Annotated in this window: 44 protein-coding genes and 7 tRNA genes (2 of these 51 only partly in view); 33 read left to right on the top strand and 18 right to left on the bottom strand. The window is 60.7% G+C overall.

Annotation, left to right across the window (positions count from 1 at the left end):
• The 3 genes in view from pheT to HNQ65_RS19670 are tightly spaced (at most 37 nt apart) and all read left to right on the top strand, a layout consistent with a single transcriptional unit that may run on beyond the window.
• Positions 1-2095, top strand: partial view of a phenylalanine--tRNA ligase subunit beta gene (pheT, locus tag HNQ65_RS19680; protein WP_184342174.1) — the 3' portion only. The gene continues 299 nt to the left of window position 1, outside the view; only the last 2095 of its 2394 coding nucleotides appear in the window; its start codon lies beyond the left edge, outside the window; its stop codon occupies positions 2093-2095.
• Positions 2096-2132: 37 nt separating this feature from the next.
• Entirely contained in the window at positions 2133-2375 is a 243-nt protein-coding gene (locus HNQ65_RS19675) for a UPF0175 family protein (RefSeq protein WP_184342172.1), read from the top strand.
• A 6-nt stretch (positions 2376-2381) separates the two neighbouring features.
• A complete protein-coding gene (locus HNQ65_RS19670) occupies positions 2382-2849 on the top strand; it encodes a DUF3368 domain-containing protein (protein ID WP_184342170.1) in 468 nt (155 codons plus the stop codon).
• Between the two features lie 7 nt (positions 2850-2856).
• Here HNQ65_RS19670 and HNQ65_RS19665 read toward each other — a convergent pair whose 3' ends face one another.
• The 3 genes from HNQ65_RS19665 to HNQ65_RS19655 all read right to left on the bottom strand — a co-directional run bounded on the left by HNQ65_RS19665 (position 2857) and on the right by HNQ65_RS19655 (position 5526).
• Positions 2857-4023, bottom strand: a complete 1167-nt coding sequence (locus tag HNQ65_RS19665) for an aminotransferase class V-fold PLP-dependent enzyme (RefSeq protein WP_184342168.1) — start codon at positions 4021-4023, stop codon at positions 2857-2859.
• 106 nt (positions 4024-4129) lie between these two features.
• Complete coding sequence (locus tag HNQ65_RS19660) at positions 4130-4501, bottom strand: type II toxin-antitoxin system RelE family toxin (protein WP_184342166.1); 372 nt, start codon at positions 4499-4501, stop codon at positions 4130-4132.
• The gene (locus tag HNQ65_RS19655; protein WP_184342163.1) at positions 4498-5526 is read right to left on the bottom strand and encodes a peptidylprolyl isomerase; all 1029 of its coding nucleotides are present in this window, start codon (positions 5524-5526) and stop codon (positions 4498-4500) included. The genes HNQ65_RS19660 and HNQ65_RS19655 overlap by 4 nt, the downstream gene beginning before the upstream one ends.
• Before the next feature lie 231 nt (positions 5527-5757).
• On the opposite strand from HNQ65_RS19655, the gene acs reads away from it, so the two are divergent.
• Entirely contained in the window at positions 5758-7686 is a 1929-nt protein-coding gene (acs, locus tag HNQ65_RS19650) for an acetate--CoA ligase (RefSeq protein ID WP_343076575.1), read from the top strand.
• Here the strand turns inward: acs and HNQ65_RS19645 are convergent.
• Entirely contained in the window at positions 7683-9080 is a 1398-nt protein-coding gene (locus tag HNQ65_RS19645) for an apolipoprotein N-acyltransferase (protein ID WP_184342159.1), read from the bottom strand. The genes acs and HNQ65_RS19645 overlap by 4 nt on opposite strands.
• Before the next feature lie 131 nt (positions 9081-9211).
• Here HNQ65_RS19645 and HNQ65_RS19640 point away from each other — a divergent pair, with 131 nt between their 5' ends.
• From HNQ65_RS19640 to HNQ65_RS19615, 6 genes are all read left to right on the top strand, one after another.
• Positions 9212-10453: a PQQ-binding-like beta-propeller repeat protein gene (locus HNQ65_RS19640; protein WP_184342157.1), complete on the top strand. Its 1242-nt coding sequence runs from the start codon at positions 9212-9214 to the stop codon at positions 10451-10453.
• A gap of 97 nt (positions 10454-10550) precedes the next feature.
• A complete protein-coding gene (locus HNQ65_RS19635; RefSeq protein ID WP_184342156.1) occupies positions 10551-11870 on the top strand; it encodes a bifunctional UDP-3-O-[3-hydroxymyristoyl] N-acetylglucosamine deacetylase/3-hydroxyacyl-ACP dehydratase in 1320 nt (439 codons plus the stop codon).
• A 12-nt stretch (positions 11871-11882) separates the two neighbouring features.
• Positions 11883-12686: an acyl-ACP--UDP-N-acetylglucosamine O-acyltransferase gene (gene lpxA / locus HNQ65_RS19630; RefSeq protein WP_184342154.1), complete on the top strand. Its 804-nt coding sequence runs from the start codon at positions 11883-11885 to the stop codon at positions 12684-12686.
• Between the two features lie 73 nt (positions 12687-12759).
• Positions 12760-13902 (top strand): glycosyltransferase, encoded by a 1143-nt coding sequence (locus HNQ65_RS19625; protein WP_184342152.1) that lies wholly within the window; start codon positions 12760-12762, stop codon positions 13900-13902.
• Between the two features lie 40 nt (positions 13903-13942).
• On the top strand, positions 13943-14653 hold the full coding sequence (locus tag HNQ65_RS19620; protein WP_184342150.1) for a GDSL-type esterase/lipase family protein: 711 nt from the start codon (positions 13943-13945) through the stop codon (positions 14651-14653).
• Positions 14650-15687: an acyltransferase family protein gene (locus tag HNQ65_RS19615; RefSeq protein ID WP_184342148.1), complete on the top strand. Its 1038-nt coding sequence runs from the start codon at positions 14650-14652 to the stop codon at positions 15685-15687. Before HNQ65_RS19620 ends, HNQ65_RS19615 begins: the two co-directional genes overlap by 4 nt.
• Positions 15688-16242: 555 nt before the next feature.
• Here the strand turns inward: HNQ65_RS19615 and asnB are convergent.
• From asnB to glgX, 5 genes are all read right to left on the bottom strand, one after another.
• Positions 16243-18183 (bottom strand): asparagine synthase (glutamine-hydrolyzing), encoded by a 1941-nt coding sequence (gene asnB / locus HNQ65_RS19610; RefSeq protein WP_184342146.1) that lies wholly within the window; start codon positions 18181-18183, stop codon positions 16243-16245.
• 3 nt (positions 18184-18186) lie between these two features.
• On the bottom strand, positions 18187-20325 hold the full coding sequence (locus HNQ65_RS19605) for a glycosyltransferase (RefSeq protein ID WP_184342144.1): 2139 nt from the start codon (positions 20323-20325) through the stop codon (positions 18187-18189).
• The gene (locus HNQ65_RS19600) at positions 20322-21602 is read right to left on the bottom strand and encodes an O-antigen ligase family protein (RefSeq protein WP_184342142.1); all 1281 of its coding nucleotides are present in this window, start codon (positions 21600-21602) and stop codon (positions 20322-20324) included. The genes HNQ65_RS19605 and HNQ65_RS19600 overlap by 4 nt, the downstream gene beginning before the upstream one ends.
• Positions 21599-22969: a murein biosynthesis integral membrane protein MurJ gene (gene murJ / locus HNQ65_RS19595; RefSeq protein ID WP_184342140.1), complete on the bottom strand. Its 1371-nt coding sequence runs from the start codon at positions 22967-22969 to the stop codon at positions 21599-21601. Before murJ ends, HNQ65_RS19600 begins: the two co-directional genes overlap by 4 nt.
• A gap of 91 nt (positions 22970-23060) precedes the next feature.
• Positions 23061-25280 carry a glycogen debranching protein GlgX gene (gene glgX, locus HNQ65_RS19590; RefSeq protein ID WP_184342138.1) on the bottom strand — a complete coding sequence of 740 codons (2220 nt, stop codon included), beginning with the start codon at positions 25278-25280 and terminating at the stop codon, positions 23061-23063.
• Between the two features lie 34 nt (positions 25281-25314).
• On the opposite strand from glgX, the gene HNQ65_RS19585 reads away from it, so the two are divergent.
• Positions 25315-26538 (top strand): GDSL-type esterase/lipase family protein, encoded by a 1224-nt coding sequence (locus tag HNQ65_RS19585; RefSeq protein WP_184342136.1) that lies wholly within the window; start codon positions 25315-25317, stop codon positions 26536-26538.
• A 101-nt stretch (positions 26539-26639) separates the two neighbouring features.
• On the opposite strand, the gene HNQ65_RS19580 is transcribed toward HNQ65_RS19585, so the two are convergent.
• Positions 26640-27284, bottom strand: coding sequence for a response regulator transcription factor (locus tag HNQ65_RS19580; RefSeq protein ID WP_184342134.1), 645 nt, complete (start codon positions 27282-27284; stop codon positions 26640-26642).
• A 48-nt stretch (positions 27285-27332) separates the two neighbouring features.
• Positions 27333-29216: an ATP-binding protein gene (locus HNQ65_RS19575; RefSeq protein WP_221306222.1), complete on the bottom strand. Its 1884-nt coding sequence runs from the start codon at positions 29214-29216 to the stop codon at positions 27333-27335.
• A gap of 237 nt (positions 29217-29453) precedes the next feature.
• Here HNQ65_RS19575 and HNQ65_RS19570 point away from each other — a divergent pair, with 237 nt between their 5' ends.
• From HNQ65_RS19570 to HNQ65_RS19555, 4 genes are read left to right on the top strand one after another with little or no spacing between them, the layout of a single operon-like run.
• On the top strand, positions 29454-31820 hold the full coding sequence (locus HNQ65_RS19570; RefSeq protein ID WP_246438433.1) for a DUF1592 domain-containing protein: 2367 nt from the start codon (positions 29454-29456) through the stop codon (positions 31818-31820).
• Positions 31821-31832: 12 nt separating this feature from the next.
• Positions 31833-33230, top strand: a complete 1398-nt coding sequence (locus HNQ65_RS19565) for a DUF1552 domain-containing protein (protein ID WP_184342129.1) — start codon at positions 31833-31835, stop codon at positions 33228-33230.
• A 40-nt stretch (positions 33231-33270) separates the two neighbouring features.
• Positions 33271-34272: a leucine-rich repeat domain-containing protein gene (locus HNQ65_RS19560; RefSeq protein WP_184342127.1), complete on the top strand. Its 1002-nt coding sequence runs from the start codon at positions 33271-33273 to the stop codon at positions 34270-34272.
• Between the two features lie 17 nt (positions 34273-34289).
• A complete protein-coding gene (locus HNQ65_RS19555) occupies positions 34290-35738 on the top strand; it encodes a hypothetical protein (RefSeq protein ID WP_184342125.1) in 1449 nt (482 codons plus the stop codon).
• Between the two features lie 175 nt (positions 35739-35913).
• On the opposite strand, the gene HNQ65_RS19550 is transcribed toward HNQ65_RS19555, so the two are convergent.
• The 4 genes from HNQ65_RS19550 to rnhC all read right to left on the bottom strand — a co-directional run bounded on the left by HNQ65_RS19550 (position 35914) and on the right by rnhC (position 41378).
• Entirely contained in the window at positions 35914-36714 is an 801-nt protein-coding gene (locus HNQ65_RS19550; RefSeq protein WP_221306221.1) for a 3-keto-disaccharide hydrolase, read from the bottom strand.
• Between the two features lie 94 nt (positions 36715-36808).
• The gene (locus HNQ65_RS19545) at positions 36809-39922 is read right to left on the bottom strand and encodes a c-type cytochrome (protein WP_184342123.1); all 3114 of its coding nucleotides are present in this window, start codon (positions 39920-39922) and stop codon (positions 36809-36811) included.
• A gap of 104 nt (positions 39923-40026) precedes the next feature.
• Positions 40027-40353, bottom strand: coding sequence for an HU family DNA-binding protein (locus tag HNQ65_RS19540; protein ID WP_184342121.1), 327 nt, complete (start codon positions 40351-40353; stop codon positions 40027-40029).
• An 86-nt stretch (positions 40354-40439) separates the two neighbouring features.
• A complete protein-coding gene (gene rnhC, locus HNQ65_RS19535) occupies positions 40440-41378 on the bottom strand; it encodes a ribonuclease HIII (protein WP_184342119.1) in 939 nt (312 codons plus the stop codon).
• 71 nt (positions 41379-41449) lie between these two features.
• On the opposite strand from rnhC, the gene HNQ65_RS19530 reads away from it, so the two are divergent.
• The 15 genes from HNQ65_RS19530 (at position 41450) to HNQ65_RS19460 (ending at position 52836) form a co-directional block, all read left to right on the top strand.
• Positions 41450-42487 (top strand): A/G-specific adenine glycosylase, encoded by a 1038-nt coding sequence (locus tag HNQ65_RS19530; protein WP_184342117.1) that lies wholly within the window; start codon positions 41450-41452, stop codon positions 42485-42487.
• A 57-nt stretch (positions 42488-42544) separates the two neighbouring features.
• On the top strand, positions 42545-43483 hold the full coding sequence (locus HNQ65_RS19525; RefSeq protein WP_184342115.1) for a metal ABC transporter substrate-binding protein: 939 nt from the start codon (positions 42545-42547) through the stop codon (positions 43481-43483).
• A 958-nt stretch (positions 43484-44441) separates the two neighbouring features.
• Positions 44442-44516, top strand: a tRNA-Trp gene (locus HNQ65_RS19520).
• An 858-nt stretch (positions 44517-45374) separates the two neighbouring features.
• Positions 45375-45449, top strand: a tRNA-Gly gene (locus tag HNQ65_RS19515).
• A 345-nt stretch (positions 45450-45794) separates the two neighbouring features.
• Positions 45795-45934, top strand: a tRNA-Gln gene (locus HNQ65_RS19510).
• Positions 45935-45945: 11 nt separating this feature from the next.
• Positions 45946-46017 (top strand) — tRNA-Leu (locus HNQ65_RS19505).
• Between the two features lie 9 nt (positions 46018-46026).
• Positions 46027-46102, top strand: a tRNA-Arg gene (locus HNQ65_RS19500).
• 8 nt (positions 46103-46110) lie between these two features.
• A tRNA-Arg gene (locus tag HNQ65_RS19495) sits at positions 46111-46186 on the top strand.
• A 37-nt stretch (positions 46187-46223) separates the two neighbouring features.
• Entirely contained in the window at positions 46224-46946 is a 723-nt protein-coding gene (locus HNQ65_RS19490; protein ID WP_184342113.1) for a hypothetical protein, read from the top strand.
• 249 nt (positions 46947-47195) lie between these two features.
• Positions 47196-47272: transfer RNA gene (locus tag HNQ65_RS19485), tRNA-Glu, on the top strand.
• 322 nt (positions 47273-47594) lie between these two features.
• Positions 47595-48407, top strand: a complete 813-nt coding sequence (locus HNQ65_RS19480) for a hypothetical protein (protein WP_184342111.1) — start codon at positions 47595-47597, stop codon at positions 48405-48407.
• 625 nt (positions 48408-49032) lie between these two features.
• The gene (locus HNQ65_RS19475; RefSeq protein ID WP_184342109.1) at positions 49033-50460 is read left to right on the top strand and encodes a TROVE domain-containing protein; all 1428 of its coding nucleotides are present in this window, start codon (positions 49033-49035) and stop codon (positions 50458-50460) included.
• Between the two features lie 106 nt (positions 50461-50566).
• Positions 50567-51343: a nucleotidyltransferase domain-containing protein gene (locus HNQ65_RS19470; protein WP_184342107.1), complete on the top strand. Its 777-nt coding sequence runs from the start codon at positions 50567-50569 to the stop codon at positions 51341-51343.
• 128 nt (positions 51344-51471) lie between these two features.
• Entirely contained in the window at positions 51472-52056 is a 585-nt protein-coding gene (locus tag HNQ65_RS19465) for an HNH endonuclease (protein WP_184342105.1), read from the top strand.
• Between the two features lie 174 nt (positions 52057-52230).
• Entirely contained in the window at positions 52231-52836 is a 606-nt protein-coding gene (locus tag HNQ65_RS19460) for an HNH endonuclease (RefSeq protein WP_184342103.1), read from the top strand.
• A gap of 83 nt (positions 52837-52919) precedes the next feature.
• Here HNQ65_RS19460 and HNQ65_RS19455 read toward each other — a convergent pair whose 3' ends face one another.
• Positions 52920-53837 (bottom strand): sugar phosphate isomerase/epimerase family protein, encoded by a 918-nt coding sequence (locus HNQ65_RS19455; protein ID WP_184342101.1) that lies wholly within the window; start codon positions 53835-53837, stop codon positions 52920-52922.
• A 275-nt stretch (positions 53838-54112) separates the two neighbouring features.
• Here HNQ65_RS19455 and wecB point away from each other — a divergent pair, with 275 nt between their 5' ends.
• Positions 54113-55282, top strand: coding sequence for a non-hydrolyzing UDP-N-acetylglucosamine 2-epimerase (gene wecB, locus HNQ65_RS19450; RefSeq protein WP_184342099.1), 1170 nt, complete (start codon positions 54113-54115; stop codon positions 55280-55282).
• 14 nt (positions 55283-55296) lie between these two features.
• Here the strand turns inward: wecB and HNQ65_RS19445 are convergent, their stop codons facing one another.
• Positions 55297-56121 carry an amidohydrolase family protein gene (locus tag HNQ65_RS19445; protein ID WP_184342097.1) on the bottom strand — a complete coding sequence of 275 codons (825 nt, stop codon included), beginning with the start codon at positions 56119-56121 and terminating at the stop codon, positions 55297-55299.
• Positions 56122-56216: 95 nt separating this feature from the next.
• Here HNQ65_RS19445 and HNQ65_RS19440 point away from each other — a divergent pair, with 95 nt between their 5' ends.
• Positions 56217-56564 (top strand): DUF4339 domain-containing protein, encoded by a 348-nt coding sequence (locus tag HNQ65_RS19440; RefSeq protein WP_184342095.1) that lies wholly within the window; start codon positions 56217-56219, stop codon positions 56562-56564.
• A 6-nt stretch (positions 56565-56570) separates the two neighbouring features.
• On the opposite strand, the gene HNQ65_RS19435 is transcribed toward HNQ65_RS19440, so the two are convergent.
• Positions 56571-57356, bottom strand: coding sequence for an amidohydrolase family protein (locus HNQ65_RS19435; RefSeq protein WP_184342093.1), 786 nt, complete (start codon positions 57354-57356; stop codon positions 56571-56573).
• Positions 57357-57505: 149 nt separating this feature from the next.
• Between HNQ65_RS19435 and HNQ65_RS19430 the strand changes: the two genes are divergently transcribed.
• Positions 57506-57671 carry the 5' end (the start) of a mandelate racemase/muconate lactonizing enzyme family protein gene (locus tag HNQ65_RS19430; RefSeq protein ID WP_184342091.1) on the top strand. The gene runs 1217 nt beyond the window's last position, so 166 of the gene's 1383 nt are visible here — the first part of the coding sequence; its start codon is at positions 57506-57508; the stop codon falls past the right edge of the window.

Here is a 57671-nt window from a genome sequence, read left to right as displayed (position 1 = left end):
GCCGGGCGGGTTTGCGATCAAGGAAGGCAAGCTGCGCGGTGTGGACTCGATGGGCATGATGTGCAGCGGCAAGGAACTGGGACTGGGTGAAGACCACAGCGGGCTGCTGATCATGAACGCGGACGCGGTGGTGGGCACACCCTTCAACAAGATCCATCCTGCGGATGTGCTCTTTGATTTGGAGATCACGCCGAACCGTCCGGATCTGCTGAGTCATCTGGGGCTGGCGCGTGAACTGGCGGCGCTGACCGGGCTGCCGCTGAAGGGCGAGCGCCATCATGCGAATGCGAGTACGAAGACGAAGAAGGCGACTGACGAGCAGATCGTGATCAAAGCTGCGGATGCTTGCCCGCTGTACACCGCGCGCCTGATCAAGGGCGTGAAGGTGGGGCCGAGCCCGGAATGGCTGCGTGTGCGGCTGGAGAGCATCGGGCTGAGGCCGATCAACAGCATCGTGGACATCACGAACTATGTGATGATGGAGATGGGGCAGTCTCTGCACTGCTTTGATCTGGACAAGCTGAGCGGCGGCATCGTGGTGCGCCTGGCGGACGAGTGTGAGAAGATCCTGGCGCTGGACGGGCAGAGCTACACGCTGCAGGCGGATGATCTGGTGATCGCCGACAGCAAGCGGCCTGTGGCCGTGGCGGGTGTGATGGGTGGTGAAGAGACCGGAGTGACGGAAGCCACCGTGAACGTGCTGCTGGAGGCGGCTTATTTCGCGCCGAGCGGCATCCGCCGTACCTCGCGTCGTCTGGGACTGAGCAGCGACAGCAGCTACCGCTTTGAGCGTGGCATGGACCCGCAGCAGGTGCTGGGTGGCTCTGAGCTGGCGACGAAGCTGATTCTCTCGATTGCGGGTGGCACGGCTGAAGATGTGGTGCAGGTGGCTGGTGAAGCGCCTGCGCTGGTGGGTGAGGTGACGCTGGATGAAGAGCGCGCCCGCAAGCTGCTGGGCACGCCGGACATGAGCGGCGATGAGATGCATGCGATTCTGGAAAAGCTGGGCCTGACGAAGAAGGCTGCGAACAAGCATGAGAGCCGCTGGGGCATCCCGAGCTATCGCCTGGACCTGCTGCGTCCGGTGGATCTGGTCGAGGAGCTGGCGCGCGTGATCGGGCTGGACCGTGTGCCCTCACGGCAGGTGGCGGTGGCGTCTCCGGTGGAGGCTGCGGACCGCACGTATGATTTTGCAATGGGGCTGCGCCAGACGCTGGCGAGCCGTGGCTTTTACGAGGCGCAGACGCTGCGTCTGGTCTCTGACGCGCAACTGGCGGATTCTCTGGGTGGCGGGCAGGGCGTGGCGGTGAAGAACCCGCTGAGCGAAGACCACACGACGCTGCGCCCGAGCATTGTGCCGGGGCTGGTGGCGACGGCGGCGCTGAACATCCGCCAGGGGCTGCACCGTCTGCGGTTCTTTGAGATTGGGCGTGTCTTTCTGGCCCTGCCGAAGGGTGGCAGTCGTGAAGAGGAACGACTGGCGATGCTGATCAGCGGTCCTGTTTCTCCGACGAGCTGGCATGGACGTGAGCCGCAGGCTGCGGATGTGCATGAACTGGTGGGGCAGATTCAGAATCTGACGCGCACGCCGATCGAAGTGCGCCCGGCGAAGGAGAACCCTGCGAACTATCTGCTGACAAGCGAACTGCGCGCGGGGAATCGCGTGCTGGGGTGGATCGCACAACTGCATCCGGCGCGTGCGCGTGCGATCGATGCGCGCCATCCGGTGTATGTGGCGGAGCTGCTCTTGAGTGCGCTGCGCCAAGGCAGCACGGGGCCGGCGAAGTTTGAGGAGCTGCCGCGCTTCCCCAGCATGACGCGTGACGTGGCGATGGAGGTGCCTGCCGACCTGCCGAATGCGAAGGTGGCGGCGTTCTTTGCGAGCCAGAAGCATCCGCTGTTTGTGGGGGCGGAGGTGTTTGACGTGTTCATGGATCCTTCGGGAGCGAAGATCGCGAAGGACCGTAAGTCGATCGCGTGGACACTGACGTACCGTTCGTCTGACAAGACGCTGGAGACGGCCGAGGTGGATGCTGCGCATGCGGCGATCCTTTCGGCGCTGGAGAAGACGCTGCCGGCGACGGTGAGGCGGTAAAGCTTGAATTTCAGGGCGGGGATGTCATCCTAGCATCATGACTCTGACTTTCCCGCTACCAGCTTTTCTGGAGCAGAAGATGCAGCCGCAAAAAGCCAAGCTGCATCTGGCCGTCGGGGCTTTTGCTGCGGAAGAGGTGACTCTGGGCCAGGCTGCCGCCATCGCGGGCATTTCTCAAACTGATATGATGGGTGAACTGGCCCGAAGGCGCATACCGTTGCATTATGACGAAGCCGATTTTGCTGAAGATCTCAAAACGATCGCAGTTCTAACCGACTGACGGAACATGCTGGTCATCAGTGATACATCTCCGCTCACTGCTCTTTTGCTGGCTGGGCGAGAATCGTTGCTGAGGCAAATTTTTGACCGGGTGGTGGTTCCGCCAGCCGTCCAAAGAGAGCTTTTATGTGCTCATGATGAGCTGCCTGCATGGATCGAAATTGTGCCGCCTTCGGCCATTCCGTCCAGCGTATCCGAGGCTGGGCTGGATCCAGGTGAAACGGAAGCCATATCGCTGGCTTTGGATCTGCACCCAGATGCAGTCTTGATGGATGAGAGACTGGGGCGCAAGCTCGCCGTCAAGCATGGGCTGAAAGTCACCGGCCTACTGGGGCTTCTCGTGATGGCCAGACAGAGGAACCTGATCGGGGCGGTGCGCCCTCTGATTCAGGAAATGATAGCAAGTGGTAACTGCTGGTTTGACCAAGCACTCTTGGACACTGTGTGCAAATCGGTAGGAGAGGAGTGGAGCTGAAGTTTGCTCAAGCCACCTCCCTGATCACCTGGGCGACGCGGTCCATTTCGGCTTCGGTGTTGTAGAAGTGGGGGCTGAAGCGGATGAGGGGCTGGCCGGCGCGGTTGTGGCGGAGGGAGGTGATGATGTTGTTGGCAGTGAGGTGCTTGGCGATGTCTTCCAACGAGCGTGTGGGGTGCTGCACGGTGGTGATGCAGGAGGCGTTGACGCTGTTATGTGGATCGGGGCCGAGGAAGGTGAAGCCGAGGGGCTGCAGACCGGCGTGGAGGCGGGCTTTGAGCTTGAGGAGCTGGGCGCTGATGGCGGGGAGGCCGAACTCGAGAATGAGGTCGATGCCAGCTTTCATGCCGAGGATGCCGGAGATATTGAGGGCGCCGGGTTCGTAACGACGGCCGCCGCGCTCGAAGGCGATTTCTTCCTGGGCGATGAAGTTGGGGCTGCGCACGTTCCAGGAGCCGAGGAGGCTGGGGCGGAGCATGTCCTGCAGCTCTTCGCGCACGTAGAAGATGCCGGCGCTCATGGGGCCGAGCATCCATTTGTGGGAGTCGGCAGAGAGGAAGTCGACGTGGTCGACAAGGGTCTCAAAGGCGCCAACGGTCTGGATGGCGTCGAGGCAGAAGAGGACGCCGCGCTGGCGCAGCATGCGGCCGATGCGGTCGATCTCGATGCGGTAGCCGCTTTGGAAGTGGCAGGAGGCGAGGGCGACGAGCTTGGTTTTGGGAGTGAGTGCGGCCTCGACGAGCTCGGGGGTGATCTCTCCGGGGGAGGCGGGTTTGAGGAGCTTGAGGACGACGCCGTGGCGCTCCAGGTCTGTCCAGGGATAGACGTTGGCGGGGTAGTCGTCGAGGTAGCAGACGACCTCGTCTCCGGGCTGCCAGGGGAGGCCATTAGCGACGAGGCTGAGACCGACGGAGGTGGGGCCGATGAGGGCGATCTCGCTGGCTTTGGCACCGATGAGGCGGGCGGCGACGACGCGGGTCTCGTTCACGGCGCGCCAGGCCTCGGGATACTCCTGCATGCGCAGGCTGCACTGCTCCAGGTAGTCCTGCATGGTGCGGGTGACGCGGTGCGGGAGGATGGTGACTCCAGCGTGGGCGAGGAAGAGGCTGTCTTTGATGACAGGAAACTCCTGCTGGCGCAGGGCTTCGTCTGAAAGAAGGGAGTCGAGAGTCATGGCAGATGACGGAACCAGGATGAGCGGTATGGGATGAATAACGAAGTCCGAATGACGGAGGAAACGTCAATTCGGTGCGCGTGATTCCGGCTGCGTCAGAGCCCTGCTAGGCGACCTTGAGGGTCTTGGCGCCTTCGTCGATGAGGTGCCAGAAGCTTTTGGACTGGCTGAGGGCCTCGTCTTCCCCGCCGCCGGGGAGATTGCTGCGGAAGAGGAAGTCGGTGAGGGTGTTCTTGTGGAGGACGCGGTGGACGCGGACGTTTCCCTCGACGATGGCGAAGTAGATGCGGTGGTCGCCAGCACGGCAGCGGTAGAGTTTTTTGCCGCCGCGCTCGAGGACGCCGTAGCGCTTGGCGAGGATGGTTTCGTCGATGTCGGCGGGCTGGATGTTCAGGGCCTCAAGCAGGTGGAACTGAACCTGGGTGGGCAGGTGGGAGAGCTCCGAGGCGCTGATGTCATTAAAAACGATCTGGATCATGGCACTGTGGGCGCAGGGGATGGGGCGGGAGGAGCGGAGATGTAGCGTTTGATGACGTGCTTTTTGCGCACGGCGTCCATCCATTTGTCGATGTTGGCCTTGGACTTCTCCTGGTTGATCATTTTTTCGATCTCGGGGCGGTACTGCTCCAGGGGAGGGGCGGTGCCGAGCTTTTTGGCGTCGCAGGCGACGATGATGTAGTTGGTCTCCAGATCGAGGACCTGGCTGATGCCACCGGGCTTGAGCTCCATGGCAGCATTGGCGATGGCGGGCATGAGGTCGGTCTTGGCCATCCAGTCCCAGGCGCCGCCGTTTTCGGCGTGGCTGTCGAGGGAATTGGCCTTGGCGACGGTGGCGAAGTCGGCGCCCTGGAGGATCTTGGTGCGGAGCTCCTGGATGAGCTTTTTCTGCTTTTCAGCGCTGGAGCCTGCCTCGCCGGTGAATTTGGGGATGGTGATGGTGGAGATTTTGATCTGGTCGCCCTCACGCCATTTGTCCACGTTCTTGTCGTAGTATTCCTGAACTTCGCGGGGGGTGGCGGGGGGATGATCTCCGGCATTGCGGCCGCGCATGACGTTCATGATGACCATTTTCTGGCGCAGCTCGCGGAACTTGAGAAGGGTCATGCCGCTTTTGTTGAGCTCATCGACGAAGGCGTCACGGTTGCCTTTGAAGCTCTCGCGGATGATGCCGTTGATGTCGTCGTCCACGTACTGGGCCTTGAGCACGCCGCCGATTTTTTTGAATTCGGCGAGGAGGATCTCGCGGTCGATGAGCGTTTCGACGGCACCTTTGCGGAGCTCGGACATCTCCTTTTTGAAGCGCTCGGGGTCATTGCGCAGCTGGAACTGGAGGACCTGCTCCTGAGTCTTGATGGTTTCTTCGACTTCGGAGATGGGAATGGGCACACCGTCAACGACCGCCGCAATGCCATTGGTGTAGCTGCGCGCAGCAGGGGGCTGCTGGGCGCGGACACTGGTGCAGGCGGCGGCAAGGGCAATCAGGCTGATACGCAGGTACGTCATGATAAATGAGGTGCCTATCGTAGGGCGTGAGGACGCGTAGGCAAGGTGAAGTTCGCCTGCGGGGGGCGAGAGGATGCAGCTTGGCCTTGCGCGGGTGCGGGCTCCGGTTTCTACTCTGCGCCTTCCAAACGCCGACCTGAACACGCCATGAGCAAGAAAGCCGCCGCCAAATCCGCCCCGAAGAAAGCCGCCAAACCAGCCGCTAAGGCAGGTGGCAGCACGAAATCCCTGATGACTGAAAACCGGGTCTTCAAGCCCAGTGCTGAATTTTCCAAGAAGGCGCGCATCAGCTCGATGGCGCAGTACAAGAAGATGCACGAGGAGTCGATCAAGCATCCGGAGAAGTTCTTTGGCCGTGAGGCGAAGGAGCTGCAGTGGAGCAAGCCTTTTGGCAAGGTGCTGGACTGGAAGTGCCCGAATGCCAAGTGGTTCCTGGGCGGCAAGCTGAACGTGAGCGAAAACTGCCTGGACCGCCACCTGAACACGGCACGCAAGACGAAGGCGGCGCTGATCTGGGAAGGGGAGCCAGGGGAGAAGCGAGTGCTGACCTACCAGCAGCTGCACCGCGAGGTGTGCCGCTTTGCGAATGTTCTGAAGCGCCACAAGGTGAAGAAGGGCGACCGAGTGATTATCTACATGCCCATGGTGCCTGAGGCGGCGGTGGCGATGCTGGCGTGCACCCGCATCGGTGCGATGCACAGCGTGATCTTTGGCGGCTTCAGCGCGGAGTCGATCAAGGACCGCGTGATGGACTGCGGTGCGAAGATTGTGATCACCGCCGACGGCGGCTACCGCCGTGGCGCGGTGGTGCCGCTGAAGAAGAACGTGGACGATGCGCTGAAGGCGAAGGACACGCCGGTGGAGACGGTGATCGTGTACAAGCGAACGGGACAGGATGTGCACATCGAGGAAGGCCGTGACGTGTGGTGGCACCGTGAGCTGGAGTATGTGGACTCCCATTGCGCGGCTGTGGCGATGGATTCGGAGTCGCCGATGTTCATCCTTTACACCAGCGGCAGCACAGGCAAGCCGAAGGGCATTCTGCACACGACGGGCGGCTACCTGCTGCATGCGCAGATGACCTGCAAATACGTCTTTGATCTGCGCGATGACGATGTGTACTGGTGCACGGCGGACATCGGCTGGGTGACGGGGCACACGTACATGGTGTATGGACCGCTGGCACTGGGAGCGACCTCCCTGATGTTTGAAGGTGCGCCGAACTGGCCTGAGAACGACCGCTTCTGGAAGATCATCGAAGAGTATGCGGTGACTGTTTTCTACACGGCGCCGACTGCGATCCGCGCCTTCATGAAATGGGGCGATGAGTGGCTGAAGAAGCATGACCTGAGCAGCCTGCGCCTGCTGGGCACTGTGGGCGAGCCGATCAACCCGGAAGCCTGGATGTGGTACCACAACAAGGTGGGCGGCGGCCGCTGCCCGATCGTGGACACCTGGTGGCAGACTGAGACAGGCGGACACATGATCACCCCGCTGCCGGGAGCGACGCCGACGACTCCTGGAACGGCGACGCTGCCGTTCTTTGGCGTGGATGCGGCGATCGTGGATGACCTGGGCAAGGAAGTGGGCGTGAACGAGCAGGGCAAGCTGGTGATCCGCAAGCCGTGGCCGTCCATGCTGCGCGGCATCTGGGGCGACAAGAAGCGCTATCAGGAAGCGTACTGGGGCGAGTTCAAGGGGTGGTATTTTGCCGGTGACGGAGCACGCCGCGACAAGCAGGGCAACTTCTGGATCATCGGCCGCATCGACGATGTGCTGAACGTGGCCGGACACCGCCTGGGCACTGCCGAGGTGGAAAGCGCTCTGGTTTCCCATGGAGCCGTGGCCGAGGCTGCGGTGGTGGGCCGCCCGGATGAGATGAAGGGTCAGGGCGTGGTGTGCTTTGTGACGCTGAAGGAAGGCGTGAAGTCGGGCCGCGATCTGAGCGACGAACTGAAGAAGCATGTGCGCAAGGTGATCGGCCCGGTGGCGACGCCGGATGAGATCCGCTTTGCTGCGGCGCTGCCGAAGACGCGTTCCGGCAAGATCATGCGCCGCCTGCTGAAGCAGATCGCCGCAGGTGAACTGATCAAGGGCGACACGACGACGCTGGAGGACATCAATGTCATCGCGCAGCTGGCTGCGGGTGGGGAAGACTAATCTGAACCGGCTTCGACTGGCTGCGGCATTTTCGGTTTTGAAAATGCCAGCAGCCAGAGGGTCCAGAGCAGCAGGATTGAGAGCGCCAGCCATGGCGTGAGCCAGCCCCAGCGGGTGAAGAAGGTGAGGTCGTTGATGGCCGTGATCGTGCCGCTGAGCACGCCCCGCTGCATCGCATCGAGCGATGCTGTGGCATGACCGTTTTGATCAATGATCTGAGAGACTCCGGAAGAGGCGGCCACGATCATGCAGCGCCGGTTTTCCGCTGCCCTTGCACGAAACAGCTGCGCATGCTGAATGTGCTGCCTTGCAGGCCACGAGGCCGCGTCCATGGAAGGTACGACCAGGAATTCCGCGCCAGCCAGGACCATGCGCCGCACTACGTCGTGGAAATCGCAGTCGAAGCAGATGGGTGTGCCAATCTTTCCGTGGAAAGGCGGTTCGAGCCGGTCCTCCCCAAGTGTGACTTCGAAGGCTGAGGCCGTGGGGCCATGCTCCCCGTCATTGAAGAAGTGAACGGTGTGGTTTTTACCGTGTTCACCGACGATGGCACCCTCGTTGATCGCAAGCGCCGTATTCTGCCACCTGGCGCCTTCCAGCCGTTTTTGTGTGCCAAAAACGAGCAATGCTTTGGAGCTGATCGAGATATCTTGGATGGCGGTCAATTCGCCGGAGTCCGAGCGCCGCACGTCCTTTGATACGGCATATTCCGGCCACACGATCAGCCGGGTCTCGGGCGGAGCCTGGCGGGAGAGCTCAAGGTAGTCATTGAGGGGAGCTGTCTCCGCCTGGATGGCGGTTACGGGAATGGCAGCGCTTTTGAACAACTCGGGTTCCCTGACGGGCACAAGTACAACGCCTGCCATGAGGAGCGCTGCAAGCCGGACGCATCGAGTGATGAGACTCGCAATCATCCATGCTGCCAGAAATCCCAGGCCATACACGCCCACCCATGAAGCCAGCGGCCAGGGTTCGAGAGCGAGGCCAAGATGAAGCCATGGAAACTTCAGAGGCATGAGCTCGCAGCGCACAAACTCCGTGCCGGTCCATGCCAAGGCGATGAACAGTGCGAGCCGCCAGCCTGTGGTGATGCCACGCTGCCGGGCAGTGCAGACCAGCCAGCCGAACAGTGCGGGGAAAAGCGACAGGATGCTCCAGAGTGCGATGCTGAAGACACCAAAGAGGCTCCACATCCAGGAAAGGCCGGTGCCAAAAGCCAGCAGGCCCCATGCAAAACCGGCCCTGAAACCATGTGCAGGTCGTGTCTGATGAAGGACGCCTGCCAGCACCGCCACGCTGAGCAGCGCGAGCGGCCACCAGCCATAGGGAGGAAAGGCGAACGCATAGGCGGCCGCGCTGGCGAAGAGCAGAAGTATTCGGTTGGCGCGGTCCATGGTCACATGAAGTTACGAAAGACTTGCGACCCAGCGCAAGTCTGCAATCGCCGGGCCGGAGCCACCTAACGTGAGAATGACATGAAAGGGCGCCGGTTGACGTTTCATGGTCTGTCACCCAACCAATCACCATGAAACGCACTCTCCTTTTGGTTTCCGTCTTCTGCGCACTGGACTCTCTGCATGCTGAAAACTGGCCCATGTGGCGCGGGGCAAACGGGGACGGGACGTGTGGGGAGTCGGGGCTGCCGGAGAGGTGGAGCCAGACGGAGAATGTGGTGTGGAAAGTGGAACTGCCGGAGCGGGGGAACTCGACACCGGTGGTGTGGGGGGACAAGGTGCTGATGACGCAGGCGATTGAGAAGGAGGGGCGGCGGATGCTGATGTGCTTTGACAAGGCGACGGGCAAGAAGGTATGGGAGGCGGGCACGGTGTATCGGGAGCCTGAGCTGACGCATGCGACGAATCCGCAGTGTGCGGCGTCCCCCGCGACGGATGGCGAGCGGGTGGTGGTGTCCTTTGCGTCAGCGGGGGTGTTTTGCTATGACATGAATGGCAAGGAACTGTGGAAGCGCACCGATCTGGGCAAGCAGCACCACATCTGGGGCAACGGGGCCTCTCCGGTACTGGCGGGGGACCGGGTGTTTTTCAATTTTGGCCCGGGGGAGAACACGGTGCTGTACTGCTTTGACAAAAAGACGGGCAAGACGCTGTGGCAGCATAAGGAGCCGGGCGGGGCCTCTGGCGAAGGTGAGGGGAAGAAGTGGCTGGGCTCGTGGGGGGATCCGCTGCTGCGCAAGGTGGGAGTGCGTGAGGAGCTGCTGATGTGCTACCCGACGCGTGCGTGTGCGTTTGATCCGCAGTCGGGCAAGGAGCTGTGGACGTCCGGCGGGCTGACGAATCTGGTTTATAACTCGCCGCTTTATGCGGATGGGGTGATGATCGCGATGAGCGGGTACAATGGTGCGGCGCTGGCGGTGAAGGCGGGTGGGAATGGAGATGTGACGGAGAGCCATCGCGTGTGGCAACTGCCGAAGGTGAGCCAGCGGATCGGCAGCGGGGTGGTGCACAACGGCTATCATTACATCCTGAGCGACGGGGGGATCGCGGAGTGCCGGGATCTGAAGACGGGAGAGATGGTGTTTCAGGAGCGGCTGAAGGGGAACAACTGGTCGTCTCTGGTGCTGAGCGCGGATGGCAAGTGCTATGCAGCGAACCAGATCGGCGACTGTTTTGTCTTCAAGGCGAACCCGAAGTTTGAGCTGCTGGCGACGAATTCGCTGGGGGAGAAGATCATCGGGTCTGTGGCGGTGAGCGACGGGCGGCTTTTCATCCGCGGGTACAAGCACCTGTGGTGCATCGGGAAGAGGTAGCGAAGGGCATCGGCAATAGCCCGAGGACGGGAGATCTCTCCCATGCATTTCCCTTTGACCCTGCGGGGGCAAGACGCTAACAGACGCGCTCCCGTCTATGGCCGCCTCTGACCGTCAGCACACCCTCGCCAAGTCCGTCTCGATGACGGGCACCTCGCTGCATACCGGCGAACAAGTCACCCTCACCCTCCAGCCTGCGCCGGAGAACTTTGGGTTCAAGTTCCGCCGAATTGATCTGGAGGACAAGCCCTTCATCCCGGCGCTGGTGGAGAAGGTGCAGAAAGTGGAGAGAGCCACGACCATCGCCGAGGGCGGGGTGAATGTGCACACGGTGGAGCATGTGATCTCGGCGCTGGCAGGGATGGGGGTGGACAATGCGATCATCGAGATGGACGCGAATGAGCCGCCGATCGCCGATGGGAGCTCGATGCCGTTTGTGGAGCTGATCAAGTCTGCCGGACTGCAGGAGCAGAATGAGGCGCGCAAGTATTTCGAAGTGCGTGAGCCGATCTACCAGGAGACGCGGGGCGGGACGATCCTGACGATCGTGCCGGACAAGAAGTTCCGCATTTCGTGCACGAATGTGGGTCCGGAAGGACGCTTTACGCAGTATTTCAGCACGGAGATCACTCCCGAGACCTATGAGAAGGAAATCGCGGCGGCGCGCACCTTTGTTTACTACGAGGACATCGCACCTCTGATGGAGAAGGGGCTGATCAAGGGCGGTACGCTGGAGGCTGCTGTGGTGATCCGCGGGGAGACGCTGCTGTCCAAGCAGCCGCTGCGTTTTGCGGACGAGTTTGTGAGGCACAAGATCCTGGACATCGTGGGGGACCTGATGCTTTCCGGAAAGCGGATTCTGGGGCACGTGATCGCCGTGCGTCCGGGGCATGGACCGAACACGGAGCTGGCGCGTGCGATTGTGGCGCAGTACAACCAGATGCGCAGCATGGTGCCGGCGCCGGTGAACATTCCGGTGGGCGAGGCCGTGCTGGATGTGAACGAGGTGATGAACATCCTGCCGCATCGCTATCCCTTCCTGCTGGTGGACCGAATCATTGGGTTTGAAGGCGAGTCGAAGTGCACGGGCATGAAGAATGTGACGATCAACGAGCCGTTCTTCCAGGGGCATTTCCCCGGCCACCCGATCATGCCCGGGGTGCTGCAGCTGGAGGCGATGGCGCAGGTGGCGAGCATCGTGCTGCTGCGCATGCCGGAGAACCACGGCAAGATCGGCTACTTCATGAGCGCCAATAACGTCAAGTGGCGCAGGCCGGTGCTGCCCGGAGACACGCTGATCATTGAGACTGAAATTCTCAAAACGAAGCGGAGCATTGCCAGCGGCATCGGCCGATGCAGTGTGAATGGCCAGGTGGTTTCCGAGGCCGACCTGATGTTCAGCGTGGTGGACCGCTAACGAAGAGAACGCATGTCAGCCACGATTCACCCGACCGCCATCATTGACCCGTCTGCCAAGATCGGTGCGGACGTGCATATCGGCCCCTACTGCATCATCGGTGCGGATGTGGAACTGGGAGACGGCTGTTGGCTGCAGCATCATGTGACGGTGATGGGGCCGTCGAAGATTGGGAAGAACAACAAGTTCTACGCCTACGGCTCAATCGGCCAGCAGACGCAGGACCTGAAGTACAAGGCCGAGCCCACATGGCTGGAGGTGGGAGACAACAACACCTTCCGCGAATTTTGCTCGGTGCATCGTGCGACCTCGCCGGGTGACAAGACCATCATCGGCAGCCATAACAATTTCCTCTCGTATGTGCACATCGCACATGACTGCGTGGTGGGGAATCACGTGATCTTCTCCAACAACGGCACGCTGGCGGGCCATGTGGTGGTGGATGATCATGTGATCATTGGCGGGCTGACGGCGGTGCATCAGTTCTGCCGGATCGGCACGCGTGCGATCATCGGCGGGTGTGCCAAGGTGGTGCAGGACATCCCGCCGTACTGCACGGCTGACGGGCATCCGGCGCGTGCGCGCGGGCTTAACCTCGTGGGGCTGCAGCGTGCGGGCTTCACCCGCGAGCAGATTCGTGCGCTGCGGAATGCCTTCCGTAAAGTGTACCGCAGCGGGCTGAACAATGCCCAGGCGGTGGAGGAGCTGCGGGCCGGGGAGCTGACGCCGGAGGCGGCGATCTTCACGGACTTTGTGGCTTCGACGAAGCGGGGTATCATCTACGGCGGCAAGGCGGTGGAAGAGGACGCGGAGTGATCGGATAAACTGAGGTGCGGATGCATCCAGCCTTTCGTTTCCTAGCGGGATTGTGGTAGGGTATGGTTTCCCGATGAGAATCCTACTAGTCACCGAGCCCGGAGTGGATGGCGTGTTTCGGCACGTGGAGGCGCTGGCGTCGTATCTGCTGGAGCAGGGGCATGTGGTGCATCTGGCGTATTCGGATGTGCGGGGCTCTGACCGGCTGAACCGGCTGGTGGAGAGGGTGACTGAGGCCGGAGGGAGGACGACTAATCTGGCGGTGAGCAATGCGCCGGGCCCGGGTGATGTGGGGGCTCTTTTGCGGCTGCGCAGGCTGGTGAAGGAGGCGAAGCCGGAGGTGATCCATGCGCACAGCTCGAAGGCGGGTGCGCTGACGCGCGCGCTGGTGCTGCTGGGAGTGCGGCAGCCGATTTTTTACACGCCGCATGCGTATTACGGACTGTCTGGCAAGGGCGGGATGAAGGCGCGGTTTTTCAACGCCATCGAAACGGTGCTGGGACGAGTGGGCACCTCGATCAATCTCTCCGCGGGTGAGCTGGCGTTTGCGAGGGAGACGCTGAGGATTCCGCAGCGGAGGCTGCGGGTGATTGCGAATCCGGTGGACTGTGTGCGCTTTCAGCCTGCGAGTGAGAGCCGGCGGAGAGAGATCCGTGAGGGGCTGGGTGTGCCTGCGGATGCGGTGCTGCTGGGCTCTGTGGGGAGGCTGGCGTTTCAGAAGGATCCGCTGACGCTGTATCGTGCCTTTGCGAAGGCTTGCGAGGGGAGGGCGGATCTGTGGCTGTATCATCTGGGGGATGGCGAGCTGGCTGCGGATTGTGCGGTGCTGGCGGATGAGCTGGGGATTCGCGGACGCATTGTGAGACAGAGCTACCTTTCGGAGCCGCTGTCGTTTTATCAGGCGCTGGATGGAATGATTCTGACCTCGCGCTATGAGGGGCTGTCGTTTGCGGTGCTGGAGGCGCTGGCGTGTGATCTGCCGGTGATTCTGAGCCAGGCGCCGGGGAACAATGACTTTCTGGAGATGGGGCTGACGCATTGCTGGTCGGCGGCGAAGGAGGATGCGGATGGGTTTGCGAGGGTGATCGGGGAATGGGCGGTGGATTGTGCGAAGAAGCGGCCTTCGAATCATCGGCAGGTGGCGGAGGAGAGGTTCAGCCAGGGGGCGTGTTTTGGGGGGCTGGTGAGGGAATATGAACAGGCTGCCTCCGCGTGACTTGATCTCGCGAAATCGGGCGCTTAGCTTTCCGCACTGCATGCTACAGCTCCGATCCATTTGCGCCCTTCCATGGCTGGCTGTTTTGATGCTTTCAGGGGCTCGGGCTGCGGAGGTGCCGTGGGAGGCGGCGAAGAGGGATGAGACGGCGTATTGGGCTGGGGTGGTGAAGCAGCAGGCCGAAACGATGAAGGAGGCGCAGGCGAGGATTGTTTTCATCGGGGACTCGCTGACGGAGAGCTGGGACAAGGACATTTGGCAGTCACGCATCGCGCCCGCGAAGGCGTTGAATTTTGGGATTGGCGGGGAGGGGCCGCAGCATGTGCTGTGGCGGCTGGAGCAGGGGATTCTGAACGGGCCTGCACCGGAGACAGTGGTGCTCATGATCGGCATCAACAATTACTGGCGGCATTTCAGCGCGGCGGATACGGCGCGCGGGATTAAGACGATCGTGGAGCGGATTCATGCGGTGCAGCCGGGTACGAGGATCGTGCTGCTGGGACTGCTGCCGGTGTATGAGGCGGGCTCGCCGATTCGGCCGTGGATTGGGGAGATCAATGCGAGGCTGAAGAAGCTGAATGGCAGCCGACAGGTGGAGTTTCATGATTTCTCGGCGGCTTTTCTGGAGGCTGATGGGAACCAGAAGCTGCAGCTCTACCAGGAGGATCATCTGCATCTGTCCAAGGCCGGGTATGTGGTGCTGACCCGTGAGCTTACGCCTGTTCTCAAACTTTCCGCTGCCCTGCCATGAAGTCGATCAATCCCACTTTAAGAATTGCTGAACTGGACGCGCTGCGTGGCATCGCGGCGATGGCGGTGCTGCTGTTTCATTTCACCAGCGGGATCGCGAAGAACTGGAGCTTTCATCTGTATGATCCACCGTTTGGGTTTCCGTATGGTGGCATGGGGGTGGATCTGTTTTTCATGATCAGCGGCTTTGTGATCTTCATGACGCTGGATCGCGCGAAGTCTGCGGCGAGCTTTGTGGTGGGACGTTTCTCACGGCTGTATCCTACGTTCTGGGCCTGTGCGCTGATCACGCTGCTGGTGACTTCGCGGTATGGTCTGCCAGGGATGGAGGTGAGCACGCGAGATGCACTCTGGAACATCCCGCTGCTGCCGCGCTTTGTGCGGGCGCAGATGATCGACGGTGTGTACTGGTCGCTGGAGTTTGAGCTGCTGTTTTACGCGGCGATGCTGGTGCTGCATCAGCTGGGGGCTTTCAAGAGGCTCACGGTGCCGGTGCTGCTGCTGTGGCTGGCTGCGGCAGCGGGGGCGCACTGGGTGCTGACGCATGGGCAGCCGGAGTCGCTGGTGTATCGGCTGACAGGGAAGATCAAGGCGGTGACGAGCCTGGACTACATCCACCTGTTTGGCGTGGGAATGATTTTGTATGATGCGCACCGGCGGCGTGCGTGGAGCGTGGGGCATACGCTGGTGCTGCTGGTGTGCGGTGCGCTGGCGTGGTGGAAGGCGGCCTTTGCGCTGCATTTCCCGCTGGTGGTGGGCTTTGCGCTGCTGCTGCATCTGGCAACGACGGGATGGCTGCCTTTTCTGAATGCGCGGCCGCTGGTGTTTCTGGGGGCGATCTCGTACCCGCTGTATTTGATTCATCAGAACATCGGGTTGGTGCTGCTGGATGCGCTGGGGGCGGTGACTCAGTCGGCGTGGGTGAGGCTGGGAGTGACGACGGTGTCGATGGTGGTGCTGGCGTGGGTGATTTCGGTGTGGATTGAGAAGCCGTCGATGAGGTGGGTGAGGGAGCAGCTGAGGAGGTTTACGTGAAAATGGCGGTGCCATTGACAGCAGAAAACGCATCTAGCCAAAATGCCAGGAGCGTCGTCGGAAGAGTCTTGCGCACCGGTGTTGTCGGAAGCGTCATGGTGTGGCGATGTGCTGCAACTGCGGCGGCAGGACGGTAAGACGCTGCCGGAGGGCGGGGCTTGGTTAAGAAAGCCCTGGGTTTGCTTTTCTGCTGGGACCTGCCCATCCAGGGATGGCGCTCGCTTCGCGAGCTTATCCCTGGCTACCGGCTGTGATCCCTACGGGATCTAAGAACATCAGTGAGGTGCTGCTATGTCGAGAAAGAGTCTAGATTTGATCCAACGAGAGAGCTTGATCGGACTGAAACATCACCCTGTCATCAATATGCCATGGCATGAGATGGTTCGTGGCATGCGTGTATTCGGTGAGGTGCGAAGAGTTTCCTGGCTCACGCACTCGGCGGTGGGGTGGTCTTTGTGTGCTGTCCTGAACGGCGAAAGCGGTAGCTGCGCTTCCTCCTTCGCTCTGTGAGCTACGGAGGACAGGCTGTGCCTCGCTCCGCAACCGCACTCCAAATTAGCGCTGGGCCTGGAGCCAGGATTGGAACATGAGGATGTCCCAGAGGTAGAAGTGCCAGTTGCGGGTGCCGCTGAGGTGTTCCTGCCACTTTTGGCGGATGGGGGCGGGGTGGAAGAAGCCTTCGCGTTTGAGGCGGGATTCGGAGAGGAGGTCTTCGGCCCATTCGCGCAGAGGGCCGCGCAGCCAGATTTCCAGAGGGATGCCGAAGCCCTGCTTGGGGCGGTCGATGAGGGCCTTGGGCACGTGGCGGTAGAGGGTTTCGCGCATGAGCCATTTGCCTTTGCCGTCGCGGACTTTCATCGAAAACGGGATGCGCCAGGCGAACTCGATGAGGTCGGTGTCGAGGAGCGGAATACGGCCTTCGAGACTGACGCCCATGGCGGCGCGGTCCACTTTGACGAGGATGTCTCCGGGGAGGTAGGTCTCCATGTCGAGGTACATCATGCGATGGGTGAAGTCGCTGACGCGGGGCCATGCCTTGGAATTGGTGATGGCGGTGACAGGATCTTTGCCGTCGATGACGATGTCCGTGGGTTTTTTCCAGTAGGACATGATCGTGAGATAGAGCGACTCCATGCCGGGGGCGGCGACGACTTCGGCGAGCTTGTGGAGCTTGTCGCCGACGGGGATGTGGCGCTTGCTTCTGGGGAGGAGTGTGGAGCCGAGGGTGTTGAGCGGACCGGGAGGGACTGCGGTGAGTGCGGCTGCGGTCAGCTTCTTCAGCGGGCGCGGCATCCAGGCGAATTTATTCCAGAGACTGCGGCCCATGGCGTAGCGTTCGTAGCCGCCGAAGAGTTCGTCTCCGGCATCGCCGCTGAGGGCGACGGTGACGTGCTGGCGGGCCATCTTGCAGACGAGGTGGGTGGGGATCTGCGAGTAGTCGGCGAAGGGCTCGTCGTAGAGAGCGGGGAGCTGGGGGATGACATTGAGCGCGTCCTCGCCAGTGACGTACATTTCGGTGTGTTCGGTGCCGAGGTGCTTGGCGACGCTCTTGGCGATCTCCGCTTCGTTGTACTGCTTTTCGTGAAAGCCGATGGTGAAGGTGCGGACGGGACGCGAGCTTTGCTTCTGCATCATCGCCACGATGAGCGAGGAATCGATGCCGCCGCTGAGGAAGGCACCGAGCGGCACGTCGGAGACCATGCGCATGCCGACGGCTTTTTTGAGCATGGACTCAAAGGTGTCGATGGCTTCGGCCTCGGTGCCTTTGAAGGGATTGTCGAGGCCGCGCTCGACGGCGTGGGGCAGGCTCCAGTAGTAACCGGGTTGTGGATGATCCGATGGGGCCTGCAAACTGAGCATCGCGGCAGGGGGCAGCTTTTTGAAGCCCTGGTAGATGCAGAGAGGATCGGGGATGTAGTTGAAGCGGAGCAGTGAGGTGAGGGCCTCGCGATCGATGCTGGCATTGAAGCCGGGGAAGCGTTGAATCGCTTTCAGCTCGGAGGCGAAGACGAAGGTCTGGCCGATCCAGCCGTAGTAGAGGGGTTTTTCCCCCATGCGGTCGCGGGCGAGGTGGAGGGTGCGCTCCTGCTTGTCCCACACGGCGTAGGCGAACATGCCGTTGAAGCGCTGGGTGGCTGCGACGACGCCCCACTGGCGGAAGGCGGCGAGCATGATCTCGGTGTCTGAATGGCCACGCCAGGTGTGGCCGTGGGGTTCGAGCTGGGCGCGCAGCTGCTGGAAATTGTAGATCTCGCCATTGAAGACGATGATGAAGCGGCCGTCGGCGCTGGTCATGGGCTGATGGCCCAAAGGAGAGAGATCGAGAATGGAAAGGCGGCGATGGCCGAGAGCGATGCCGCTGGATGAGTCAACCCAAGCGCCGGAGTCATCGGGGCCACGCAGGACGATGGCGTCCGTCATGGCGGTGACGATGGCGTTCATCTCGTGTGAAGGAAATGAGCCTGATGGAGTGAAGAAGCCAGCGATGCCGCACATGGGTCAGGAATGGGGAAGGGGAGATGCGAGGGAGGGCGAGGGGCTTGAGTCCGCAGCCGGAGAAACTGCGTGAGGTGAATCGAGCAAGGCGGCGAATTTTTGCAGGACGCTTTCGATGGAGAAATGCTGCGCGATGCGTGCGCGGGAATTGGGATCGTGAAGGATGGCGGAGTCGAGAACGTCGATGCAGGCCTGAGCGAGTGCGGCGGGATCTCCCGGGGGCACGAGACGGCCGGTGTCTCCCATGACCCAGCGGGTGTCACCGATGTCTGTGGCGACAACGGGGACAGAGCAAGCCATGGCCTCGCCGATGACATTGGGGAAACCTTCGCCAAAGGCGGAGGAGGACACGGCGATGTTGAGCGAGGCGGTGAGTTCGGGGAGATCGTGGCGCTCGCCGAGGATCTGGATGCAGGCGGGGACCTGGAGCTCCTCGGTGCCAGCGCCGACGACGATGAATTCGGTGCCGGGTTTTTTCTCGGCGATGATTTTCGCAGCGGTGATGAAGGTGGCGTAGTCCTTCATCGGGGCATTGCGTCCGAAGCGGCCGATGCGTCCGGGGATGGGCGTTCCAGGCTGCCATTTCGCGAGATCAAAGCCGTTGGGGATGAGCTGGGTCTTGGAGGCACGGTAGCCCAGGGACTCGTGCTGGCGGGCGCCGGTCTGGGTGTTGTAGGTGATGCGTGCGGGCAGCCAGGAGAGCGAGGCGAGCGCGCGAATGACGAGGGCGGAGCCACGCTTCTCGTGCTTCAGGTCGTAGAGGCTCTGGCGCACGTTCCAGATGACGGGTACGCTTTTGAAACGCATGAAGCGCGCGAGCACAGCGGCAAAGCAGCCGTGGTACATCCAGCCCATGAGGACGTCGGCCTTGGTCTGGCGGACGATGCGGAAGAGACGCCAGAGGGAGGCCAGCGTGGGCTTGCCTGCGGGCATGTCGAGGCTATGGACCTCGTAGCCGCCTTCGCGCAATGCGGTGGCGTGCTTGCCACCGGAGGTGAGGGAGATGACGCTGTGCTGAAACTGCGGGAGACCACGGATGAGCTGCACGAGCATCATCTCCGCGCCGCCGCTGCCGAGGCCGGTGGTGAGCCAGAGGACTTTTTTGGCAAGCAGGCGGCTGGTGCGCTGGATGAGCCTGGCGACGCTGAATTCCTCCACGATGCGCTGGCGGGGATCGTGGGGCGTGAAGGCGCGCATGCACTGTGCGAGGGCGGCGTGATCGCCCACAGGGAAGATGCGAGATTTGTCGCCGATGATCCAGGCGCTGTCTCCGACGTCGCTGGCGATGCAGGGGACGCCGCAGGCCATGGCCTCGCCGATGACATTGGAGAAGCCTTCGCCAAAGGCGCTGGAGTTTACGAGGCAGTCGAGCCTGGCGTAGATGGCGGGCATGTCCTTCTGCGCGGGCATCCAGATGAGGCGGGAGTCGAGGCCGAGACTGGTGGCGAGGCTGCGCATCTGCTGCTCGTAAGCGGCATCTCCGGAGCCGATGATGAGGAACTGCGCGTGAGGAACGAGGGCCGCCGCACGGAGGAAGGTGGCGATGTCCTTCATCGGGTTCATGCGGCCGACGAGTCCGAAGGTGGGCAGGGCTGAAGGCTTGCGCTGCTGCGGCTGAAATTTCTCCGTGTCGATGCCGTTGGGGACGCCGTGCATCTTTTTCAGCGGGTAGCCGCGTGCGGCGTAGTAGTCGCGCCCGGCCTGGGAGTTGCAGATGATGAGATCGGCAAAGCGTGCGAGGAGGCAGTTGAGGCGGAAGCTGAGCCTGCCGAGGACGCCCCAGAGATGAGCGTCTGTCTGGGAGTCGCGCACGCCCCAGACGACGCGGGGGAAGCCGCAGAGGGGCTTCAGGAAGAGCGCCATGAGATTGGACTCCGCGAGATAGCCATGCAGCACCTCGGGGCGGATGGTGCGCGCTGCTTTGACGAGACGAAGGAAGAAGCCTACGAGATCCCAGCGGCTGCGTTTGCCAATGCAGACGGTATTTGCGCCTGCGGACTCAAGCTCATCACGGAATGGACCGCCGTAGAAGTGCAGCACGCTGATCTCGTGGCCCTGCTGCACCAGGCCGCCAGCGAGCAGGACGAGCTGGCGCTGAGCGCCGCCGTGGCCGAGGTCGCGGATGATGAAGGCGATTTTCATGACTGTGGCAGCGGAGCGTGCGGAGTGGTCTGCGGTTTGGCGGGGGATCTGAGCACGAGGCGGAAGCGGCCGGTGAAAACGAGGTTGCTGCAGACGGCGGCGGCAAACCAGTAGTGCGGCGACTCGACGAGGATCTGGCTACAGGGGATGAACAACCACAACGGCACGAGGCAGTAACCGCCGCGCAGGCCCATGGTGCAGCAGCGGAAGGTCAGAAGGACAAGCCCCCCGATGTAGAGCAGCACTCCTGGGATGCCGATGTCGATCCATAGGGCGACGATTTGATTGTGGGGCTTCCAGATGCTGGTGCCCGCGCCGGTGCCGTGGCCCCAGAGAGGCTTTTTGCCGGCGGCTTCCCAGCCGTCCTGCAGGTCCTTGCCGCGCTCGGGAGATTTGATGCGCTCAAAGTCGAGCTCGTAGATGGCCTGGAGGCGGTCGGTGGTGTCCTTGTTGGTGATGAGGCCGACCTTGGTAGAGGTCTGAGCCAAGATGGTGACACCGCCGATGGCCAGGGGGATGCTGACGGCGGCGGCGATGAGCATGCCCATGAAGTGCTGGCGCAAATTGGCCAGGATGTAGCACAGCATGAGACAGGAGAAGACGGCCATGCCGCTGCGGCTGAGCGTGAGCGCGATGGCGGGTGTGAGCACGGCGACGAGCACCATGTTCCACCAGAAGCGCGGATTCAGCGAGAAGAGGGCGCTGAGCATGAGGCTGATGATAATTGGCGGATCGTTTGGGTCTGTGGAGTAGCCCGCCATGCGGCCCGGGATACGGGTGAAGGCACGGAAGCCCATGAACTCATAATAGACGCCTGCCGCTGAAAAGAGCGCGGTGCAGACAGCCACCCAGATGGCCACACGACGCCAGGGCTCCGATGAAAGGCAGAAGACCGTGGTGAAGGTGACGAGGAGATTGGAGATCAGCGACATCACCACGATGCTGTGGTCTCCGAGTGCGGTGATGGTGAAACGCTGAAGGAAGGCTGCGTCCAGCACACGGAGGAGCGGGACGATGAGCATCAAAAAGGAGGGCGGGCAGATGCTGGGCTTGTTGAGCAAGACCATGAAGCTGACTGCAGCGACTGTGAGCAGTGTGTAGTCGCGCGGCTTGAACGGGATCACGCCGACGCTGTCCGCCCAGGTGAGGTATTTGGTCATCGAGGGAACCAGCAGTGCCAAGGAGAAGAGAATGAGCAGGCGGGCCAGCCGCTCGCGGCTTTTTTCGGCCGCCTTTGCCACCGGTGACATCCTTTGAAATGCGGGCGCGGCATTCATGAGGCCTCCTTTCTGCGAATGACGGTAAGGCAGACGAGGCAGGTGGCGATGGCGCAGATGAAATGGACGATGGTGGTGGAGAGGGCGATGCCGGCCGCACCCATATGGCGCATGAGGAGCCAGTTGAGAGAGGCATTGAGAGCCAGGGCACTGAAGGCAATGCCGAGCATGTAGCGGGAGGCCTGCAGCGAGACCGCCACGCGCGCAGCGACGATGCCGAAGATGTAAAAGGGAATCTGGAAGGCCGCGTAGCGCAAGACCTCGGCCACACGGAGGGTATCCTGCGGACCGAAGGCGCCGCGCTCAAAGAGGATGCGAACGATCCACGGGGCCAGGAAGCAGAGGGCGAGCGTCATGGGCAGCGAGGCCAGGGCGATGAGGCCGCCGCTGGTGAAAAGGCGCCTGCGAAGGCCGTTCCAATCCCGCTGGGCGACGAGCTCTGCGAAATGGGGGAAGAGGACGTCCGATGCGGGGCCGGCGGTGATGGAGAGAACGATGGTGCAGAGCTTGTCCGAGTAACCGAGCACGGCCACCGATCCGGCGGTGAGCCAGGCGGCCATGGTCTGGTCCACCACGCCCGCGCTGCCAAAAGCGATGCCGCCGACGAGGAAGGGCAGGGCATTTTTGAGCACTCCCCGCAGTCCAGGCTCCCAGTGATGCAGAAGGGTGCGCCACCAGCGAAGATTGCGCGGGAGGATGCGAACGACCGCGATCAGGAGCACGCAGAGATGCGCCACTGCCCCCCACACGGTACCAGAAGCAAGAGTCCAGGCATTGACGTGATCTCTGGCAACAACCAGGGCGATGATGATACCTACTGGGACTAGCATTGGGGTCGAAGCCGGCAGCATAAAGGTTTTGCCCGCTCGAAGCCAGGTGCCGAGGCTTAACGCAAGCCCGTAGCAAATGAAGAAAGGAAGAAGCCCGCGCAGCAGATGCACGGCCTGCTGCTGTTTTGCCTCAGAAAAACCTCTGGTGGCCCATTCAACCGCCCATGGCGCTGCCAGCGCAAGGAGCATGCTGCCGACGAGCAAGATGACCAACTGAGCAAGCATGCACTGAACCCCGAGGCGGTAGGCCCTGCGGAGGCCGCGGCGCTCGCGCAGCTCGGCATAGGCTGGGACAAAAGATTCGGGCAAACCGCCGGATAGAACGCTGACAATGAAGGCCAGAAACCCGAATACGAGCATGTAGCTATCGAGATCGTCAGCCGTGCCGAGCTTGGAGGCGACGACGGCGTCTTTGGCGAAGGCGACGATCTTGCCGACCATCGTCATGACGGCGACGATGAGGAAGCCCGAGACCACGGTGGACCCCGCGCCCCTGGCGAGCAGGGCGCGTAGTGGGGCTGGCAGGGCAACACGCATCGAGGGCATTTACATAAACTATAAACACCATAAAACGATTGGGCAAACTTGAGCTATCGATATTTAGGGGGCTTGAGGGCGGGAGCGCGGGCTAGATTTTAGGTTCCAAGGTCTCGCGGTCGCCAGAGGCCAGGGTAAGGCAGACAACTCCTTGAGCTTGAAGGTTATAAGGAGTGGCTCCTGCGAGGCCGGGATGGGGCTTGGCGGGGAAGGAGGGGCACATGGCGGTATCGAAGACGAGGGACCAGACGATGCTGTCATCTCCCGGCAGAACGAAGGGCTCGGGCTCGGCGCTGTTATTGAAGATGAGCAGGAGGGGGCTGGAGGAGTCTGGGGCGGATCCGAGAAGGGCACCGAAGCAGCGTCGGGTCTGCTGATGCCACTCCTCGTGGTGGAGGAGGGTGCCGTCGTTTTCCAGCCAAGTGACGTCTCGAAGGCCGCTGGCAGGGTTGAGCTTGCCATCGAAGTAGGTGCTGCGGCGGAAAATCTCGTGGCTGCGCCGGAAGGCGGTCATCTGGCGGGTGAAGTGGAGCATGTCGTCATCGCAGATGCTCCAGTCGATCCAGCTTATTTCGTTGTCCTGGCAGTAGGCGTTGTTGTTGCCTTTTTGAGTGCGGCCACGCTCGTCGCCAGCAGTGAGGAAGGGGACGCCGATGGAGCACATCATGGTGGCGATGAGACCGCGGCGTAAGCGTGCGCGGGTCTGGAGAACGGCGGGGTCCGCAGTGGGGCCTTCCACACCGCAGTTGCAGCTGTGGTTGTTGCTGTCGCCGTCACGGTTGTCCTCCTTGTTGGCCTCGTTGTGCTTTTCCGCGTAGCTGACGAGATCGAGGAGGGTGAAGCCATCGTGCGAGGTGAGGAAATTGATGCTGGCTAGTGGGGGGCGCTGATTCCAGCCGAAAACGTCCTGGCTGCCACAGAGGCGCTTGGCAAACTCGGCGGTGGCTCCCGAATCTCCCCGCCACCAGCTGCGCACGGTGTCGCGGTACTTGCCATTGAGCTCGCGCCAGGGCTCGGGGAAATTGCCGACCTGGTAGCTGTCCATGCGTGAGAGATCCCAGGCCTCGGCAATGAGCTTGACCCGCGAGAGCACGGGGTCCTGAGCCACGGCGCTGAGGAAGGGGGACTGGCGGTTGAAGTCGTCTTTTTCATCTCGCGCGACGGTGACGGCGAGGTCGAAGCGGAAGCCGTCCACGTGCATCTCGGTGACCCAGTAGCGGAGGCTGTCGAGAACGAGGCGGAGGGCAGGGGTGCTGGCGGAATCCACAGAATTGCCGCAGCCGGTGACATTGACGTAGTCGGCTCCATTTTCGCCGAAATGATGGCGGTAGTAGCTGTGATCATCCAGACCACGGAACAAGAGGGAGGGGCCGTTTTCGTTGCCTTCGGCGGTGTGATTGTACACCACGTCCAAGATGACCTCGATGCCTGCGGCGTGGAGGGCTTTGACCATGCTCTTGAACTCGCGCACCTGGTCCTGAGGATCCTTTGCGGCGGCATAGGTATTGTGCGGGGCGAAGAAGCCGATGGTATTGTAGCCCCAGTAATTGGTGAGCCCCCGGCCGAGGAGAAAGCCATCGTCCAGATGCTGATGGACTGGAAGAAGCTGGACGCTGGTGATGCCGAGCTGACGCAAGTAGGAGGTGACGGAGGGATGGGCAAGGCCTGCGTAGGTGCCGCGCAGGGCAGCGGGGACATCTGGGTGGGTCTGGGTGAAGCCCTTGACATGAAGCTCGCAGATGACGGTGTCCTGCCAGGGGATGCGGGGTCTGGTATCGCCAGACCAGTCGAAGGATTCATCGACGACGACGCTTTTGAGGGCATGGGCACCGTTGTCAAAACGGCCCTGGGAGTGGCGCGGGTCCGGCTGGGTGCGCATGTGGTCTGCCTCGTCCGGTCTGCCGTGGATGGCGCGGGCGTAGGGGTCGAGCATGAGCTTTTTGGCATTGAAGCGCATGGCATTTTGCGGCAGCCAGGGGCCGTGGGCGCGGTAACCGTAAAGGGTGCCGGCGCGCACGCCGCGCACGGTGGCGTGCCAGAGATCGCACTCGGTGCGCTCCATGCGGATGCGGGCGGTCTCGCGGGTGGCGTCCTTCGGATCGTAGAGGCAGAGGTCCATGGCGATGGCGTGCCGGGAGTGGACGACGAAGCGGGCGCTGCCGCTCAAAAGGGTGACGCCCGGGGAGAGGGACTCGCCATGAATCTCAAAGGACACCGGCAGTGAGGAATCGCTCTGCGCCGCACGGTTTGGAAGGGGGGCAGAGGGCTTGCGGGCAAATTTGCGTTTCAGGCTGGTCAGCAAAGGTTGCATGAGTCCCACAACGCACAACGTTTGCCATGCCGCCATGAATTATCGACATTTCACCCTGCTTTTTCTGCTCCTGAGTTGTTCCTGTGCCCTGGCCCTGCAACCGGCAGATCCGGCGCGCTTTGAAAAAGACATCCGTGCCTTTGAGGCTGCGGATGCCGCCAAGGCACCGCCGAAGGCCCCGGTGCTGTTTGTCGGCGCCTCCAATATTCGGCGCTGGCAGTCGCTGCCGGAGAGATTCAAAAAGACGCCAGTGCTCAACCGGGGCTTTGGCGGGTCTCAGCTGAGAGATGTGGTGCATTTTGTGGACCGCTGCGTGATCAAGTATCATCCACGCCAGATCTATCTGAACGCAGGGGGGAATGACCTGCACGCCGGACGCACACCTGAGGAAGTGCTGGCCTCGTTTGAGGCCTTTGTGAACAAGGTGCATGAGGGGCTGCCGGGGACGCCGGTGGCTTTCATCTCGATCCCGCCCTCGCCAGCACGCTGGGATGAGGTGGAGCAGGTGAAAAAGGCAAATGCGCTGATCGCCGAGGCCTGCGCGAAGCAAGGGGTGGATTTTATCGAGATTTTTTCCCTGATGCTGGGAGCGGATGGCAAGCCGCGCCCTGAGCTGTATGTGGAGGACAAGCTGCACTTCAGCGAAGCCGGCTACGATGTGGTGACCTCAGCCATCCGCTGGCAGAAGGAGATCCTGGCTTTTGGGAAGCAGGACAAGCAGAAGGCTCCGCCAGAGAATCCGATCGTCTTTACCGGGAGCTCGAGCATCCGCAAATGGGTGACGCTTGAGTCTGATTTTCCGGAGCTGCCGGTGATGAACCGGGGCTTTGGCGGCTCGGAGGTGTTTGATTCCTTCAACTATGCGCACCTGACGGTGATCAAGTACAAGCCCCGGCTGGTGGTGATGTATGCCGGGGGCAATGACATCGCAGGAGGCAAGACGCCGCAGCGGGTGTTTGCGGATTTCAAGGCCTTCGTGGCCAAGGTGCATGCGGCGCTGCCGGAGTGCCGGATCACCTACATCTCAAATGCGCCGAACCCCAGCCGGTGGAAGATGATGGCGCAGATGCGCGAGGCCAGTGCGCTGATCAAGGAGTTTACCAAGACCGACAAGCGGCTGCAGTTTATCAATGTGTATCCGCATATGCTGGGGGCGGACGGCCTGCCGAAGCCGGACATCTTTGTCTCCGACAAGCTGCATATGAATGCGAAGGGTTATGCGATCTGGAAGGAAGTGGTGGGGCCGTATTTGAAGTAGTGCTGAGTGAATCTTTCTCCTTCTCTTCCCTCAATCTCGTGTCTGGATGCTTTCAGGGAGGAGGAGCAGGAGGAAGAGGAGGAGGATTGAGGCTGCGCCTCCTACACCAGACCCTCCTTCACGGCTTTGGCGATGGCGCTGCCGCGGCTGCGGACCTGGAGCTTGACGTAAACGCTGCGGATATACTCATCTGCGGTGTAGTAGCCGATGCCGAGCTGGGCGGCGGCGTCTTTGATGGTGCTGCCGTCCACGAGGAGCTTGAGGATGTCGAGCTCGCGTGGAGTGAGGCCGTAGTCTTTCTGCGGCGCGTTGGCCTTGGAGAACATTTCCAGCACACGGCGGGCGATGCGGGGATTGATGGGGGAGCCGCCGCTGGCTGCGCTGCGGATGGCGGCTGCGATGTCCTCCGTGCCAGCAGTCTTGAGCAGGTAACCGGAGGCACCGGCGCAGATGGCGCGGAAGATTTTGTCGTCGTCCTCAAAGACGGTGAGGATGATGACGGAGGCCTGGGGTGCGAGCTCGCGCAGGCGGGCGATGCCCTCGATGCCGCTGACGCCGGGCAGCTCCACGTCGAGTAGGAAGACATCGGGTTTTTGTGCCTCGGTGGTGAGTGCGGCGAAGGCATCTTCGCATGCGGTGAAACGCTGGGTGCACTGCATGCCATCGAGGCGGTTGAGGGCACGCATGAGGCGTTCGCCGTAGGTTTTGTGGTCTTCGATGAGCCAGATGTGGATGGGGGCGGGCATGGAGAGCTGCTTAGTGAAAGCTGAGGTTCATGGATGTGGCCAGCTGAGTCACGCATCCAGCGGCAGGGTCAGCGTCAGAGTGGTGCCTTGGGGGGAGGATTGGATGTGGGTGGAGCCGCCGTGCTTGGAGGCGCGGCGTTTCATGTTGGAGAGGCCCATGCCTGCTGTGGCGGTGGAGGTGTCGAAGCCGTGGCCGTTGTCCTGGATGGTGAGGACGAGGTTGTTTTGAGACTGGGTGAGAGAGATCTGGACCTCGGTGGCGGCGGCGTGGCGGGTGATGTTGTGCAGGGCCTCTTTGAACATCAGCATGAGATCGCGCTGGCGATCGATGGGGAGGCGGCGTGTCTCCGCTTGGGCGTCAATGTGGATGGTGTGCCTGTGGCTGCGCAGCATGCGGTCGGCGGTTTCGCGCATCAGGACGGTCAGGTCATCGCTGCCGTAACGCTGGCTCTGCATGAGGCGCGTGATGTCGCGCATGGCGTCCACGGTTTCGTCGGCGATGTCTTTGATCTCGGCGAGGTCTGAGCGTGTGTGGGGAGCCTCCGGAGAGGTGGAGAGAAGGTCCTGGGCGATGAGGGCGATGCTGCCGAGGCTGCTGCCGATCTCGTCGTGAAGATCCTGGGCGATGCGTGTGCGCAGGCGCTCGATCTCCTGACGCCTGGCGAGCCGCTGATGACGAAGCCAGAGAAAGAGAATGATGGCGCCAGCCACGATGAGCCCGACGAAGACCGCCAATGCGATGCGCTGCCAGTGCTGCTGGATGGACAGGCTTTTTTGCTCGATCAAGCCGAGCTGATGCTGAAGCTCGCGGCGCTGAGACAAAGCTGCAAGCCAGCCGGGCCACTCGGCGATGTCTGCGCTGCTGGCGTAGCCGTCCACGAGGGCTTTGCGGGACCAGCCGTCACGCTCGGTGGAGTCTGGGGAAGTGACATCGCAGCCAAGGGCAATGTTTTTACCTGAGGACCAAACCTGCATCTCCGCCATGGCGAGGACGACGGCGCCATTGCTGACATGAGGCGCAAGGACCTGGAGGCGAACGAAGCGTGCGCGGTGGGCACCGACGATGGTGACGACGTTGTCTCCGGGCAGGGCATCATAACTGCCTGACTGAGGCGAGGGAAGAATGCGGGGCTCGTCATTTTCGTCTTCGCGCAGCTCGATCTGGTAGCGGACAGGAAAACCGTAGCCGTGGCTGTGGGCAAACTGCGGCGGGTGCGCGGGGAAGAAGCGAATCTCATCGATGGGCTGGACGGTGCCGAGATCGACCTCGATCCAAGGATTGGCATATGGGCGGCCTTCGCTGGTGGGAATGCTACGGAAGCCGAGTGTGGGACTGGGGCGTGTGCCGAGAGGAGGGCCGAGGACGGTGTGGCCATCGACGAGATTGATACGGCCCCAGTCGGGGCGAGTGCCCTGGCTGCTGCTGGCGCGAACAACTGCGGGGCCGAGCACCTCCAGCCGTGCGCCAAGGTTCTGACCATCCTGCAGGAGCATGACCTCTCCGAGAGCGAAGAAGCTGCGAGCCCCGGTGGTGTAGAGGCGGGTGGCGGTGATGCGCACCTTTTGAGCCATGCGGCCGCCGGCGGAGATGACCACGGGAAGGAGGCCAGGATTGGGGAAATCGGCGCCGGTGTGGTCGGCGATGATGGTGCGCTCATTGTCCTCTCCCTCTTCGAGCAGCTCGACGTAAAAGCGCCGGGGGAAGCCGTAGCCTTGGCCCACGGATGCGCCATTGGGTGGCGGGGGGATGAGGACGACGGAGTCGATTTTCTGGGCCTGACCGAGATTGAGCTCCACCCACTCGGCGGTGTCGGGCGAAGATGAGTAGTCGCTATGCCAGCCGAGGCGCTGGGTGAGCTGCACCTCGGGTGCGGGGGGCATGGACGCGAGCTTTTCCTGCAAGGCGCGCTGCTCTGCGGCTAGGGCGTGCATGCCGGGGATCCAGGCCGGGACATCTGCACAAGCCAGCCTGCTCCAGAGGAGTAGGACAGCCAGGCATGGATGGAGAAAAGGCCGCATGATGTGGAAGCGTAGCGGGGTGCGCGCTTTGCCGCCACTTTGTTCTGTGAAAGCCGCCGCCCCCGAAGATTCGGGGGCGGTGCATAAAGCGGAATCGGCTAGCGTTTGAACACAAGATCAATGAGCCGCCTCCTGCTTTCCGCACTGACCATGACAGTCCTCCTGACCACCCACGCCGCCGTGGGGGCCGAATCGCGTGAACTGAACGGCCTGGTGCGGCCTTTCTTTGAGCAGCACTGCAACCGCTGCCATGATGCCAAAAAGCAGAAAGGGGACTTGCGGGTGGACAATCTCATCGTGGATCTGCAGTCGCCAAAGATCATGGGGCACTGGGAGGAGATCATGAGCCGCATCAACTCCGGTGACATGCCGCCGGAGGATGAGGCGAGACCGAAGCCGGAGGAGATTTCCAAGGTGGCAGACTGGATCCTGCTGCAGCTGCGTGAAGCGGAAACGGTGCGCCAGTCCTCGGCGGGTGAGCGGGTGGCCTTTCGCAAGCTGACGCGTGATGAGTATGCCAACACGATCCGCGATCTGCTGGGAGTGAACTTTGATGTGAAAGCGCCGAGCGGGCTACCGGAAGATCCGGACTGGAAGGGCTTTGAGCGCATTGGCTCGGTGCTGACGCTTTCGCCGGCGCATGTGGAGAAGTATTTGAGCGCAGCGGATGCGATTCTGGATGAGGCGCTGTCGATCAGGCCAGAGCCCAAGCGTGAGGTGATCCGCTGGGAGGCCTTTGACATGCGGTGGAAGGGCTTCAAGGAGGAATATGAGGCGCGTGGCATCGCGGACAAGGTGCGCATCGAGATCGTGCCGAGGAACTACACGACGGACAGCTGGAACATCGAGATCAAGAACACGGGAGACTACATCCTGCGGCTGAAGCTGAGCGGGCTGCGGCCGGAGGGCGGACGTGCGCCGCGCCTGAAGGTGTATATGTCGAGCATCAACACCACGCTGATCGAGCAGGATGTGGATGCGCCGGAGGACAAGCCCATCACGGTGGAGGCACGTGTGCATCTGGTGGCGGGCAAGTATCCGGTGCGGATCATCAACTCGGTGCCGGGGCCGAATCCGGAAGGACGGCGCTCGCGCCACAGCGGTACGCCGAACGCTTTTACCAACACGAGGAGCCGCGTGCCGTGGCAGCTGAAGCTGACGGATGATGACTTCAAGCCGATCCAGCCAACGCTGATCATTGACACCGTGGAGTGGGACGGGCCAATCGTGGATTCGTGGCCGACGCAGGCGCATCAGAAGATTTTTGTGAGCAAGGATGCGCGCGAGATTTTGACGAAGTTTGCCACACGCGCGTGGAGGCGGCCGGTGCAGGCGAAGGAGATCGAGCGGCTGATGCAGCCGGTGCAGAAGTCGCTGGAGCTGGGAGACTCCTTTGAGGTGGCGGTGAAGAACGGCCTGATCGCTGTGCTTTGCGCGAAAAGCTTTCTGTATCTGGAAGAAGGGGATGCTGCGAAGGCAGCGCCCAAGCTGAGCGACTATGAACTGGCCTCCAGGCTGTCTTATTTCCTTTGGAGCAGCATGCCGGACGAGCGGCTGCTGGAGCTGGCGAAGCAAGGCAAGCTGCACGAGGCTAAGATGCTGGGAGCTGAGGTGAAGCGCATGCTGGCTGATGCCAAGGCGAGGGCGTTTGCGGAGAGCTTTCCCCGCCAATGGCTGCAACTGCGCAAGGTGGGGATGTTTCCGCCAGACAAGGAGTTGTACCCTGACTATGACGAGAACCTGGAGCAGAGCATGGTGGGAGAGACGCTGGGCTTTTTTGATGAAGTGCTGAAGCGCAACGGCAGCCTGCGCGACTTCCTGGATTCTGACTGGACGATGATGAACGAGCGGCTGGCGATGCACTATGGCATCGAGGGTGTGCGCGGGGATCAGATGCAGCGCATCGCGCTGAAGCCGGAGCATCACCGTGGCGGGTTGCTGACGCAGGCCTCGGTGCTGAGTCTGACTTCCGATGGTACGCGGCACCGTCCGGTGCATCGCGGGGTTTGGATGCTTGAGTCGATCATCGGCAGGCCACCACCGCCGCCGCCCGCCAATGTGCCTGCGCTGACCACGCCTGATGCGAAGGCGAAGAAGACGACGGTGCGCGAGAAGCTGGAGCTGCACCGCTCCGACCCAAACTGCACCGCGTGCCACAACAAGATCGACCCGCTGGGCATCGCCTTTGATAATTACGACGCCATCGGTCGCTGGCGCACGGTGGAGACGATCAAGGATGGTGTGGGAGACAACCCCAAGCTGGACCCGAGCGGGATGCTGCCCGACGGGCGCACGTTTGCCGACTCGGTGGCGCTGAAGCATCTGCTGCTGGATGACCTGGACAAATTTGCCGCCGCTGTGACCGACAAGCTGGCCACCTACGCGCTGCGCCGGGGCATGACCTTCTCGGACCGCGATGAGCTGAAGCGCATCGTGCAGGAATCGAAAGCGGGCGATTACAAGCTCGCATCGCTGATTGAATCACTCGTCACAAGTCCGCTGTTTTTGAAACGTTAAACCGACATCGCCATGAGCAACATCCAAACCCAACGCTGGCTACTTAACCGCCGTCATTTTCTGCGTGGCATCGGCACCACGATGGCACTGCCTTTGCTGGATGCGATGGTGCCGATGCGTGCGAGTGCTGCGGCCACGGCGAAGCCGAGGCGCAGTGTGTTTGTGTACATTCCAAACGGGGTGAACGGCATGACGTGGCAGTGCACGAAGGCGGGGCGGGGCTATGAACTTTCGCCTTCGCTGAAGCCGCTGGCGAAACATCAGGAGGATTTTACGGTGTTCAGCGGTCTGCATCATCCGAACGGGCTGGGGCAGGCACATGTGTGCGCGGATACGTGGCTGACGGGGGCGAAGATCGATGCGCAGGGTGGGCGCAAGTATGAGAACACGATCTCCTGCGACCAAATGATGGCGGAGGTGGTGGGGCAGCAGACGCGATTCAACTCGCTAGAGCTTTCCATCTCCACGGGCACGGGGCAGCCGTTTAACTCTAACACGCTGGCCTTCTCCCGCGATGGCGTGCCGCTGCCCGCGGATGACAATCCGAAAATCATTTTCAACCGCCTGTTTGGCGAAGAGCCGGGCGGAATTGGGGCGCAGCGTGCGCGGCTGACCAAGCGGCGGAGTGTGCTGGATTCGGTGCTGGATGATGCGAAGTCGTTGCGGCTGTCCCTGGGGACGGATGACCGCACCAAGCTGGATGAATACATGCACGCCGTGCGTGATGTGGAGAAGCGCACGGAGCGTCTGGATGCCTGGCTGGACATTCCCAAGCCGGTGGTGGAGAAGAATCTGGCTGCGCCATTCCAGCGTGATGTGCCCAAGGCGCAGGCTGGAGAGTACTGGCGCACGATGTTTGACCTAATCGTGCTGGCGCTGCGCACGGACATGACGCGCGTGGTGACCTACATGAACGGCAGCGAGGGCAACGGGCTGGCGATTCCGGAGATCCAGATCACACAGGCGCGGCACAACCTCTCTCATCATAATGGCGATCCGGTGGTGCTGGACCGTCTGGCGAAGAGTGATGCCTTCATCATGCAGCAGTTTGCGCATTTCCTGGATGAGCTGCGCGAGGTCAAGGACGGCGACGAACCTCTGCTGGACCGCACGATGGTGCTGTTTGGCAGCGGCATGAGCTACGGCCACAGCCACTGCAACAGCAACCTGCCGATCCTGCTGGCGGGGGGCAAGGGGTTGGGCCTGAAGCATGGGCAGCACATCGACTACAACCGTCCGCACCTGAAAGAGGACTACACGCTGAGCTACGACGAATGGCGCAGCCTGTGCGGCAAGCCCAAGGACGGCAAGGCCCGCCTGAGCAATGTGCTGGTAACGATGCTGCAGAAGATGGAGGTGAATGCAGAGACCTTCGTGGACAGCCTGGGGCCTGTCAGTGAGATCGTGTGATTCTGTGCCTCTGCTTCATTCCTTTCGACCAACCCTTTTCATGAAACCAACCCTGTCGTTGATCAGCCTATTTGTTATCGCCTCCGGCGTTTCCGCCCTTGCGATGGATCCGCATGCCGAAGCCGTTGCCAAAATTGTGGAAGGGGCCAAGGGCAAGGTCGAGAAGACCGAGGACGGGCAGAGCCTGAAGCTGGTGGATCTGGCTGTGCCGAATACCGGGCCGCATGATCATCGCAAGGAAGACCCGTATGACGCGGCTTTCTTTGAGCATCTGGGGCACATCAGCACGCTGGAGTCGCTGAACATCATCTCCACCAAGTTTAATGATGAGTGGATGCCGAACATCGCGAAGCTGACCAACCTCAAAGTGCTGCGCTTTACCAACAATGGATCGCTGACGGATGCGGGGATGGTGCAGCTGGCGGGGTTGAAGAATCTTGAATCGTTCTCGTTTGTGGGCACCAAGATCACCGGGCGTGCCTATGCGAAGTTTGAGGGTTTTACCAAGCTGGTGAAGGTGAGCCACCGTGGCAGCAGCATTGATGACGAGGGGCTGAAGGAACTGTGCGAGCATCTGCCGAACCTGGAAAGCATCAGCCTGGCGCACGCAAAGTTCACGGACGCAGGCGCTCCAAATCTGGCCAAGCTGACGAAGCTCAAGGGGCTGGAACTGGGGGCGCATGCCACTCCGGCGGCGCTGAAAAACATCACGGCCCTGCCGCTTGATTACCTGCAGCTGGGCGAAGGGTTCGATAAATCGGAGTCGCTGCCCATCGTGAAGGAGATCAAGACGCTGAAGCGACTGACGCTTACCAACTGCAAGACCACCACGGATGAGGATCTAAAGGTGCTGGCGACGATGACACAGCTCGAATCACTGGAGCTCGGCAGTCCGGCTATGCCCGCTGAGCGCCTGCCGCTGCTGCAAGGGTTTACGTTCCTCAAGGAGCTCAAAATCATTGACCGCCAGAAGGGCTATCCGGAAGAGACGCAGGCCAAGATCAAGGCGCTGCTGCCTAAGGTGGATGTGAAATTTAAGTGACACTGCTTTAACAACTCATGCGAACCCTCTGCGCCTTTCTCTTTGCCTCCGCGCTGTCCCTTGCTGCTGCGGATGTGGCGGGCTTTCCTTCTCTCAATGATGCCAGGCGCATCCATGGCGAGCTGGTCGGCCTGGATTTCATCCATCGCAGCGGAGAGTTCCGCGCGGATGATGGCAAGCTGATGAGCTTCAGCATGCTGCCGTACGCGGTCATGAAGTATCACGGTGCCGAGGCAGATCTGCGCGAGGTGCCGCTGGGGACGAAGATGACCTTTGTGATGCTGCCGGATGCGGAAGGAAAGATGACTAGGCTGACCACTACTGATGACGGCCAGGCTGCGGATGCGGCGCAGCTGAGGAAATTCCGCGAGTTTACCGAGAAGCGTGGCGTGGCGGGTTGGATCGACAAGACAGAGGGGAACACCGTCACGGTGACTTTTTTCAGCGGTGATCCGGCTGCTTTTCAGGCCGCCTATGGCGAGCTGCTCGCTGTGGGAAAAGGCGGCAAGCTCTGCGTGGCAAATGACGAGCTGCGCACTTGGAATCCGGGTGTGGACGGCGAAGGCTGCTCCATCACGGAAGTGAACAAGGTGCCCACCGAATACTTTGGCAGCAGCGGTGTGCAAGTCACGGTGAAGGTGAGCAACATGCTGGAGGGCTTTCGGCGCGGGCGTGTGGTGCGCGTTTTCCTGACGGGATGGAAAGTGCAGGATCAGTTTTATGGCGAGAGCCTGATGGGTTACGGCTTTGGGCGCATGCTGAACCAGGAGCTGGTCGAAAACGTGGCTAAGGAGTATCCGGAGCAGTTTCCCTTCCGGACAGAATTCAGCAATGCGCATCTGCCGTGGTATCAGCTCAAGGATGATGTGAAGCCGCCGCCCTTTTCCGAGCACGTGGTGTTTGGCGAACTGGTGCAGGCTGATGCAAAGACCGGCAGCGGTAAATTCATGGCTGAGCTGGCTGGCGAACAGGTGAACTTCACGCTCCTCAAGCACCACACTCTCAAATACCTGGGGGCTGATCCACAGTTTGCCCAGCTACCCACCGGGCAGCGCTACCGCTTCCACCTGTATCAGGATGCGACGGGGGCTTTTAGCCGCGTGAGCTTCATCAGCGATGACTTCAGCCATGCCAGTGCGAATGCCATCACTGCGCGCGTCACTGCCATTCACGGCAAGCGCATCCACGTGGCCTGGCAGCTGCCACTGGTGAAGGACTACAATGGTGACATGCAGCGCCCGCAGGATATTGGCAGCGCGATTCTCAAGGTGAGTGACGCCACCCGCGTGTGGAAGGGGGAGCAGCAGGTGAAGCTGGCCGATTTAAAAGAAGGAGACGCCCTGCTCTTCAACCGCACCGCTGAACTGCCTGGCAAGGCTTCAGTTTGCACCGACCTTTGGATCGGCGAGGAGACGCACAAGATGGTGACGGAGAAGATGCGCAAGCCTGCGGTGGCGAAGAAGTAGGCGTGGGGTGGAGGCTTTGGAAAAACGCTGAGGAGTGCGGCAAATCGCACAAGAGTTTTTGGAGAGTGAGGAAGGGCTCGTGCGTCAGGGGGCTGGCGAACCGCACAGAGGACTGTGCGGACCACTATCCAAGGCCAGCCTTTGGCTGTGCTCATGCTGGAACCGCAAACCGACTTTATTTCGCGGCTTCGGAGCTCTTCGCGTTCTCATCGTAGCGGTGCAGGGGGCGCACCCAGATGTTGCGGTAGCGGGTGGGGGTGTGGTGATCTTGAAGGGCGAAGACGACTTCCTGCATCTTGGTTTCCAGCGGTGCGGCGTGTTGGACGATGATGCCGTTTTGCAGGACGGTGATGCGGGCGGGCTGGAGCACGGCACCTTTGTCATCGAGTTTTGCGCATTCGCAGATGATGTCGTAGCTCTGCCATTCGCCGGGCTTGCGGCAGGCATTCACCAGCGGCGGATACTTGTGGTAAATGGCACCGGCCTGTCCATCGGGGTAGGTGTCGTTTTCGTATGAGTCGAGCACCTGGACCTCTCCCCAGCCGTGAATGAGCACGCCGCTGTTGCCACGGCCTTGGCTCTTGCCCACGACTTCGGCAGGCGTGGCCCACTCGAGGTGGATCTGGCAGGAGCCGAACTTGTCGCGGATTTCGATGTCGCCACCTTTGGGTTTGATCTCGGCATAGCCGTTTTCGATTTTCCAGTTGGGGACCTCGCTCTGGTCAGGGTCGCCTTTGCGTGGCTTGCGGATGAACTTGGAGAGGTCTTTGCCGTCAAAGAGCACGACGGCGTCGCTGGGAGCGGTGGTCGCCGTGGGCGGCGTGATCACGGTGGGGCGTGGGCGCTGCATGTCGCCCTCGCGGTAGATGCCGCCGGGGGTAAAGGGCTTTTCTTTTGGGGGCTCGGGCTGCTTGGCGGGCTCGGCGGAAGAAGCGAGGGTGGCAAGGAGGGGAAGAGTGAGGAAGAGGTGACGCATGATTTGGTAACGGCGTGGTGGTGGTGAATTTTCTGGCAAAAAGAAGGCCGACGAAATCGTCGGCCTTCCATGCTCCAGTTGCAGCGCAACTGGGCTACTTTTGGAAAGCTTTGTCCTTGGCGTTTCCGCCGCTCATGAGGTAGGCGATGAGGTTGAGGAGTTCGTCCTGGTTGAGGGTGTTGATGAGGCCGGGGGGCATCATGCTGACTTTGCGGGTGCCTTTTTTGGCGATGTCGCTTTCGTTGATGGCCATGTGGTCGTTGGGGGCGAAGGGATTGGTCATGATGAAGACCTTGCCGTTCTCTTCGACGACGATGCGGCCGACGATGACGGTGCCGTCCTTCTTGGTGATCTCGTGGCTGTCGTACTGGTCGGAGATGACCTTGCTGGGATCGACGATGTTTTCCATGAGGTCGCGCATGGTGTAGCGATTGCCAGCGCCGGTGAGGTCGGGGCCGATGCTGCCGCCGTCTCCATTGAAACGGTGGCAGGTGGCGCACATGATGCTGCGGTACATGGCCTCACCATTGGCGAAGTCGCGGCCTTTGAGGCCGCCTGCGGTGAGGGTGGCGACTTCATCGACGGTCCAGTTTTTGCCAGGGCCTTTGGGGGCCACGTAGTTGGGGATGGAGGTGCTGGCCTCGACCTTGCTGCTGAGGGCTTCGAGGGAGGCGACTTCCTCCTTGGGCACAAAGGTGGCCATGGCGTCCTTGCGGATGTTTTCGATGAAGCCTTTGAAGCTGTTGCCGCCTTTCCAAGTGCGGGCGTGGGGGAACCAGGAGAAGAAGGTCTGGCGGTGCTCGGGTGTCCAGCCTGCGGTGGCGTTTCGCAGAGCGACCATGTAGCTGATCTGCTGGGCATTGGGGCGGCTGCCAGCAGCGGCGCGTGCGGCATTGGCGTAACCGTCATTGCGGCTGAGCACGGCATCAGTGGTGACCTCCTGGAAATCGTCCTTGGTGGTGGCCATGATGGCGAGGGTTTTGGAGACGACGGTGGGGGAATCGATGGCGACGAGGATCTGGCAGAGCTCGCGGTTGATGTAGGGATCCTCTGCTGGATAGAAGGCATCGAGCGCGAGGGCGATCTTGGAGCAGATATCGGCGTCGGGCTTGCCAAGGCGGATGAGGATGAGCTCCAGAGCGCGGAGGGCGGCGAGCTGCTGGTCGAGCGGGAGTTCTGCCCCTGCGAGCTTGCCGAGTGAAAGAAGCATGAGGCCTTCGAGTTCGGCGTTTTCAGAGGAGACGTAGCCGATGGGCTCGGAGGAGGTGCCGGTGGGCTTGGCGGCGGGCCTGCCGCCTTCGTGAGAGGCCTTGGCTCCGGTGACACGTGCGAGGGCGATGAGGCCTTCGATCAAGGCGGTGGGGTTTGTTTCTGAGAGCACTTTCTGCTTCCAGAGCTCCACGGGCAGTTTTTCGATGGCGACTCGGGCCGCGTAGCGAATGTGGCGGTCGCTATGACTGAGGTTTTTCCAGGCGTCCTGCAGCGCGGCTGCGGCATCCACCTTGCCGGTGTGGTAGGCCTCCAGAGAGGCACGAAGTGTGAACTCCGCCCCAAGAGGCTGAGCTTTGGCGGGTGCGGTGGACTCCTCGCCGACATAGGTCACGCGATAGACGCCGGACTGGGATTTGCGGCCACCGACAGCGAAGTACATAGCGCCATCCTGCGGGTGGATGACGACGTCTGTGAGGGGGAGGGGCTTGCCGAAGACGAACTCCTCCTTGGTGGCGGTGTAGCTGGCGCCTTGGGGCTGGAGGTGGATGGCCCACATGGTGCCGTAGGTCCAGTCATTGATGAAGATGGCGTGCTGGTACTTAGCGGGGAATTTGGCACCCGTGCCAGCCACGACGCCTGTGGGGCTGCCGGGGCCGATGTCGAGCGTGGTGGGGAGGGAGTCGGGGTAGTAGTTGGGCCATTTGCCGCTGCCGCTGCGCCAGCCGTAGTCAGCACCGCTGACGCAGTGGTTCACACGCGTGGGGCGGTACCACGGGGAGCCGATGTCCCACTCCATGTCCGCATCGTAAGTGAAGAGCTGGCCCTGGTCGTTGAAGCAGATGTCGAACTCATTGCGGAAGCCGTAGCAAAAGAGCTCCAGGCGGCTGCCATCGGGGTTCATGCTGCAGATGTAGCCGCCGGGAGCGAGAATGCCGCGGGCGTGGCCATTGGCATCCCAGAAGCGGGGGAGAATGTGGTCTTCGCTCCAGATTTTAGCTGGGCGGCTGTCTTCGAGGCCTTCGGGCAGCTTGGTGTGGTTGCCGCAGTTGAAGAAGATGCGCTTGCCATCGGGGCTGACGGTCATGCTGTGCAGTCCGTGCTCGCCGCCACCGGCCATGGTGTGGAGCTTGGTGATCTTGTCGTACTGGTCGTCGCCGTTGGAGTCCTGCACGCGGTAGAGGCCGTTGTTCTTGCCGTCTTCATTGACCATGACGTAGAGGCTGTCGAAGGCGGCGAGGAGGCCGTGGGCTTTGCCGAGCTGGACGGAGAGCTTTTCGGGCTTGAGGGCTTCGGTTTTGCCGATGGCGGGGACGCTCATGCGGTAGATGGAGCCGTACTGGTCGCAGGCGATGAGGCGGCCTTTGGGATCCACGGTGAGGGCCACCCAGGAGCCTTCCTGGTCCTTGGGCACGTTGTAGAGTTTCTCCACCTTGAAGCCTTTAGGAACGGTGACTTCGGAGGCGGCGATGCTTTCGGCAGGGCCGCTGTTTCCACCTCTGGATTTGCCATCGAGGGCCAGGCCCCAAGGGCCCTTGCCGTAGTCGTTGATGACCAGGGCTGGCTGCCAAGCCTCTGTGCCGGTCTTGGTGGCCTCCCATTTGTCGGTGGTCTCTACGAGGACTTTCTCCTGATTGTTCGGGAGCTTGATGGTAAGGCGAGCGATGAGCGCTGCGACGCCGCCTTTGTTGCGGGCGTTGACGATGATTTCGTTCTGCTCGCCACGCTTGATGTCCTTGCTGACGTCCACCTTGGTGGGTTCCTGCCAGTCGGGATTGGTGAGGACTTTTTTGCCATTGAGGATGGCGTCTGCGCCATTGTCGCAGGTCAGCTCCAGAGTGGCGAAGTGCGCGTTGTGCGGGACTTCAAAGCGATAGCGGAAGGTGACTTTGGGATCTTTGTCGCCATTTTTGGACAGCCAGATCCACTGGGGCGCGGCGCTGGCAGCAGTGTTTAGCAAAAAGGCGAGGGCTAGCGTGGATAGAATACGAGGCAACATGGTGGCCGGAGAGTACGCACCAAATCAGCTGACGTTGCATTCTGCCAGCAACCTTTTTTGTAGAGAGTGCCTCGCGGACTCGCAGGTCCAGGGTGGGGAGGCGATCAGGCGTGATTGCTGTTTTCCGGCACCTTCTGCACCGAGAGAGAAGCGACGCGGGACTTGAGCTCCTTGCTGGGCTTGAACCGCACGACGTAGCGGTCAGGGATCATGACTTCGGAGTTGGGCTGCTTGGGATTGCGGCCGATCTTGCCGCGAGCGATGCGCAGGTCGAAGGTGCCAAAGGTGCGCAGGGTCACTTCATTGCCTTCAGCGAGGTTTTTGGAAACCAGCTCCATGAAGGCCTCCACCATGGCCAGCGTGTCGGCATGCTTGATTCCTGTTGCGTTGCTGAGCTCCGCAACCAAATCTTTCTTGGTGATCGTTGACATAAGTATCTGACTAGCGAGACGATTAATGGGGTGCAACTAAATTCTGTGTCGAAATATCCCCTATACCTACGGTGGAAGCGGTGGATTTATTTGGGGGAATCCGAAACTATCCCGGACAAAATCTCGGAGGAGGTGCGAAAGTGCATCTTGCAGAGTGTGGGTAAAACCTCTCGGCCATGCATTTGTACCAAGCTGACGGCGGATTGTTTCACATTTTCTGACACGCCTTTGTAAAAAGTCACGCCCCACTTGTGGGTTTGGTCATTGAGCCAGCGGACAAAGGCCTCGCGGGCCAGGATGGAGGCGGCGGCCACGGCGGGGTCGCTTTCCGCCTTGGTGCGCTGGACGAGCTCGATCTCCCTGCCGCGGGTCTGGAGGGCTCGCTGGAGCACGGCCGGATTGGCAAACTGGTCTGAAATGGCACGCTGGCAGCCGGGGACGCGGGTGAGGAGGGTTTCGATGACCTTGGCGTGGCCCCAGGCGAGGAGGCGGTTGAGGTTGCCGAATTTGGTGTAGAGTTCGTTATAGCGCTCCGGGTTGATGGCGATGACCTCCCATGCGAGACCGGGGATGCGGCGGATGTCGGAGGCGATCTTGAAGATGCGCTCGTCGCTGCTGATGCGCTTGCTGTCCACGGCCCCGATCTCGCGCAGGCGGTGCGCTACCTCGCCATCGACATAGACGCCTGCGATGACGAGGGGGCCGAAGAGGTCGCCTTTGCCGCTTTCATCGACCCCGATATGGGGCTGGAACATTTCAGGATGGTGCACCTCCTCATAGCCGAGCTTTGCCTCTCCGAGCACCTCGGGCTCCAGCAGCAGGGTGACGAACTCCTCGGTTTCCTTTCCCTGCACGACGATCTTGGGGCCCTTTTCATAGACGCTGATGTTCACCTTTCCTTTAGCCGCGGCGTAGAGGCAGTAGGGCTTGGCCTGAAACTCCCAGCCGCGCCCCTCCAGCAGTGTGCGCAGCTTTGCTGCCTGACTGGAGGTGAGTGCGTGGGTGTAGCTGGTGAGTGCTGGCATCAAGGATAATAATGACAAGAGCAGAGAAAGGCTCATGCAAAAAGTGCGAGATCATTCATATGTGAAGGCCGATGCCTACTCAAACCGCCAGGCTGGATCCCCGCGCCATCGCTGCCGAACTCGTGAACTGGTATGCGCAGCATGCGCGTGACTACCCGTGGCGCCGGACGCGCGACGCGTATGCCATTCTCGTCTCTGAGGTGATGCTGCAGCAGACGCAGATCACCACGGTGCTGGATCGTGGGTTTTATGCGCGCTGGATGGAGAAGTTTCCGGACTTTAAGACGCTGGCTGCTGCGAAAGAAGAGGAGGTGCTGAAGGCCTGGGAAGGTCTGGGCTACTACCGGCGCGCGCGCAACCTGCAAAAACTGGCCCGGGAGGTGATGGAGAGGCATGGAGGGGTATTTCCATGTGAACCGGCAGCTATTTTAGCCCTGCCAGGAGTGGGGCCCTATACGGCGGGTGCGGTGGCCAGTTTTGCCTTTGGTCTGGCGGAGCCGATCGTGGATGGGAACATTGCGCGAGTACTGTCGCGTCTGCATGATGATGCCACGCCGGTGGATTCCACCGCAGGGGCGAAGGTGCTGTGGGAGCGCTCGCGGGCGCTGGTGGAAGCAACAGATGATCCGCGTGCACTGAACTCTGCGCTGATGGAACTGGGGCAGACGCACTGCTCTCCCACCAAGCCCGCCTGTGATCTATGCCCGGTGCGTGCCTACTGCCGGGCTAAGGAACCTGAAGCACTGCCTGTGAAGCAGATGCGGCAGGAGATCACACCTGTGACAGAGCGCGTGATTTTTCTGCGCACGGCTGAAGGGGTGCTGCTGGAGCAGGAAACCGGAAAGCGCCGCACCGGACTGTGGAAACTGCCAGCGCTGCCTGCCGAGCATGAAGATGCGCCGCCGAAAGTGCTGGTGCGAGCGCAGTATGGCATCACCCGCTACAAGGTGACGTTGTGGGTGCATGAGCCTCATAAGCAGGCAGGGCAATGGCCTGAGACGCACCGGTTTATTGCGACCGAGGAACTGGAGTCCACGCCGATGCCGGCACCGTATCGCAAGGTACTGCAACAATTGCTGACGGGCGGCGAATTCAGGTTGAGCGCCTGAATTGTCAGGTTGCCCTTGATCAGGCATGGGCTTACCCAATCAAAATCAACCATCATCATGAAAACACGCGCCATACTTTTCTCCTGCATCGCCGTCATTCTCGCTGGTTGCAAACCTGCGGCGGAAAAAGCGGCAGACAACACGCCTGCATCTGCGCCAGCGGCGGCAAAGTCCAGCAAGCCTCAGGTGCTGGTGGCAAACTATCCGCTGCAGTACTTTGCGCAGCGCATCGCCGGGGATACGGTCGAAGTGAAGTCCCTCGCACCGAAGGATGAAGATCCTGCATTCTGGCAGCCGGATGAAGCAGCGATCACCGCCTTTCAAAATGCGGACCTGATTCTGATGAATGGGGCCACGTATTCAAAGTGGGCCGACAAGGTGACGCTGCCAGAGTCCAAGGTGGTGGACACCTCGGCGGCTTTTGCCAACAACTACATCGAGGTGCGTGATGCCGCCACGCACAGCCATGGCCCTGGTGGAGAGCACAGCCATAGCGGGACCGCCTTTACCACGTGGCTCGACTTTAATCAGGCTGCGCTGCAGGCACAGGCGGTGAGTGATGCGCTGGCCAAGCTGGTGCCGGCTGCCAAGGACGCCATCGGCAAGAATACAGAGGCGCTCAAAGAGGAACTGGAGGCTTTGGATGATCGCATGAGCGCGCTGAGCCGAAGACTGGTGCAGCATCCGCTGGTGGCATCCCATCCGGTGTATCATTATCTGGCGCGTCGCTATGGACTGAATCTGAAGTCGGTGCTGTGGGAGCCTGACAGCGTGCTGGATGACAAGGCCATGGGCGAACTCCATGAGGTGCTGGCCGGGCATCGTGCTCGGTGGATGATCTGGGAAGGCGAGCCCAGCAAGGACAATGTGGAAAAGCTTTCCGCGATGAGCATTCAGAGCCTTGTGTTTGATCCCTGTGGAAACGTGCCTGAGAAGGGAGACTTCATGAGTGTGATGAAGGGTAATGTGGAGGGTTTGGAGAAAGCCTTTCCGTGAGTGTGAGAGTTTTAGGGATGAAATGAGTGTCAGCGGATCGCTGGCTAAGAAAAATGTAGAATATCATGTTGACGGCCCAATAAAGCCGTGTCATGATCCGTTACCTTCAACACAAGCCATGAACTCCAACGAGACACATCTTAACTCATTTGCCCTGACCGCGCGTCAGACCGCAAATCTGTGTGTCAAATTGGGACGAGGTTATATGTCCGCCATTAAGGCACACGATTGGAGTCTCCCGGTAATGGGACCACACAACGAGCAGGGTGCTTGCGCGCCCGATTAGGCTGAAAAAGCCAGTTTTCCGTAGGAAGCCCTGCTCGCCCAATCCAAAGGCGGCAGGGCTTTTTGCTTTGCAGCGAACGAACCCTCAAAACTACTTTCTGAAACTCATCCAATAATTTGCGGTCTGTGACCGCCAACCCTTAACACGAAAAAACCCCGGCATCCGCGCCAACGGACACCGGGGCCAGGCCAGCCGAGCTGACTCCCGGAGGAGTCGTTTAGAGACGCCAGAGCAAGACCTGAGAACAGGTTTGCATCCTCCTACCGAATGTCAACAAAAGCAGCCGACAAATACGCATTATTCCTACGCTCAGGCGAGGAATGCGGGGGCTTATTGCCCAATTTTGACATCACGAAAAGGCTTCCCTGGGAGGTGTGCCATAAACACCGAAACATCCGCCGTGAAAGACCTGCGGGTGCGACGCCAGCGATGGGGTGATCTACACATTCCATCCCGTGCGTGGCAGCGGTGTTCGTTCTTTATAGACCAACTCTCAAAGCGGCAATCGTTTTGCGGGCTGGTCAGATTTGGCAGATCACCTCATTAAGAGGCTGATCTGCCATTCAAGGGCGCGGAGCGTGGTACTGTGGTGTGTGACTCTGTGGGAGAGAGTGGTGATCGGCCGCCTCCGTGTCCTTGAATGGCAGAACGGTGAAGTTTTTCCAATAAGATACGGCGGTGGCAGACAAGCAATGCACGGGTCTCCAAAACCCGAGGATGTGGGGGCAGTACCTACCCGCCGTGCCATCTTTTCCAATTCAAGAACGCGGCGGTAGATCGTTAAACAGGCGACCTGGACTGTAACCCCAGTGCTCATTGAGCCAGCACGGAGCATTACCGTGACGCCGCACCATTTATTCATGCCCACGAAGCACGGGGCGCACGGCAGCAACTTCATATGCCGTTATTGGCCCACCGTGGCGGTCCCCGTGTTTCTCGTGGGCGTTTCCATTTTTCAAAATGCAGGGAGAGCCAGTGCTCTGACGGGTTTCATAAGCCTGTCTTGGTTGGTGCAACTCCATCCCCTGCGTCCATTTTCATGGGCTTGTAGTGTACAAGGCGCACAGCTGGTTTGCCGCTCCTGCGGCTGTGCAGTTACTGCTCCGCACCACATGATTTCGCGCTATCGCGCGAGGCGCTGCACCCAGCAGGAGACGGAGCGTTACCGTCCTCGTCCACCATTTTTAGAATCCCCTGTGAGGTAAAGTAGCCTGTCGGCCTGTTAAGCCGATCGTCGTGGTGCGAATCCACGTCGGGGAGCCATTTCAACGGAGTACGTCCGGCATAGACGAGGAAACGGTCTCGAAAACCGCTGCGCCCTGCAAAGGCGTCCAGAGTGCGATTGCCTCTTCCGAGGCCATGTCAAAAGCGCCGGGCGTTTCAATGAGGCGCTATCGCGCCAGACATTCTCTGGTGCCCCGCCATTTTAACATCCCTCTGTAGCTCAACAGCAGAGCAGCCGGTCGATAACCGGCAGACCGTGGAGAATCACCACGCAGAGGGACCACTTTTATCAAACAACGCTGGATGGCTTAGACAGATGAGCGGCGGGTTGAAGTTCCGCACAGGTTGGCGCGATACCAACTCCAGCGACCATTTTTCAATGCGGCATTGATGTAACAGCAAGCATGCCTGTCTTCCAAACAGGGCGCGTCGGGGCAGCACCGACATGCCGCACCATTTCAGACTCCTCCGTGGCCGACGCAGAAAGGCACCTGTTTCGTAAACAGGTACATGTGGGTGCGAAACCCACCGGAGGCTCCATTTCATACATCCTTCATGGTGTAACTGTAGCATTCTTCGTTGTGAACGAAGCGGTGCCGGGGCGGATCCGGCTGAGGGAACCATTTCAATTCGTGTGCAAGACGAAGAGCCGAGTCGGCGGTCTGCAAAGCCGCCTTACCCAGTGCGAGCCTGGGGCATACGTCCATTTTTTATTCGGATACGAGAGAGCCAGCAGCACTCGCTTGCCTTGGAAGCAAGAGGAGCCCGGGGCGGCACCGGGGTATCCGACCATTTCAAAAAAGCCTTGTAGCTCAATCAGCAGAGCATCCGCCTTTGAAGCGGAGAGTTGGTGGTGCAGCGCCAAAGCGTGATAGCGCGTTATCATGAGGTGCGGAGCAGACTTCGCACATCGGCAGGAGCCGCAACTCCACCCGAGGCTGTCAGTTTTCATGCCCATGTAGTCCAACGCAGAGACAACCGCCTCAGAAGCGGTCCAGTGCGGGTGCGAGTCCTGCCATGGGCACTTTTTCATGTCTCCGTAGCTCAGCAGAAAGAGTGGCTGATTACGAATCAGCAGGCCGCAGGTGCGAATCCTGCCGGAGACACCATTTTCAATGCTCCCGTAGCTCAATGTCTAGAGCACCGCGCTTCGAACGCGGAGGCTGGAGGCGAAAGTCCTTCCGGGAGTGCCATTTCAACAAAAAGATATAAACCACCCAACACCACCCATTGAAAACCCAACAAGACATTCAAGAGAAGCATCTGCTGGCGCTGGATCGCGAGCGTCGAAAACTTTGGCGTCGCTTTCCTGAAAAAGTGATCCTTGAGCAGCCTGTTCAGCGAGGCTGGATGCGCCGCTACTTTCTCACCAACGCAGCCAAAGAACGGCCTGATGCCCCCGTGCTCGAGGCCATACTCAAGGAGATCAATGTGATCAAATATCACTGGAGACGCAGCTTTGAGCCCACCAAGCGTTGTCGGCGTCGCCAGCTGCAGCAGCTAGATCAACCGCTGCAGCGCATCAAGCCGAGGCGCCTACGGCGTGGCAATTTTCCAGCGGAGTGGAAACACTATTTCATGGTGGAGCATGTATTCCAACAGCGTGCCTGGGAACACACCTGGCGTTTTAAATGGCCTCAGCTTTTCGAACTTAAGGTGGCCCCTCGTATGGTTCGTGAACTGCCGGTCTGCGATCCTGAAGGCGACTCCCGGCTCAGTGAAATCGAAAGTATTCTGCTCAATCCTAAGCGTGCAGGACACCTGAACAAGCTGCTTGGTGTCCGGCGTTGGAAAGACTCCAAAATACGCCACGATATGCTTGATCGGTTGGCGCAAAAACGCATGCGTGCTGCCATCGCTGGTGATGTGGAGGCAGAGAAGACGGCATATGAGCGTGCCATCTTATCTGCTTCCGCACTCACTCGGAGCAAGTCCCGCCAGCGCTTCTTCTAACATGGAACGTCAGCCGGACCAGCGTGCCGGAATTGCTGCTGCGCAGCTATGCGGAATAGGCTTCGCTTTGATCATGCGCTGTCGCGCAGGCGTTCGGTGCTAACGAGATCGTGCCGCCATAGCGCGGCATGAGGAGCTGTTGATTCGCCCACCGCCTCACGGCGGGCTCACCCTTCCGGGCTGCCTTTGGCAGTCTGTCTCGTGCCCAGGCCAGAGCACTCGGCTCTCGGCGTTCCGCCATTTTTCAAAGCCCACGAATGCAAAGTCGTCGAGCGACAGGTCCTTCAAATCTGGCCTAGCGGGTGCGAGTCCCGCCGTGGGTGCCAATTTTTTTCTGCATGGAGCAGGGAATCACGAAGCAGAGAGCCTCAAACAGTAAAAACAACCGGGCTCCATTCCAGTCTCCATGCCTTCACGGTCCAAAGCTTAGAAAGCGAAGCAGCCGGCTTTTAACCGGCATAGCAGGGTGCATGTCCCTGTGGGCCGACCATTTTTCACCTCTAACACCAATAAACTCATGAAACACCAACCCAGTTAGCCGGCGAGTCTTCCCACCGGCGTCATCCTTGTCAGGAAGATCGCTGTCACATCCGTCCAGCGTGCCCGTCTGCGGGCAGATCGTACGGATGATGATTCGATGATTCCTTTATGAAACTCGAACATCTCGAACGTGCGTTTGAATCCATCGGTGCACGGCTTCGTTTGGAGGCTCCGGCTCGCAGCCGGGGCGCTTCCTCGGGATACTCGCTCGACATCGGACATGATCGTCACGGACAGTTCTTCGCCCTGCGGGGCGATGATGCGAGCCTTGCGGAGGTGGAGTTCTCCCTGCTGAACAAGCAGGAGGACAACCGCCATTTGCTGCTCCTTGTGAAAAACGAGGAAAGCAAACGCAAGGACCGCTTTCTGTGCGGTCACGATGAGCGCGAATGGTTTGTCGCCGCTGTTCCAGGCACTGCATCCACCGTGGTGCAGGCCAAGGAGGCGCTGAAACCGGCTCCCGTGCGCCAGGCGCAGGCTCGCAAGAACCTGAATGCCCGGCAGGCCAACACCAGGAACAACGCGGCCTTCCGCCGTCAGGGCGAGTGGTTCTTCGTGCCAGTGGAAAAACCATTGGCCGTGGATCCCAAGCTCATCCTGCGTCATGAGCCCATCTCTCGTGGAGGCGGCAGCAAGCCGCACCTCGTGGAGCAGCTCTACCGCACTGGCGGCGAACTGGTCTATGTCAACCGACAGCACCCACAGGGCATCTCCGAGACTCAGTATTCCAAACTGATCCGCCGGAACCCTGATGCGAAGAAGTGGATCTGGCAGACGATGCGACGCAATCCGGGCGTGTATGCCCGGGGCGCGATCCGCCATGCCGACCATGCCACCATCGTGCTTCACGACTGGCACCAGGTCTTGATGAACGAGGAGCACCGTGCTGCCTCGCGCAGCAATCTGGCCTTCCTCGACTGATTCAAACCGACACGTTCAAACCATCGCGTGTGCGGCATGCCCATCGGTGTGCCGCACGCGCCATTTTCTTTTTAGATTGATCTGAGGCAGCAAGGCCGGGGATACTCCGGAAATCGTGGGTTCAAATCCCATCATCCTGGCGACAGGGTGAAGCCCCGGCCGCTTTTCTCCTCAGATTCTTTTTTCCATTTCGCGGCAGTGAAGACAGGATTTCTTCGCGACATAACACCAAACTGAAGTGCGGTGCCCATGAGTTGGGGTTCGGTGAAAGCCGGATCTGGGTTCGATTCCCGGCTCCTCAGTTAGAGCCTGTCTGCTTTTCTCCGCGATCCTTTTTTTGGGGCAGTGAGACTGGAGTTACTTCGAATCAAATCGACCTGTTGCAGGTTCGAGTCCTGCCAGGTGCCAACAGGCATCTGTAGCTCAATGGTAGAGCGGTTGGATGCCAACGCATCCGTTCTCCGGTCGCCTTTCTCCCCAAATCCCTTTTCCGAAATCCAGACCATCTTGCGGCAGCGATGCCCGGGTTACTTCGGGAGCCGGTGTGCTCGCAAGGGCGCCGGCGGCTTATCACGGGCCGTCTCCCAGGCAAATTTTCTCCGCATTCCACCCACTACTCATCATCATGAAATTCAATTTCCTCAAAAAACGCCCACGTGCCGATACGCTTAACCTCGCGGGTGGCGAGGCCTTCACAGAATCCGCCAAGCTGGAGCTGGCCTCCATCATGCTCACTTCCATGCTCAAAGACGAGCACTATCGCAGTGGCGATGTCACGACGGTGCGGCTGCGACAGCTGATTTCGGCTCATGCAGACAAACGTTTCGTCGCCAAGGCTGCCCTGTATGCCCGCAAGCAGGCCGGCATGCGCAGTGTGAGCCATCTCACGGCTGCGGAGCTGGCCAAAAGCGTGAAGGGAGAGTCGTGGACGGCGCGGTTTTATGACCGTGTGGTTCATCGGCCTGATGATGCCATCGAGATCCTGGCTTGCTATCGCGGTGCCTACGGGAAGGTGATTCCCAATTCGCTCAAGAAAGGCCTCGGTCGTGCTCTGGCGCGCTTCGATGAGTATCAGCTGGCAAAGTACCGCAAGGACAACGCTGATCTCTCTCTGGTGGATGTGGTGAACCTCGTGCATCCGCCTGCTACCGAAGCGCTGGGCAAGCTGGTGAAGGGCACGCTGGCTGCGGCCGAAACTTGGGAGACAAAACTCACCCAAGCTGGCGCTGCTGCCCAAGGCGAAGACGACCTGGCCGAGCTGAAACGTGAGGCGTGGTCGGAACTCATCCGCACGCGGAAGCTGGGCTATTTTGCCCTGCTGCGAAACCTGCGCAACGTGCTCGAATCTGCTCCGGAGGCTGTGGACCAGGCGCTGGCGATGCTGCGGGATGAAAACCTCATCCGCAAATCGCTGGTGCTGCCGTTCCGCTTTCAGACGGCGCTCGATGCCGTGCAGGCGAGCCATCTGCCACGTGCGGCTGATGCACTGGCGGCCCTTAGCGATGCCGTGGACATCTCGCTCGCGAATGTGCCTTCCTTTCCCGGACGCACACTCGTCGCGCTGGATGGCTCCGGTTCCATGGTGGGGCGTCCGCTGCAGATCGGCTCGCTCTTTGCGGCCACGCTGCTGAAGGCGAATGACGCCGATGTCATTCTTTTCAGCAACAACGCCAAATACGTCACGCTTAACAAGCGCGACAGCACGCTCTCGCTGGCCAAATGGCTGCAAGGGCAGGCACAGTCGGCAGGCACCGACTTCAATTCCATCTTCCAGTGCGCAGACCGGGCGTATGACCGTGTCATCATCCTCTCTGACATGCAGGGCTGGGTGGGGCACCACACGCCTGTGGAGACCTTCCGCCGCTGGAAAGAGCGCCACGACTGCGATCCGAAAGTGTTCAGCTTTGACCTGACCGGTTACGGGTCCCTGCAGTTTCCAGAGCGCCAGGTTTGCTGCCTGGCGGGCTTCAGCGACAAAACGCTGGAGACTCTGCATCTGCTGGACTCCGACCCAGGCGCGCTGATCCACACGATCGAGGCCGTGGAGCTTTAGGCTCTTGAAGCTCTTTAGCAGAGCCACCACTTGCGCCGCTTCCCACTGCGGGAGCGGCGCACTTTTTATTTTCCCCATTCAATCCATAGAAAGAAACCAACTCCCAATGAGTGCCAATGATGTGTCCCTGAAAGTCCGAAGTACGCTGGCCCAGATCGAAACCGAGCAGAACGTGCGCGTGCTGTATGCCTGCGAAAGCGGCAGCCGTGCGTGGGGATTTGCCTCGCAGGACAGCGACTATGATGTGCGCTTTCTGTACGTGCATCGCCGCGAGTGGTATCTGTCCATCGAGGACCGGCGCGATGTGATCGAGAAGCCGCTGAGCGAAGAGCTGGATGTGAGCGGATGGGAACTGCGTAAGGCGCTGCGCCTGCTGCGGAAGAGCAATCCGCCGCTGCTGGAGTGGCTGAAGTCGCCGGTGGTGTATCATCACGATCCGGTCTTCACGCGTGAGTTCGATGAGCTGGCCGGGATGTTTTACTCCCCGCGCCGCTGCTTCTCGCATTACCTGCACATGGCGTCCGGCAACTGGCGCGAGTATCTGGAGGGACGGGATCAGGTGAGCTTGAAAAAGTACCTCTATGTGTTCCGCCCGCTGATGGCCTGCCGCTGGATCGAGCGCTCGCTCGGCCAGGTGCCCATGCTGTTTCAGGAGCTGGTGGATGCCGTGCTGGATGAGCGTGAAGTCCGTGATGCGCTGGAGGCCCTTGTGGCCCGCAAGCGTGCCGGATGCGAGCTGAGCCAGTCGGCCCCGGATGAAACGCTCTCGCGCTTCATCGCCACCGAACTGAAGAGGCTGAAGGCGCTGAATGATCCCGAGGACTCCATGGGCGACATGGATGAACTGGATCTGTTCTTCCGGCGGTATGCTCTGAGGAACTGAGCACCAGCATCAACTACGGCGGCCTGGAGGGGCTGAACACCCTTCAGGCCGCCTTTTTCTGCAAAGAACGAACACCGCTGCCGGGAAGTACGTGCCGGGATGTCAGCCCACCAACGACCCTGCATCCCATGAACGAAGTCCTCACCAAATCCACTGTGCTCGTGCTCAACCGCAACTGGCAGGCCATCGGCGTGAAAACGCCGCTGGAAGCTTTCAGCATGATCGCGACCGGGGCGGCCACAGCGCTCGATATCGAGACCGATGGAAACATCCGTCCGGTGACATGGAAGGAATGGCTGACGCTGCCTGTGCGGGATGGAGACAACGCCATCGGCACCGTGAGTGGCTTGGTGCGCGTGCCCTCCGTTCTGGTGCTGGCCCGCTACGACAAGGTGCCGAAGAAACGCCCGAAGTTTGGCGTACGCGGCATCTGGGAGCGCGACGGTGGTGTGTGCCAGTACACGGGTCGCAAGCTGCGCCCGCACGAGGGCAACATCGACCACGTGGTGCCGCTCTCCCGGGGAGGCCCCACCTCCTGGGAGAACTGCGTGCTGGCCGACAAGCGCGTGAACAGCCGCAAGGGCAGCAAGCTGCCTGAAGAGGCCGGGCTGAAGCTGCTGCGACGACCTGCCGTGCCCCGGGAGCTGCCAGTGACGCAGCTCATCCGTAATACGCACCAGGTGCCGGAGTGGGAGATGTTTCTGACCAAGTAAGCCACGCCGCCGGGGAGGGGGACTCCTTTCCCGGCGGCATCCGGCATTCCTGGGAGGAAACGATCTTGCCACTTGGCAAAACGCAAACTCTCGCCAGCGTAGCGGTCCAACATCAAGAAGCGGTCATCCACGTGCCGCTTCTTCGTGCCGAAATTCCCAACTCAGGAGCTGTGCATGAATGAAATGTTGAACAAATCGATTGTACTGGTGCTGAACAGGCACTGGCAGGCCATCGACTCCAAAACGCCCATGGAGTCTTTCAGCATGATGGCGGCGGGCAATGCCACTGCGCTGGACATCCATACCGGAGGAGACATGCGTCCCGTGACATGGGACGATTGGCTGAAGCTGGAAGTACGCGCTGGAGACAACAGCATCGGCACGGTGCACGGACAGGTGCGTGTGCCTTCGGTGCTGGTGCTGGCGCGCTTTGACAAAGTGCCCAAACGCAGGCCCAAGTTTTGCGCGAAGGCCATCTGGGAGCGCGACGGCGGGACGTGCCAGTACACGGGCCGCAAGCTGCGACCGCATGAGGGCAACATCGACCACATCATCCCCGTCTCGCGCGGAGGTCCGAGCAACTGGGAAAATTGCGTGCTGGCCGACCGCAAGATCAACAGCCGCAAGGGCAACAAGCTGCCCGAGGAGGCAGGGCTGAAGCTGCTGCGCCGGCCGGTGGCCCCACGTGAGATTCCTGTGACCCAGCTCATCAAGAACCACTACCGCGTGCGTGACTGGGAGATGTTTCTCTCCGGGGCGACAGGGGTGTTTGAGGTCTGAAGGCTCGCGGGCGCGCCTGCAAAAACAAAGGCGTGCGATGACTCGCACGCCTTTGGGATTGTGACTCGTTATGGCAGGCTTTTTCAGCCGAGCTTGGCACCCACCTTGGTCAGGATGGCTTCCAGCATACGTCCGTATTTGATGTAGCTGTCATACTGCTCCTTGGCCTTTTGTTCAGGGGAGAGATTGTCAGCGGCACCGGCGCCGTGGAAGACGACGGCCACGTGGGGTTCGATGCTGATGTAGCCGTTGTAGCCGGTTTCCACGAGATCCTTCATGATGCGCTCGGTCTGGCCTTCGCCCTCGCCGGGGAAGGTGTAAACGGCGTCGTTCTTGGTCTTGTCCCAGATGCCGTCCTTCACGTGCACATGGGCCATGTAGGGCTTGATAGCCTGATACATTTCCCAGGCGTCCTGCTTGTGGCCGGGCTTGTCGCGGTCGTCAATGAAGACAGGGTTGCCGGTGTCGAAGACCCACTTCATGCCGGGGACGGCCTCCGCCATGCGCTGCACGTAGGTGGGGCTCATGCCGCCCCAGTTCATGCAGTTTTCATGCAGCACGGTGATGCCGGCATCAGCGAAGCGCTGATTGATGATGCGCATGCGCTTGATACGCTCTTCGGCAAACTGCTCCTCGAGATCTGCACCGGCGTCGTTTTTGCAGACGGCGTAGCTCATGACGCGGATCATTTTGGCGCCCAGGCGCTGCATGCGGGGAATGGCACGGCCGATTTCGGCCTCCGTGATGCTAAAGTCGTCGGTGATTTTTTTGGCCCAGTTGCCGATGAGGGAGCCGAAGCCGCAGACCTTCATGCCCTTCTGCTCCAGATGGGCGACGACCTTGTCGAACACGGCGTCGGGGATCTCGTGCAGGTTTCCCTTCACGCCGTCAAAGTCCACGATGCGGGACTCGATGCTGTCCCAGCCGAGCTCTTTGTGGGCCTGGATTTGCACATCCAGAGATGCGCCTGCTTCGTCTGCAATGCCGGTGAGTTTGATCATGATAGAGTAGGGGGAAATGAGTGGGCAGGATTCATGGATGCTGAGCGCTGCAGCGCAAGGAGCAGTTCAGCTTGCGGCTATTTGGACGCACTGGGGGGTTCGTCTTTGAAGCGATAGCTCTGCGCTGAACCACTCAAATGAGGGATTATGAACTGATAATGAAAGGCTTAATTATCAAATGTGAGATATTTTGAAAATAGAATAATCAAAATTATAACAAGGATAAAAATTCCCTTGTCTGTGATAAGCATTTGTTTATCATGGTATTTATAAAGATGATCAAAATAATCAACTCCAGCCTTTCCAAAGTGCTCGTCTGCATCGGCACAGGCATGGAATTGGTGAGATTTGCGCCGGTAATCAAGGCTTTGGAGAAACGGGGGGTGGCTGTTGTGACGGTGACCCTGGGGCAACGTGACGAGTCGCTGAAGGGGCTTTTTGAGCTGTTTGGACTGCGTGCGCAGCACCAGTTGGAAACCATGTGCTATGGAAAACCCGCTGACGTACTGGGCAGCCGCCAGCTGGACCGCCTGGATGCTGTGCTGGCGGAAGAAAAACCGGATCTAGTGCTGGTACAAGGGGACAATGAGTCTGCAGTGCTGGGGTCTCTGGCCGCCTTTAACCGTGGCATTCCTGTGGGACACCTGGAAGCCGGGCAGATGACGGGCGGCGCTCAAAGTCCGTATCCGGAAGGAATGTACCGACGTTTGGTCGGAAGGATTGTGGGAGGGCATTTTGCCGCCACTGAGGCGAGCCGTCGCATTTTGATTGAGGAAGGGAGTGCTGCAGATTCCGTGCACGTGGTGGGCAACACCTCTGTGGACGCCCTGCACCAGACCCTGGCCTCAAGGCGTCCGGGAAAGACCGTGGAACTGATGCAGCAGTGGGTGGCGGGGCGACGCCTGGTGCTGGTGTCTGAGTTCAACGGCGCAACTGGGGATGATGAACTGGTGACCGCTGTGAAGGCGCTACGCGAGTTTGTCGAAGGACAACCGGACCTGTGCATGATTTTTCCGCTGCCTTCGAGCCCGGAAGTGCGGGCTGTGGTGACCGCAGAGCTGGACTGTCATCCGCGTGTGCGACTGATGGATCCGCTGGATTATGGCGACACCATTCACCTGCTCTCCGGGGCGTGGCTGGTGGTGTCTGACTCAGGCGGCTTCCAAGAGGAAGCGGCCTCCCTGGGGGTGCCGATGATCGTGATGAATGAGGGATGGCTCTGTGCTGAGGCCGTGGAAAGCGGGGTGGTGCGCCATGCCGGATCTGCGGTGGAAAGCCTGCGCAATGTGCTGCAGTCCGCGCTGACAGACGACTCCTGGCATGCCAGCGCTGGTCGTGCGCGTGATTTGTCTGGAGACGGTCATGCAGCGGCACGCCTCTGCGATCTGCTGCTGGGAGCGCGGAGTCCGCGCTTTGCCACACAGCCTCTGCGGATGGCTGCGTAGGCTGAGGCCGGGGCTCAGGTCAGCAAGGCGGTGGCGTTTTGCCAGTGTACGGCGGCGGACTGAGCGGGAGAGAGCGCGGACTCTTGCAGTTTCAAGCGGGCGGACTCCCAGTAGAAAACGGGGGCGTAGGAGCCAAACACCAGCCGGTCCTGAGGCCAGGTTTTGAGGAGGTTTTCCACGCCACCTACGCCTTCGATCATGGCAAAATCGAGCCAGAGGTTTGGGCAGGTCTGCACGTGGCGCAGCAGCATGGCGGAATTGGCATTGAGCAGCATGACGCGTGCGTCCTTTATTTCCTGGAGGATGCCGGGCAGCGGCTGGAGATCCACCGGGGCGACGCGCACCACTGGATTTTGAGTGCGCTCGTCTTCCATCTGCACCACCAGCTGGATCAGCAGCCGGTGTTTTGCCGACAAGGCGAGAAGCTCGCGGAAGGCGGGCGTCTTGAGATCGTAGGCATGGTAATTGGGATGGAGGCGGATGATGCGCATGCCGTGGTCTTCAGTGCAGCGTCTCACATCCTCCTGCCAATCGGGCAGGGTGGGATTGATGGTGCCGCAGGGACGCAGCATGGTGCCCTGGCAGGCCTGAGCCAGCGAGCGGTTCACAGCAGCCACATCGCGCCGAAGGAGGCCCTCGAAGGAACCTGCCCATGCGTCTGTCACGCCGCGTTTGCCGAGGGCCTGGATGAACTCATCGCGGTTTTCAGCGCCGAGTTTGCGGAAAGGATTGGCTCCAAGATAGACATGGCAGTCGGTGAGCCTGGCCTCGTCTGCCGCGTGAAGGGATGCGGCGGCCAGCGCGGCGCTGGAGGTGAGAATGAAATTCCGGCGGTTCATGGAGTGGTGGCTAGAATGAGGTGGCAGGGAAGAAAAGCGGTTCCTCCCGGCTTGCGCAGCATTACCGGCTACGTAACCTCTACCACGCATCTCTCATGAACTGGTACTACAACAACGCAGGCGCGGCGGAAGGCCCGATGGATGACCTGGCCATGGGAGAGATGGCGCGCGCTAAAAAGTTGTCGTCCGACTCGCTCGTATGGCATGCAGGACTGGAGGCCTGGCAAACAGTGGCTGCGCTGGCTCCCGCATGGTGGACGGCCACCCTGCCCACGCCCGCAGGGCGGCCAGCACCGGTTGCTGCCAAGCCGACGAAAGAGAAAGCTGATGCAAGCGGCCGTCGTCTGGCCGGGCCGAATGCGCCGACCACGGACACAGCCGAGACAAAGTCCGAAGGCGGCTTCTTCAAACGTCTTTTTGGCTTTGGGAAAAAGAAGAGCTGATGTGTGTCACGCCTGAATGCCTTTGGCCTTCAGGATTGGGAGCATGAGGCCGCGCAGATTGTCGCAGAAGATCTTCTGTTTGTCGGCGTCGCTGATCTGCGCGCCGTGAACCTTGGCCAGCTGGCTGGCAAAGCTACGTCCGCCGCAGTCGCTGCCGTAGATGACGCGGTCAGCACCAAGCTCGCGTACGGCCATTTCGGTGATGCCGGCGGTGGGGTCTGAGCCGGCGAGGTCGGCGTATAGATTCTTCTGGGCACGGATGGCGCGGATGCCCAGCTCCCAGGTGCCGCCGGTGTGGCCGCAGATGATGGGGACATCGGGGAAGCGCCTGGCTAGCTGCACGAGATCATCAGGAGTGGATTCACCAGCATAATTGCCGTTCGTTTTAAACCAGGTGTGCTGGAAGATGACGGCCTTGAGCTCAGCTGCGCGGCCGATGATAGCGTCGATGTCAGGGACGCTGCACTTTTCAGCAACCCAGAGTTTCACTCCTACCATGGGGCCATTGGCCACGCAGCGCTCCAGCTCCATCAGGCTTTCCTCCGGATGTTTGGCGCTGAGATAAACAAAGCCAAAGGCACGGTCGGGGTATTTGGCGATGGCGCGCAGCACCTCGCTGTTTTGCTGCACGAGATCGGCTGGCGAGGGATCCTGCGACCACTTCAAGCCCATGTAAACGCAGAGGCGCTCGATGCCCATGCGGTCGGCATAGACGAGGAGCGCCCTGAGACGCTCCTCCGGCGTGAGGCCGGGGACGCCGGACATGTGACAGTGCAGATCCCAAATGCGCATGGAGATGAAAATTGGGGCTTCACGGGGCTCAGCATGGACTGGGGAAGCCGTGAAACAAACGCCGATGCAAAGCCATGCATTGCAGAAGAAATGGATGCGGTGACACAGCTTTTCTTTGCGGGCGTGTGGCTGCGCTTCAATTTGCCCGCATGCCCTCCACCAAGCCTACAGACATCCGAGTCACCGCTGCCGAAGTTTATTTCCTGCCTGTCACGATGCGCGTGCCACTGAAATTTGGCCCCGAGACCGTGACGAGTGCCGTGTGCCTGCGGGTGCGAGTGACAGTTGCAGACAGCAGCGGCAAAACGGCGCAGG

Source organism: Prosthecobacter vanneervenii, from assembly GCF_014203095.1.
Taxonomy (GTDB): Bacteria; Verrucomicrobiota; Verrucomicrobiia; order Verrucomicrobiales; family Verrucomicrobiaceae; genus Prosthecobacter; species Prosthecobacter vanneervenii.
Note: the sequence above shows the minus strand (reverse complement) of the source record. Positions and strands in the feature narration are given on the sequence as shown.

Bases quoted from the DNA above. Each gene is read 5' to 3' on its own strand.
- HNQ65_RS19675 (WP_184342172.1), top strand. From the start codon at position 2,133: ATGACTCTGACTTTCCCGCTACCAGCTTTTCTGGAGCAGAAGATGCAG.
- HNQ65_RS19670 (WP_184342170.1), top strand. From the start codon at position 2,382: ATGCTGGTCATCAGTGATACATCTCCGCTCACTGCTCTTTTGCTGGCT.
- HNQ65_RS19665 (WP_184342168.1), bottom strand. From the start codon at position 4,023: ATGACTCTCGACTCCCTTCTTTCAGACGAAGCCCTGCGCCAGCAGGAG.
- HNQ65_RS19660 (WP_184342166.1), bottom strand. From the start codon at position 4,501: ATGATCCAGATCGTTTTTAATGACATCAGCGCCTCGGAGCTCTCCCAC.
- HNQ65_RS19655 (WP_184342163.1), bottom strand. From the start codon at position 5,526: ATGACGTACCTGCGTATCAGCCTGATTGCCCTTGCCGCCGCCTGCACC.
- acs (WP_343076575.1), top strand. From the start codon at position 5,758: ATGACTGAAAACCGGGTCTTCAAGCCCAGTGCTGAATTTTCCAAGAAG.
- HNQ65_RS19645 (WP_184342159.1), bottom strand. From the start codon at position 9,080: ATGGACCGCGCCAACCGAATACTTCTGCTCTTCGCCAGCGCGGCCGCC.
- HNQ65_RS19640 (WP_184342157.1), top strand. From the start codon at position 9,212: ATGAAACGCACTCTCCTTTTGGTTTCCGTCTTCTGCGCACTGGACTCT.
- HNQ65_RS19635 (WP_184342156.1), top strand. From the start codon at position 10,551: ATGGCCGCCTCTGACCGTCAGCACACCCTCGCCAAGTCCGTCTCGATG.
- lpxA (WP_184342154.1), top strand. From the start codon at position 11,883: ATGTCAGCCACGATTCACCCGACCGCCATCATTGACCCGTCTGCCAAG.
- HNQ65_RS19625 (WP_184342152.1), top strand. From the start codon at position 12,760: ATGAGAATCCTACTAGTCACCGAGCCCGGAGTGGATGGCGTGTTTCGG.
- HNQ65_RS19620 (WP_184342150.1), top strand. From the start codon at position 13,943: ATGCTACAGCTCCGATCCATTTGCGCCCTTCCATGGCTGGCTGTTTTG.
- HNQ65_RS19615 (WP_184342148.1), top strand. From the start codon at position 14,650: ATGAAGTCGATCAATCCCACTTTAAGAATTGCTGAACTGGACGCGCTG.
- asnB (WP_184342146.1), bottom strand. From the start codon at position 18,183: ATGTGCGGCATCGCTGGCTTCTTCACTCCATCAGGCTCATTTCCTTCA.
- HNQ65_RS19605 (WP_184342144.1), bottom strand. From the start codon at position 20,325: ATGAAAATCGCCTTCATCATCCGCGACCTCGGCCACGGCGGCGCTCAG.
- HNQ65_RS19600 (WP_184342142.1), bottom strand. From the start codon at position 21,602: ATGAATGCCGCGCCCGCATTTCAAAGGATGTCACCGGTGGCAAAGGCG.
- murJ (WP_184342140.1), bottom strand. From the start codon at position 22,969: ATGCGTGTTGCCCTGCCAGCCCCACTACGCGCCCTGCTCGCCAGGGGC.
- glgX (WP_184342138.1), bottom strand. From the start codon at position 25,280: ATGCAACCTTTGCTGACCAGCCTGAAACGCAAATTTGCCCGCAAGCCC.
- HNQ65_RS19585 (WP_184342136.1), top strand. From the start codon at position 25,315: ATGAATTATCGACATTTCACCCTGCTTTTTCTGCTCCTGAGTTGTTCC.
- HNQ65_RS19580 (WP_184342134.1), bottom strand. From the start codon at position 27,284: ATGCCCGCCCCCATCCACATCTGGCTCATCGAAGACCACAAAACCTAC.
- HNQ65_RS19575 (WP_221306222.1), bottom strand. From the start codon at position 29,216: ATGCACGCCCTAGCCGCAGAGCAGCGCGCCTTGCAGGAAAAGCTCGCG.
- HNQ65_RS19570 (WP_246438433.1), top strand. From the start codon at position 29,454: ATGACAGTCCTCCTGACCACCCACGCCGCCGTGGGGGCCGAATCGCGT.
- HNQ65_RS19565 (WP_184342129.1), top strand. From the start codon at position 31,833: ATGAGCAACATCCAAACCCAACGCTGGCTACTTAACCGCCGTCATTTT.
- HNQ65_RS19560 (WP_184342127.1), top strand. From the start codon at position 33,271: ATGAAACCAACCCTGTCGTTGATCAGCCTATTTGTTATCGCCTCCGGC.
- HNQ65_RS19555 (WP_184342125.1), top strand. From the start codon at position 34,290: ATGCGAACCCTCTGCGCCTTTCTCTTTGCCTCCGCGCTGTCCCTTGCT.
- HNQ65_RS19550 (WP_221306221.1), bottom strand. From the start codon at position 36,714: ATGCGTCACCTCTTCCTCACTCTTCCCCTCCTTGCCACCCTCGCTTCT.
- HNQ65_RS19545 (WP_184342123.1), bottom strand. From the start codon at position 39,922: ATGTTGCCTCGTATTCTATCCACGCTAGCCCTCGCCTTTTTGCTAAAC.
- HNQ65_RS19540 (WP_184342121.1), bottom strand. From the start codon at position 40,353: ATGTCAACGATCACCAAGAAAGATTTGGTTGCGGAGCTCAGCAACGCA.
- rnhC (WP_184342119.1), bottom strand. From the start codon at position 41,378: ATGCCAGCACTCACCAGCTACACCCACGCACTCACCTCCAGTCAGGCA.
- HNQ65_RS19530 (WP_184342117.1), top strand. From the start codon at position 41,450: ATGCCTACTCAAACCGCCAGGCTGGATCCCCGCGCCATCGCTGCCGAA.
- HNQ65_RS19525 (WP_184342115.1), top strand. From the start codon at position 42,545: ATGAAAACACGCGCCATACTTTTCTCCTGCATCGCCGTCATTCTCGCT.
- HNQ65_RS19480 (WP_184342111.1), top strand. From the start codon at position 47,595: ATGAAACTCGAACATCTCGAACGTGCGTTTGAATCCATCGGTGCACGG.
- HNQ65_RS19475 (WP_184342109.1), top strand. From the start codon at position 49,033: ATGAAATTCAATTTCCTCAAAAAACGCCCACGTGCCGATACGCTTAAC.
- HNQ65_RS19470 (WP_184342107.1), top strand. From the start codon at position 50,567: ATGAGTGCCAATGATGTGTCCCTGAAAGTCCGAAGTACGCTGGCCCAG.
- HNQ65_RS19465 (WP_184342105.1), top strand. From the start codon at position 51,472: ATGAACGAAGTCCTCACCAAATCCACTGTGCTCGTGCTCAACCGCAAC.
- HNQ65_RS19460 (WP_184342103.1), top strand. From the start codon at position 52,231: ATGAATGAAATGTTGAACAAATCGATTGTACTGGTGCTGAACAGGCAC.
- HNQ65_RS19455 (WP_184342101.1), bottom strand. From the start codon at position 53,837: ATGATCAAACTCACCGGCATTGCAGACGAAGCAGGCGCATCTCTGGAT.
- wecB (WP_184342099.1), top strand. From the start codon at position 54,113: ATGATCAAAATAATCAACTCCAGCCTTTCCAAAGTGCTCGTCTGCATC.
- HNQ65_RS19445 (WP_184342097.1), bottom strand. From the start codon at position 56,121: ATGAACCGCCGGAATTTCATTCTCACCTCCAGCGCCGCGCTGGCCGCC.
- HNQ65_RS19440 (WP_184342095.1), top strand. From the start codon at position 56,217: ATGAACTGGTACTACAACAACGCAGGCGCGGCGGAAGGCCCGATGGAT.
- HNQ65_RS19435 (WP_184342093.1), bottom strand. From the start codon at position 57,356: ATGCGCATTTGGGATCTGCACTGTCACATGTCCGGCGTCCCCGGCCTC.